This is a genomic window from Aerococcus vaginalis (assembly GCF_053762225.1).
Genome location: NZ_JBSMYC010000003.1, coordinates 173,015 through 230,685 on the forward strand (window position 1 = coordinate 173,015; position 57,671 = coordinate 230,685).

Genomic DNA, 57,671 nt, shown 5'->3' on the forward strand with positions numbered 1-57,671 from the left:
ACAATCAAGAGGAGCGATAATGCCATCACGATAATGCGACCCCAATGTATGTTTTTATCTTTCACCGCCGACCCTCCTCATGCGTTAATCAACTCCATCATATCAATCTTTTGACAACTTCGCATTAGTATTTTGGTTTTGTCACATAATTTTAAGAAACGATCGCTGAACGCCCTTGATCGAGCGGTAAAAAGAGCATCCCGAGCAACGCCAACGTTGTGAAAAGTGGCAAAATAATCACATGATGCGCGATTAACTGCGAGAGAAAACTGATCACTAACGCCCCAAAAATATAACCGAACATAATAATCGCAAGTAGTTTCGCTGAATCTTTCACCTTATTCTTCGCATGTGGACTCGGTGCCAGTACCATATCGACTACAGCACGTGTCATCTTACGCAAATTCCCCGTCATCATGAGGAACGTAGCGGCACGTCCTTTGAGAATCTGAAACTCTTCAAACTGAATTGCTGCACCAAACGACAACATGCCGTTCATCAACGCAATCGGTAATTGATTGTAAAATAGCCAAGCGAGTGTGATCCCCAAAAGCATAATGATCACATTCAATCGGTGTCGCCAGAGCATCGTTAAATGATGAAAGCGTACATACTTCAACGCACGCGACACCACAATACCTAAAATAAAACAAATCATCGAAAATAATAATGGCCAGATAGCTTGAAAATCACCTTTACCGAGATCGACCGCCATTCGAATCGAATTTCCAGTCTGAAAACCGGCAAACGCCCCATCACCGTAAAGGTAGGTAAATGTCGTCAGCATGCCGTTGTTCAATGTCAACAACAGACCGAACGGCACGGTCTGCGTCACTGCGTGTTGTCTATGTCGCATCTAACTCCTCCTCCCATCGTAATAAAATAGTAGTTGACTTTCTCAGAAATCGCAATCAATCCCGCACAAAAAAGCCGGCGAGTGCCGACTTTGTGAGTTTCGTATATTTGTTGCTTTAGAATGTGACGAGATTGAGTTCGCTGAGTGTGTCGATTCCATAAGCGTCCATACGTTCCGGGAGCTCCTGAATGATTTTTGGCATGACCATAGCATCGTGGAAGTGGGCAGCGCCGACCTGAACGGCGGAAGCACCGGCCAAAAACATCTCGATCACATCATCCGCCGACTGTACCCCGCCGACCCCGATAATCGGTAGATCGACCGCCTGATATACCTGATAAATCATCCGAATCGCGAGCGGGAGGAGCGCACCGCCAGAGAACCCACCCATGCCATTACCGAGCACGGGTTTTCTCGTTTTTGGATCGATATGCAATCCTAAAAGCGTATTAATCATCACCAGCCCGCTCGCACCACCGGCTTCTGCCGCTTTGGCGATCGCTACGATATCTGTAACGTTCGGTGATAATTTGACATAGATTGGAACATCACTCACGGCGACCACTTGTCGTGTTAAATCTTCTACCATCGCGGGATCCGTACCGAACGCGAGTCCACCGTTTTTGACGTTAGGACAGGAGATGTTGAGTTCTAACGCATCGACGAGACCGCTCGCACTCAATTTTTCCGTGACAGTAACGTAGTCGGCCGCCGTACTACCGCCGATACTGGCGATCATCGGGAGTTCCGGATAGGCCGCCTTCAACGCTGGCAATTTTTCGGAAATGACCGCATCGACCCCCGGATTCTGCAAGCCGACCGAGTTCATCACACCGTCCCTCACCAGTGCGATTTGAGGTTGTGGGTTACCGGTGAGTGGCGTTGGCGTGGTGGTTTTGATGACCATCGCACCGAGTGTATTCAGGTCGTACTTCTTCGCTGTCGAGACGTCCCCAAACCCGAACGTCCCACTCGCTGGCATGATCGGATTCTTCAAGTGTAAGCCTGGTAAATCGACCGCTAATCGTTCCATCACGTATTACCTCCTCTAATTCCTACGCTGAATAGGCGGTTTCGCCCGCAAACATCGTACGCTTCGTCACGGCTTTGACGGTTTCGCCGAGATGCGGCGTGTTTGATGCTTTGGATTCGAGTGTGTCTTCACTAATTGTCCATTCTCCATCGAGGTCGAAGAATGCGAGATCTGCTGCATAGCCTGGCGCAATCTGGCCGATTTTCCCGAGCTTAAAGGCTTCGGCCGGCGCTTCAGTCATACGTTCGATGATGGTTTCAAGTGGCACTAATCCCGGTTCAAACAAGTAAGTGTAGAGAAGTGAGAACGCGAAGTCGCTACCGATAATACCGAACGCGCTCGCCGCCATCGAATCAGTCTTATCCGCTTTGGTGTGCGGTGCGTGGTCGGTCGCCACCATATCGATCGTTCCGTCAATCAAACCGTCGATCATCGCTAAACGATCATCTTCACTGCGCAGTGGCGGATTCATCTTCATCATCGGATCATCGCTCATAATATCATCTGTCGATAAAATCAAATGATGCGGTGTCACTTCACATGTCACCGGTACACCGTGCGCTTTGGCATAACGCACGAGTTCAACCGATGTGCGGGTAGAAACGTGGCAAGCGTGATAACGGCAAGCCGTCGCTTTTGATAAGACGAGGTCGCGCGCTAACTGTGCGGTTTCGCTCTCCGGCAACTGACCGACTAAACCGAGCGCATCAGCTTTCTCACCAGCTGTCATCACACCGCCTCGACTCAAGGAATCGTCCTGTACGTGTGCGGCTAAAACCATATCGAGCTGACTGATCGCCTGCATCGCTTCGTACATCGTACCTGCCGTTTGCACCCCGGCACCATCATTACTGAAGGCGAAAGCGCCAGCCGCTTTGAGCGCCTCAAAATCAACGAGGTCTTCGCTCTTTAGGCCGTGCGTCAACATCGCATACTGCAAAATACGCAACTTTTCCGCCTTCTCATTCGTTTCAACCATCGCTTCGACGTGTTCCGGCGTATCCGGTACGGGTGTCGTGTTCGGCATTGCCCCAACTGTAGTATAGCCGCCATGTACCGCTGCGGCCGCTCCGGTTTTGACCGTTTCCTTGTCGGTTTGACCAGGTTCGCGATAATGCACATGCACATCGATCAGCCCCGGTGTCACCAAGAGACCCGTCGCATCGATCACGCGATCACATGGAATCACGCCATTCAACGTTTCACCGACCGCTAAAATTTTGGTATCTTCAACGACAATATCTAATTTCTGAATGCGGTGATCGTAATAGACGTCACCGTGTGTAATCAACGTGCGCATAGTCGCTCCTTTTCTCTAATAAATTGTTTGATTAGTCATGCATCACAGCTTCGAGCATCGCCATACGCATGAATACGCCGTTGTGCATCTGTTGCACGTAGCGTGATTTCGGTGCTTGAACGAGGGAAGACGCGAATTCCACATCGCGGTTGATTGGGCCTGGGTGGCAAATAATTGCGCTATCTTTCATGCGTGCGTAACGCGCTTCGTTAATGCCGTATTTTTCGTGATATTCTTCCTTACTGAAGGAGCGTTCACTGTCTGAATTCGCATCGTGACGTTCGTGTTGTACGCGAAGCAACATCATGACATCGACTTTTTCAGTAATATCATCCATCGCAACGTATGGCCCGTACTGGCTGTAGCTGTCTTCGTACCAGTAATCCGGACCAGAGAAGTACACTTCCGCACCCAACTGCGTCAATAACTGCGCATTACTGCGAGCGACACGAGAGTGTTTCAAGTCACCAACGATCGCGACTTTCAATCCGTCAAAGTGGTTAAATTCTTCGTAAATCGTCATCAAGTCCAACAAACATTGACTTGGGTGCTGACCACTGCCGTCACCACCGTTGATCAAGTGAATGTTTAAGTCAGACGCTTCCTGTAATTCCAATAATGGTCGGTAGTAGTCCACTTCACCGTGACGAACGACCAACGTATCAACGCCCAACGCATCCAACGTGAGGAATGTATCCGATAGCGTTTCACCCTTCTTCAATGAGCTGTGTTCCGGACTCATTTCAATCACATTCATCCCTAAACGACCTTCAGCCACTGCGAAACTCGTGTGCGTACGCGTCGAATCTTCAAAGAACATATTTGTCGCAAAACGTGCGCGTTCCTCCAAATCGGCCTTCTGACCGCGCTTGAACGCTTGTCCCGACTTGATCAAGTCTAAAACCTGTTCGTTTGGTAACTCCTTAACAGTAACGATATTACGCAATGCAAATGCTGAACTCTCCATAAAAACCTCCTATAACAAACAAAAAAACCTGAACACGAATGTCCAGGTTTATCAGACCGAAAATTTGCTGCAGTCATTCCTCTGTTTGTATAGACGGGTAGACTGAATGTATACACTACCCTCAGAGTTCAAACGTGATTCGCAAACTTTTCGTGCCTCTCTGGACAGAATTAAAATTTGCCTGATTCGAATTTCTGTTGGTATTGTATGTTTTTGAAAAAAAGATGTCAAATGTAAATTTAGTATTTTTTCTTATTCAACCCCCTTGAGTTGACACTTCACAAATTTGCGTTATTATAGACACGAAAGATGATTCCCTTTTCATATCACTAGGGGCGCTGTGAAGCTGAGATGTACCCTTTGAACTTGATCTAGATTGTGCTAGCGAAAGGAAGTGACGAAAGATAACACCAATTCTTTTCGTTGCTTCTGCGCTAGACGCGGAAGCATTTTTTATTGGTTTATTTTTAGGAGGTATTATCATGGGAAATTCACGTATTCGTGAACTGACGGAGATTGCGTTAACCGGTGTGTTGGCATTCTTATTATCATTCATCAAACTCAAATTATCACCGAGCCTTAGCGCAAGTTTGGCGGTTATTCCGCTCTGGTTGTTTGCGCTTCGTCGTGGCTGGGGCAACGGTGCAGTAGCCGGGCTATTGTACGGGTTACTCCGCATTATCACCGGAACAGCCAGCTACTTAACAATCTTCCAGGTCGTGATTGAATACCCATTCGCATACTTACTCGCTGGGATCGCAGGGTTCTGGGCATCACGTGCACAGAACTTCGCAGCAACCGGCAATCGTATGCAGTTGGGAATCACTGCCGGCATCGCGACATTCGCTGCAGCAGCGGCTGAATACTTTATCCACTTCCTCGCCGGCTGGGTCTTCTGGGCCAGTTTCGCACCAGAAGGCATGAGCGCTTGGCTCTACTCACTCGTCACTAACGGTGCGAGCGGGATTGCGACGTGGTTCATCGGTTTCATTGCTATTTTCTTAATCTTATTAGCTGCCCCTCGCCTTATCACTGATAAAAAATAATCGCCTTTAACTTTTCACATTTCCTTTTTGACAGGCGAAGGCAGATGAAAAGCGTTCCTTGAGCATCGTGCTTTGGGAACGCTTTTTGTGTGCTTTTGTAGGATTACTCACCTTTGCAAACAATAAAACACAAGGTATACTAGTTGTCAGTAATATCACATATTGAAAGAGAGGCTCACTATGGACTATCTATTGCACAACGAACATTTAACCATTAATGCATCAACGAACGCAGCTCAGCTTCAGAGTTTGCGCCGTAACGATGCCAATTTTGAATATATTTTCCAAGGATTCCCAGATTTCTGGGGCTGGCAGACACCAACGTTATTCCCACACTGTGGCCGTTTGGAAGATGACTACATGGAAATCGACGGTACGCGCTACGACTCCAAACAGCACGGTTTCGCACGCCACAGTCTCTTTGAAGCGGAAGAAGTGACGGATGACGCGATCACTTTCTTACTGACAGAAAATGACGAAACACTCAAAATCTTCCCGTACCACTTCGAACTCCGTATCGGTTACCAGTTGGACGGCGATAAACTGCGCGTGAAATACAGCGTGAAGAACACGAATGATGGGGACATGCACTTCTCCATCGGTGCCCACCCTGCCTTCAACGTCCCGCTCGCGCCAGGTGAAACATTTAATGACTACCAATTAACCTTCAGTGCACACGATGAGGTGACTGAATACGGCATCGGCGAAGGGAACTTCATCCACGACACGACAGGGAAACAGGTTAACTTGGAAGACGGCATGTTGACGCGCGAACAGTTCAAGGACGGTCTACAATTATTCGAACTCGGCGACAAAGCTGTCAAAGTCGGCTTGGAAAACAGCGACCGCACGCACGGCATCAAACTCGACACGAACGGCTTCCCATACGTCGGCATCTGGAGTCCGTACCCAACCGACGCCACCTTCGTCTGCATCGAGCCATGGTTCGGCCTCCCAGACATCGCGAACGGTAACCACGACTTCGCACAAAAAGCCGGCAACCAAACCTTAGCTGCCGGTGAAACATTCGATGCTGAATATATTCTCGAACCTTTTTAATCTGAATCATATCTAAAATGAATGAAACGTTTCCCACTAGCGGAGGCGTTTTTTTGTATGAGTCAAATAATTATTCAATGATATAAAAAACCTCGCTATAAGAGCGAGGCTTAGGCATGGATAAGACTTCGTCGCTTATCAAGACCAACGAACAGATTAAGGGCTCTGTCTGCCAATACAATGTACCTACTCACTGTATTTTTATTATTCTAGTATACATCATATTATTGATCATAACAGTTACTTAACATAAAAAAGCACTGACCTTCAATCAGTCAGCGCTCGAAATATGAATATGATCGATTGTCTATCACTTGTTTCTGTGTTTCTCCCAATGGTATTGAATATATCTATAGAAATAAATTCCATAAAGTATAATAGGAATTAACTGCAAAGATATCCATTCCACAAAAGATATTCCAACTAGTTTAGTCATCACGGCACAGCCAATCAATACCACATGAGATATCACCAAAATCCACATTGATTGACTGTCATTTTGATATTTTCTATGATGTTCCCAATGGTATTGGAGATATCTGTAAAGATAAATTTCATAAGTTATATAAATAATTAGCTGAGAAGATACCCATTCCCGAAAAGATATACCAGCAAGTCTAACCATCACCGCACAGCCAATTAATACCATAAGAGACAGCATCATAACCCATGGGCGATATATTTTTTCAATCATCTTTGTAGTCACCCCAAAATTAATAACTACGTTTTTATTTCCGCTTACATATCAATCGTAACAAGCACACGTCTTTCATTCAAATGTGATATCAACACAAAAAAACACCCGCCGAATCATCAGCGGGTGCTTGAAAATATTATGAGTTTGGCTCTATTAGAAAGGAATTAGCCGACAATTTTCTTCGCGAAGTCGTAGAATGCGTGAGCAGCATTGTTCAAGTATTCTACAGAACCTTCGTTAACGGTACCGTCTTCGTTCAATGCGTTAGAAGAGTTAACGTACAATTCTGGTTGTTGCATTGGTTGCATGTTCAAGAATACCAATGCTTGACGAACAGCGTGGTTAGCAGCCATACCACCCATAGCACCTGATGATTGGGAAACTATCAATGCTGGTTTACCGTCCCATACGTTCTGACCCAATGGACGACTACCAACGTCCAAAGCGTTCTTCATAGCAGCTGAGATCATACGGTTGTGTTCAGGTGTTACGAAGATGATTGCGTCCTGAGCAGCAACTGTTTCACGGAATTTGTTGTATTCAGGAATGTCCTGTTCGTCGAAGTCCTGGTTGTAGAGCGGCATGTCAATGTCGATGAATTCTACTTCAGCATCTTCTGGCAAACCGGCAACGATTCCCTTAGCAACACCTTCAGAGGATGAATTCTTATGTAAAGAACCTACGATTACTCCAAATTTCATTAGTCAAAAACTCCTTTACTTATGTTTTTTACTCTCTTGATTACTTTTATATAGTGCATGTTTTTAGTAAGTATGTAAAGGGAAAAGTCCTATATTTTTTCACTTTTTATTTATCGGCGATATCATGCGGTTTGTAGCGACTATTTCAAGGTGTTTGTGAACAATTAAATGGAGGGCGGGATCTTTCATTAACGCGAACGACTTTCGCACTTAAGGACAAAAAAACACCCGCCGAATCATCAGCGGATGTTGGAAAATATTATGAGTGTGGTCTAATTGAAATTAGCCAACAAATTTCTTAGCGAAGTCGTAGAAGCCTTTACCTGCGTCCTTCAAGAAGTCAACAGAGCCTTCGCTAACTGTTCCGTCTTCGTTCAATGCGTTAGAAGAGTTGATGAACAATTCTGGTTGTTGCATTGGTTGCATGTCCAAGTATACCAATGCTTGACGAACTGCGTAGTTAGCAGCCATACCACCCATTGGAGAGGTGGATTGAGAAGCGATCAATGCAGGTTTACCAGCCCAAACATTTTGGCCCCATGGACGAGTACCAACGTCCAAAGCGTTCTTCAACGCAGCTGGTACCATACGGTTGTGTTCTGGCGTAACGAAAATGATGGCATCCTTTTCTGAAACTTTTTCATGGAAAACGTTGTATTCAGGGATGTCCTGTTCGTCGAAGTCCTCGTTGTAAAGTGGCATGTCAATGCCGATGAATTCTACTTCAGCGTCTTCTGGTAAACCAGCGATGATTCCCTTAGCAACACCTTCAGAGAATGAATCTTTACGTAAAGAACCAACGATTACTCCAAATTTCATTAATCAAAACTCCTTTTTTGATTTCAATGTTTTACTTACTTTTTTTCAGTAATCAACCATTATATGGTACACAATTTCAGTCTGTATGTAAAGGCTAAAATCGCATTTTTTACTTTTTGTGAAATTATTTGAACGTGCGGTCCAAATCACTCATACCCTGCTCGGCTTAGTACATGCCCTGTGTTGGGTCAGCCGGCATGTCATTCTTTTCTGGTTCTGGGTGATCTGCGACAACTGCCTCTGTTGAGAGGATGGAGCCTGCGATTGAACCTGCGTTTTGAAGGCCGGAACGGGTCACTTTGACAGGATCAACGATACCGGCTTCGATCATGTTTACCCATTCGCCAGTTGCGGCATTGAAGCCGACACCTGTTTCTTTTTCACGAATGTGTTCAACGATAACAGAACCTTCCAAACCAGCATTTTCAGCGATTTGACGCAACGGTGCGGTCAAGGCACGACTCACGATCTGAGCACCCGTCTGTTCGTCACCTTCGAGGCTTTCTGCGAGTTTGTTGACGCGTTCTTGAACGTTCATAAAGGCTGTACCACCACCAGCGACGATACCTTCTTCAACGGCTGCGCGTGTCGCGTTCAAAGCATCTTCGATACGCAATTTCGCTTCTTTTTGTTCCGTTTCAGTGGCTGCGCCAACGTTAATGACTGCTACCCCACCGGTTAATTTTGCGAGGCGTTCTTGTAATTTTTCACGGTCGTAGTCGGATTCTGTTTCATCGATTTGACGACGAATCTGAGCGATACGTTCTTCTAATTGTTCTTTGTTACCGGCACCACCGACGATTGTTGTGTCGTCCTTAGTGATTGTGATGCTCGTTGCCTGACCTAATTGATCGAACGTCATGTCTTTGAGTTCGAGACCTAAGTCTTCAGTGATCACGGTTGCGCCCGTTAAGATCGCTAAATCTTCTAATTGGGCTTTGCGACGGTCACCGAATCCAGGGGCTTTAACAGCGGCAACATTGAACGTACCGCGAATCTTGTTCAATACCAAGGTTGGGAGGGCTTCACCGTCAACGTCATCGGCAATGATCAAGAGTGATTTACCTTGTTGGATGATTTGTTCCAAGATTGGCAAGATGTCCTGAATGTTTGAGATCTTCTTGTCTGTAATCAAGATATATGGATCATCCATGTTAGTCACCATCTTGTCGTTGTCAGTGACGAAGTACTGTGACAAGTAACCGCGATCAAATTGCATCCCTTCTACAACATCGAGGGATGTGTTGATGGATTTGGAGTCTTCAACCGTGATGACACCATCTTTGCCGACTTTTTCCATCGCTTCCGCAATAAATTCACCGACTTGTTTGCTGCTGGATGAGATAGATGCAACGTTTGCGATGGCTTCCTTGGAATCGATCTGTTGTGCGATGTCACGCAAACCAGCGACCGCTTCTTCTACGGCTTTAGTGATTCCGCGACGTACGCCTACAGGGTTAGCACCGGCCGTTACGTTCTTCAATCCTTCGTGAACGATCGCCTGTGTCAATACCGTTGCGGTTGTGGTACCGTCACCTGCGACATCGTTTGTCTTAGATGCGGCTTCCGTTACCAGTTTCGCACCCATGTTTTCGAAGTGATCTTCGAGTTCGATGTCTTTGGCGATGGTCACACCGTCGTTTGTGATTAATGGGGAGCCGTAGCTACGTTCCAATACAACGTTACGACCTTTAGGTCCCAAGGTTACTTTTACAGTGTTTGCTAAGGTGTCGATCCCTTTAAGAATGGATTGACGCGCGTCTTCAGAAAACTTAATATCTTTACTCATTGATTACATCTTCCTTTCTGACTTGCTGATGAGTCGTGTACTTTAAGGATTATTCAACGATCGCTGCAAGATCCTTTTCTTTTAAGATTAAGTACTTCTCACCTTCGAAAGTGACTTCGTTGCCTGCAAATTTTTCAAACAACACGTTGTCGCCGACTTGAACGCTCGGTACGAATTCTTCAGTTGCATCGCTCACAGCGATGACTTCACCAATCTGCGGTTTTTCTTTAGCAGCAGATGGCAATACAATACCTGAAGCTGTCTTTTCTTCGACTTCTTCTTTGACCTTGACAATCACACGTTCATTCAATGGTTTTAGCATTAATGTTTCCCTCCATATTCCATAAGTTGATCGGTTAGCACTCATTTCATTCAAGTGCTAATTGACATTAATTATAGTAACGCGAGCATTAGTGAAATGCAATAGATAAGTTGACTTTTTTTGACCTTATTTAGAAATTTTTAACCTTTAATATGAAAAAGTCGATAACCATGCGAATTCTTGCATTTTGTGATGGCGTTGGGTAAACTTGTCGTTGACTTTATTATTAAAGAAAACACAAATAGAAAGGAACCGTCCAATGCCATCAAAAGCCATTCTAACCAGCATTATTATGCGTGCGATTTTGGGTGCGATGTTCCTCTTCTTTGCGATTGAATCCGTCTCTACTAATGGAAGCTTCGGATTCTTTACCTTTATTTGGTTGCTCTTCTCAACCAACAATTTCGTACAGCTGATTCGGAGTATTCCGATCTATCGCTGGTTCAAAAAACAGGATCGAAAATAAGGCATGAAAAAAGCAGTGACATGAAATCACTGCTTTTTTAGTTAATTAGTCGTTGTTTTCGTTCTGGTGTCTCACACCAATGTAGTAAATCAACGTCTGCAATTCGTTCGCCAAGTCGACGTTCTGAACGAACATCCCTTCTGGCACTTCTAAACGCGCTGGCGTAAAGTTCAAAATCCCTTCGACGTCCGTGTCTTTCAATTTATCAACAACGTCCTGTACGTGTGATTCAGGAACGGCTAAGATAACGATCTTGATGGACATATCCTGAAGTGTATCAACGACATCATCGATAGAATAGATCGGCACCCCATTTTGAACGGTTCCGATCAATTTCTCGTTCACATCAAATCCGGCACCGATACGCACACTGTTACTCTTCTTGAAGTTGTAGTGGATCAGTGCGTTCCCTAAATGACCAACCCCGATCAATCCGACTGTTGTCAGAGATTCACGATAGAGCTGTTTATTGAAGAATTCTGTAATTTTTTCGACGTCATATCCGTAGCCACGTTTCCCGAGTGTACCAAAGTGTGAGAAATCTCGGCGAATCGTCGCGCTATCAATCTTCACCGCGTCACTCAATTCTCGAGATGAAATGCGCTTTTTGCCCATATCCGCAAATGAACGTAAATAACGGTAGTACAATGGTAAACGTTTGGCAGTGGCTTTCGGTATCTTAGGCATAACGATTCTCCTCTCAAAGTAATGCTTGGAACTATTGTATCAGCTTTGTGATTGAATCGGCAAGTGTGATGACCGACAATTTTCTGCTGATTTCAGTCCGTGAGCTGTTGTTATTATCGTCTCTGACACTTTTTGACTGAATTATTGTTAAAGCTGTCACAGGCTATCATATCACAAATTCATGTGCTAAGATGAAAAAGAACGAAAAAGAAAGGAAAAATTTCATGATTCTGTTACAAGGAAACCATTTAGAGCGTCGCTTTGGCTCTGAAGTACTCTTTTCAGACATTTCCTTAAGTATTCAAGAAAATAGTCGTGTGGCATTGGTGGGAAGAAACGGTGTCGGTAAATCGACGTTGCTCAAGATGATCGCGGGTGAAGAAGCGCCGGATGAAGGGACGATTTCACGTGCGAAACAGATGCGCCTCGCCTATATGGATCAGCACGCCACCGTCGACAGTATCGCCCCTGAACGCACGGTCTATGAAGAAGTCGAGAGTGCTTTCGATGATGTGAAGCAACTACTCAAACAGGCCGAGACGGTATCGATGCAGATGGCCGAACTGAGTGTGAATCCCGACAGTCCGGAATATCAGGAAACATTAAAGACTTACGATCGCATTCAAAACACCCTGAATCGCCGCAACGCCTACAGCTACGAATCCGAAATTCGGATGGTGCTGAACGGCTTCCAATTTCCAAAAGAGATGTGGGAACAGCGAGTGCGCGATCTTTCTGGTGGGCAACGTACGCGACTCGCTCTGGCGAAAGTATTGTTAGAGAAATGCGATCTTCTTATCTTGGACGAACCGACTAACCACTTGGATATCGACACGCTCACTTGGCTTGAGAACTATTTGAAAGGATATCCGGGTGCCCTACTGATCGTGAGCCACGACCGTTATTTCCTAGACAAGGTGACGAACGAAACATACGAAATGGCACACAGCGGTATCGAACGTTACGCGGGGAACTATAGTTTTTACCTCAAAGAACGTCAGGTTCGCCTCGCTTCTGCCGAAAAAGCGTACGAAAAACAACAAAAAGAAATCGCTAAATTAGAAGATTACGTGAGCCGGAACCTCGTGCGTGCCTCTACGACCAAGATGGCGCAGAGTCGCCGCAAACAGTTGGAACGTATGGAAAAAATCGAAAAACCGAAGCAGGACGAAAAATCGCCGTATATCCGTTTCTACTCAGACAAAACGAGCGGCAATGTCGTCATCCACACCGATGAGCTCGGCATTGGCTACGACGGGGAGATGGTCTCCTATCCGATCAATCTCGATCTGAGAAAACAGAATGCGATCGCCGTGGTTGGACCGAATGGGATTGGTAAATCGACCTTATTAAAGACTCTAATCAAACAACTGCCAGCCATCAAAGGTGACATTACGTACGGTACCAACGTTGATATCGGGTACTACGACCAGGAACTCGGCAATCTGCACTCGAAGAAAGATATCCTCCATGAACTCTGGGACGAACACCCGACCTATAACGAAGTGGTGATTCGCTCCCTGCTCGGCAGTTTCCTCTTTACCGGTGACGATGTGATGAAACCTGTCGCCGCTTTGAGTGGTGGGGAAAAAGCACGTCTTGAACTCGCAAAACTCGCCATGAAGCACGACAACACCCTGCTTTTGGACGAACCGACCAACCACTTGGACATCGACTCCAAAGAAGTGTTGGAGAATGCATTGATCAACTTCGACGGCACGATCCTCTTCGTGAGCCACGACCGTTACTTCATCAACCGCATTGCGACGGCGGTATTGGAACTGGACACGGACGGTAGCACGCTCTATCTCGGTGATTATGACTACTATGTCCAGAAGAAACAGGAACAGGCCGAACGTGAAGCGGAGATGAACCGCGAGAATGGCATCGTGACAGAAACCGCAACCGTTGAAACCAGCGCAACCAAACAGAATTACCTTGACGATAAGGAAAAACGCAAAAAATATCGCAAACTCAAACGCGACATCGAAAAACTGGAAGCACGTATTGAAGCATTAGAAGCGGAAATCGCTGAAATTGAGAACGAAATGATCAAACCGGAATATTTATCAGATACGGGGAAACTGCACGAACTCAATAAGCAGCTCACCGAACGCAAAACTGCTTATGACGATACGCTTGAAGCGTGGGAAATGAAGAGTTTAGAACTCGAAGAATAGCTAACAAAAACGCACCATCCGAAGATGATGCGTTTTATTTTTGCCTTAATTAGTAATTAATAACCGCGTCGACGATTTTTCTGCAGGATCATGAAGTGGAGCGCTAATGCGCCAACGAAGAGCACGAGCGCGATAAACATCACGAAGCCGTTTGAATTAATGAATTCTGATCCGGGACGTTGTTTCATAATGATACCGAACAGCGCCCAGAGTGCTGGAACGGTCAACGCCCAGTTGTTGAACTGCATGAATAGGAATAACACGCAAGCCGTCGCTACGATCATAAAGAGAATCGCAAACAATGCGCCGAAGAATGAGAGGCCATCCATACCGATCTTCACGAACCAGGTCATCACATTCGTGAATGTCGCGAACGTCAACCAACCGGCATGCAAGCCGATCGGTAACGTGAGCGTCCATTTGAACGAACGCGCAATATCTGGACGGTTGCTGAGGCGTTTTACCATAAACAATAGCGTCAACGTGTACAATACGATCATGATCAACGCTGTGAAGATCCAGTCAGAATTCCACGTGAGCGTCCACAATATGTTGAAGATATTCCACAGAATAAAGAGCGGAATCATTTCACCGTAATAGAAACGCTGCGTATTCTGCTTGAGTTTCATAAAAAACGGAATCGCGAGGACGACAGCCATACCAATGTAAATAATTCCCCAGATGGAGAATGTGAAACCGGCCGGCGCCAGTAAATTCAAATGCATATCAGAAATTTCTTGCTGCGTATACGGCAATACCCAGCCGAACGCTGAGATGTAGTTCAACAATAACGTTGCTACAAAAAAGCCGATCGCCGTATAGTGCCAGCGTTTAATCGATTGCTTATCCATATTATCCTCCTTGTAGTAGACTAGATAACGATTTCTTTACACTATCAATTATATAGTTATCGCTCACAAAGAGCAATTTATGTTAGACATTTGACGGGTATGATCTATTGTTTTGAGTGATCTTCTAGCATAAAATAAATACGTAAAAAATTAGATTTTGGAGGTTATCATGAAAGTCACATTCCGCGTCAAACGCACACCTTTTAGTTGGAAAGCCTTCTTCGGCTGGTTGATTATCATCGGACTGATCGTACGTTGGGTGAAGAAAAAATAATCAAAAAGGACTCTCCGTCGCATGGAAAGTCCTTTTTTCATGGTATTGATTATTTTAATGCGATAAATTGTCGTACGTCGGTTCCAAGAGACGATTGAAGATATTAACGCATTTACCAACCATCAGCGCTGAAACGACAGTACCGATGCCGATCCCTTCGATGCGATGGAAGAGAATTAACGATAGGATTGCAGCGAGGATAACGAGTGTCATATCGAATAGCATTTTGACCTTGCCGAATGAAATGCCGTAGACTTTGGACATGGTAGCGACAATCCCCTCACCTGGGATTTTCACAATATCTGGGGCGACTTCGATGCTGATTCCGAGTCCCAAAATCACACAGCCGAGCACGAGACTGATAGTTTCTGTCATGAGATTGGTTGGCTGGAAGAAGCGCAATATGCTCATGTTCATGTTGATAAAGAATCCTAGTAGATAACTCACAGGCAGCTGAAGTAATAATTTTAAGTTGATTTTCCCCTTGAGAATGAAGACCTGCATGACCATAAATATCGCATTGAGGAGAAAGGTCGACATCCCAAAACTCAACCAGTTGAATTTCAGACTGGCGACGTAGGAGATACTGGAAATCTGTGACGTTCCGAGGTCACTTTTTGTGATGAGATCGATCCCTAACGCATTGATGAACACGCCGAGAGCGAAGCAGAGTACCTTAATTCCTAATTTCTTATCCTTCAACATACATTAATCGCTATCCCTTCACTTGCTTTTCATAGGTCTATGATAGCCCTCCCCCTTAGCCGATGCAATTGTGAATTATAAAAAAATCGCAGAACACCAATCACTGATGTTCCGCGATTCAATTTCCATATTCACAATTTATTTTGCACAATGGGTTAATACCCAAAGCGCTATTCGTAGCGCACCCCCGCTACCTAGCGCTAATCTGCAAATAGGTGGTGATTTGAATGGATAACTTCCGACAAGTTTGATATTAACCGAGCGACAGCTGATTTGCAATCATTATTAGACGCCGAATAATACGTAGCCGAAGAACATGACGAGTGGAAAACTCACGATCATTAAGCCGTTCATCAGACTCCAAAGCATCCGCCCATCACGAAAAGCGATTACCGCACCGATGAGGCCAATAATCGGACAAACAAATAACGTACTACAGCCGACTGGTTTCAACGGACCAAACCATGTGGCTGGAATAAATAAGGACAAGACAAAAATCGAAATACCCGCAATAAAGAAATATGGACTAATGGTTCTTTGAGACATGATGATCCCTCCATTACATTGAAAAATATTTCCTTTTCTTTATTTTAGGCTGGAGTATCGTATAAATCAAATTATTATTCTTATTTTTCTGACGATTTAGCAGGTTATTTTATTCCTCTAACAATCACGCTTCAATCTTTTCCTTTGTATCTAGTCTTTTTATTGGCCAATCTTCAGTTAATTCTTGAATGGCTTTTATATCTTTCTCTCATTCTGTCACAGGCGTGGTGTGTTCGGTCTGTCGATGCAGTTTTTCTTCCATAATGCTATCCTCCTCTGCACACTTTTTTATATTTTACTATGAAACATATTTCTTCCTAAACAAAAAAGAGACAGTGGCCTGCCTCTTCTCTAGTTGCATGAATTGATTCTAATTACATTTCTTGTGGCGCTTTGACACCTAAGAGTGATAATGCATCTTCTAATACGACGGTTACGGCTTTAACGAGCGCCAAACGTGCTTGAAGCTGACTGTCATCGTTCAAGATACGAGTGTTACCGTAGTATTTGTTGAAGTCCTGTGCCAAGTCGATCGCGTATTTGGCGATGACGGATGGTTCGTAACGGTTGAAGGCACGACGTGTGATGGCTGGGTAGTCACCTAAACGTTTCACAATGCGCCAGCTGTAGTCGTCGTTGAGTGCTTCAGCTGCAGAAAGATCCGCATTAACGTCTTCGCCGGCTTTACGCAAGATACTGTGTGCACGTGCGTTCGCGTACTGTACGTAAGGACCGGTTTCCCCTTCGAACTGTACGACTTCTTCCAAGTTGAAGTCGAAGTTGTTGAGACGTTCGTTCTTCAAGTCGTGGAAAATAACCGCACCTGTACCGACTGCTTCAGCGATCGCTTCTTTGTTTTCGAGATCTGGGTTCTTCGCTTCGATCTGTTCGTGTGCCAAGTCAACCGCACGATCCAAGACATCCTTCAAGAGGATGATCTTACCTTTACGGGTGGATAATTTCTTACCGTTCACCGTAATTAAACCGAATTTGATGTGGTGCATATCTTCTTGCCAGTCTTTGCCGAGTTTTTGAAGGACGGCTTTCAACTGTTCGAAGTGGACGGATTGTTCGCTACCCACCACGTACAAGCTTTGCGCGAAGTCGTAAGTACGTTTACGGTAATAAGCGGTTGCCAAGTCACGCGTAATGTACAAGGTCGCACCGTCAGATTTCTTGATCAATGCTGGTGGCAATTCTTCGTCTTCTAATTCGACGATCATCGCACCTTCATTTTTCTTCAATACCCCTTTTTCAGTTAAATCGTCAACCACTTCATCCATCTTGTCATTGTAGAACGCTTCACCCTTGTAGGAGTCGAAGGTAATGTTCAAACGGTCGTAAACGGTTTGGAATTCTTCAAGAGAGACGCGACGGAATTTTTCCCAAAGTGCAGTCACTTCTGGATCGCCATTTTCCAATGCACGGAATGTCGCACGCGCTTCGTCATCGAGTTCTGGATTTTCTTCAGCACGTTCGTGGAATTCAACGTATAATTTTACTAATTCATTAATGGCGTTTTCTTCCACACGTTCAGGATCACCCCAACCGCGGTAAGCGACGATCAATTTACCGAACTGCGTTCCCCAGTCTCCGAGGTGGTTGATCTTAACCGGTGTATAATTCATCTTACGCACGATTTCAGCGAGGGAGTTACCGATAACGGTTGAGCGCAAGTGACCCATAGACATTGGCTTCGCAATGTTTGGTGAAGACATGTCGATCGTCACGTTACGTCCGTGACCGAGATCGTCAGAACCGTAGTCCGCGCCTTTTTCGAAAATATCAGAAAGAATCGTTTTGAACTGTGCGTCACGGTTCAAGGAGAAGTTAACGTAAGGGCCGACTGCTTTGACATCGCCGTAGATGTCGTCCGCTGGTAACTTAGACACGATATCTTCTGCAATTTCTTTTGGATTTTGGTGGCGAACCTTCGCTAATTGGAATGCTGGGAAGGCAATATCCCCCATCTTTTCGTCTTTAGGGACTTCCAAGACGTTTTGTAATTCTTCTTCTGTGAACCCATCTTCTACCAATGGGTGTAATAAATGTGCAATGGTCGCTTTGTTATCCATTATCAATACCTCCAACCGTCTCTTATAGAAATTAATTAAATTTGGCTAATAGCTATCACAAATTTAAATTAGTAAGTCTTATTTATCGTACACTAATTATATCGTATATAACAATAGAATATTAGTGAATATTTGCTAAATTTAAAACAAAAAGGTAGATAATCACCATCTCTGAATCAGGCAAAATAGAAACGGCAACTACACTACCCTCTGACTTATTCTAACATAAATAATAGGTTACCGACTTTTTCAATGATTAAAAAAATACTCAACGACTTTCTTCGTAAAATCGTCGAGTATTAGAAAACATGAATATATTTAACTTATGAAACCATCAACATCGCAGCAATCAAAATAATCAAGTTGAGCACCGCGATAATAATCAATGGTTTGCGCATAAATTTCAACCATGTTGGATAGTTGACTTTAGCGATATTCAAACCACCCATTACCACACCGGATGTTGGCGTAATGAGGTTAACCAAACCACAAGCTGCAACAAAGATCATTGTCATAACATCTGCACTAAGACCTAATTGTTGTGCTAAACCACCCATAACAGGCATCGAAACAACAGCGAGTCCTGAAGTCGATGGAATTAAGAAAGATAGTCCCAAGTATAAGATATATGCACCGATAACAAATAATACTGGAGATAATCCACTTAAGATACCCGCTGCTTTGTCCAAGATTAATAAGTCTAGGTGAGTTTGTGTCATCAACACCGAAACCCCACGTGCAACAACAATAATCAATACAACAGAGATCATATCTTTAGTACCATCAATAAAGTGATCAATCGTTTCTTGTTCACTGTATCCAGCAATCACTGCCACAATGATAGAAACAATGAAGAACCACATTGCTAAGTCAGCAAAGTACCATTCCCCGAAGCTATTTCCAGTTAAGAATGATGTCCAGCCGTCAAATACGGTAATACTAAAGTCACCCCATGGTATCAATGACGTAATCATGATCAAGAAACAGAAACCGAATACGGTTAATACAGCTTTGTGTTTACCAGTAAATTCCATATCTGTATCTTTACCATCGACAAAGTTTTTCTTCATATCTTCTTGCTCTTGCAACGAAAGAATTGTTGAACCTTTATCTTGTTTTACCTTCTTGGCGTAGGACATGACAGTGAAAATAGCAAATGCGGTTGTCACTGCCCAAATAACAAATCCAATACCGAGAATTAAGCCTGTATTTGGCGTGATACCCACACCATTGAGCGCATCCATAGCCACCCCTGTAGCGAACGGGTTAATTGTAGAACCTAGCACACCTGCACCGGACCCTAGTAATACCGTACCAGCTGCCACAACGGTATCAAATCCTGCGGCGACCATTGTGATCGATAGCAACGCATAGAACGGAATGGTTTCTTCTGCCATACCATAAGCCGTACCACCGATTGAGAATAGGATCATCAAGATAGGAATAATCTTGATTTCATTGCCTTTCAGTTTCTTAACAACAGACTGGATACCTGCTTCCAAGGCACCTGTTTGTGTGACAATGTTTAAGAAACCACCCAATACCAGGATAAAAATACTAATCTCAATCGCTTCTTGGAATCCTCTAAATGGCGCCATAATGATATCAGAGAATTGTGCACCGACTACATGATCAACCGTTGCATCATTAACCACTTGTGGAGCAAATCCTTGACCGTCAAGGAACATGGTAATAATTCCCAAAGCAATCAAGATAATAAAGAGAATACTGAATGACGAAATCTGGAACGATTTTTTCTCTTTTTTAGCCATAATTGATTGAACTGTGCTTATAAATTCACAGTTCGCCTCCTTTCTCTAGAAAACCTTCTAAATACACAACATGCTTGTGATGATATTCGATGCATCCCATGTTTTGCAATCTTTTCATCATGATGCCAGCTGTCTCTCTCGTTGTCCCCGTCATCGTTGCAATATCCTTAATCGGTATCGGACATCGTAATTCGATGTTTTGAGTCACTCGATTTTTCTCACCAATGGTTTGAGCTAATAATTTGAGGACAGCAACTATACGATCTAACGCACTATTAATCGACAACCCTTGAACGCGTGTCATGTATGCTCTCATTATATCTGATTGATAGCAGATCCAATAGCTCATAAAGTCAATATTTTTACTAAATAGCGCTTTTATTTTGCTGATTGGTATAATCACAACCTCAACGTCAGTTTGCGTTATAGCTGTATAACTATACTGCGTTTCTTGTTGAATACCTACCACTGGAAACAAATGTTCAGCATTCAAGAAATCCAGATAGTGATACTGATCATCCGCATCATTTTTCTCAATACGTACATATCCTGAGAAAAGCACGTAAATATTATTCAATGTATCGCCTTCGTAAAACAATACTTGGTTTTTCGTGTATTGTCGTACCTTGCTGTTCGTATATAGTTCGTGGAGTTCCTCTAACGATAACATTGAAAACATCGATAAATTTTCTAAAAATCTATCTTCAATCATGTCTGCCTCTTAGTTAACAATAACTGTTCCGACAGCGTTGTTACCCTCAATCTTACTTAAGTTTTCTAAAGACGTGATGATTGCTGAACGTTCTTCATGTCCTTTAACGAATTTCAATACTGCTTCGATCTTTGGCAACATGCTACCAGGCGCAAAGTGGCCTTCATCCATGTATTGTTCGAGTTCTGAAACAGTGACTTCTTCTAATTTCTTTTCATCTGGTTTACCGAAGTTAATGTATACATTATCTACACCCGTTAAGATAATTAGACGATCTGCTTCGACTTGTTCAGCTAATAATTCGGAAGCAAAATCTTTATCAATAACAGCTTCGACACCCTGTCCATCTTCACCGACAACAGGAATACCGCCACCACCACAAGAAATAGTAATGACACCCTCATTAATCAAACGATTAATCGTTTGTGATTCCTGAATATCAACGGGTTTTGGACTAGCGACTACTTTGCGCCAACCGCGTCCTGCATCTTCTTTAAAGGTGTAGCCCTGAGCAATCATCTCTTTGGCTTCTTCTTCACTTACAAATGGGCCGATTGGTTTCGTAGGATTTTTGAAGGCAGGGTCAGCTTCATCAACGACAACACTTGTTAAAATCGTTACCACTTCGTTATCCAACCCATGCTTCTTCATTTCATTCTTCAACGCATTGGATAACCAGTAACCGATACTACCCTGTGTCATCGCTACACAGGTATCCAATGGCATTGCTGGGTTCTTCTCTGAGTCAGCAGCTTCTTGTTGCAAGAGCAAGTTCCCAACTTGTGGACCATTTCCGTGTGAGATAACGAGATTATCTCCGTTTTCAATCAATTTGATTAGGTGTGATGCTGTGTCTTTTAACGCATCTTGTTGCGCCTTAGCAGAAGCGTCTTTTGATAAAATGGCGTTTCCTCCGAGGGCAATAACAACTTTTTCACTCATAATAATTCTCCTTTTATATAATATAAGTTATTCTTTGATAAAAAAATAAAGCAGCATGAAACATTTCATGCTGCTTTATCAGAACACTCCTAAACTTTAGGAATAAACAAGTTTCCTAACGTAGCAGCCATGATAGCCTTAATGGAATGCATACGATTTTCAGCTTCTTCGAATTGACGTCCGTAATCGCTGCGGAATACTTCATCAGTAATTTCCATTTCAGAAACACCGAATTTTTCAGATACCATTTGGCCATATTGTGTTTCCGTATCGTGGAAAGCTGGTAAGCAGTGAAGAACAATCAAATCGCCGTCCTGATTACCTGTTTTATTAATTAAGTCCATATTTACTTGGTATGGTTTAAGAAGGTTAACACGTTCTTCGAACTTGTCTTCTTCACCCATTGATACCCATACGTCTGTGTAGAATACGTTGGCATCTTTAACGCCTTTATCAACATCATCTGTAATCATGATTTCTGCGCCAGATTCTTTAGCGAATTTTTCAGCTAATTCTGTTACCTCTTTGTTAGGGAATAGTTCTTTTGGTGAACAGATGCGAACGTTAACGCCTAAGATAGAACCTGTAACAAGTAAACTGTTAGCTACGTTGTTACGTCCATCACCTACGTAAACGAGGTTGATTCCTTCAAGACGGTCAAAGTTTTCTTTAATAGTTGCAAAGTCTGCAATCATCTGAGTTGGATGCCATGCGTCTGTTAAACCATTCCATACTGGAACACCTGCGTATTTAGCAAGGTCTTCAACGACATCTTGGCGGAATCCACGGAATTCAATACCATCGAACATGCTACCTAATACTTTAGCAGTGTCTTCAACGGATTCTTTTTTACCCAACTGAATATCATTAGCACCTAAGTACTCTGGATGTGCACCTAAGTCAATTGCAGCAGTTGTAAATGCTGAACGTGTACGTGTTGAAGTTTTTTCAAATAGCAACGCAATGTTCTTACCTTCTAAGTAGTGGTGAGGAATACCGCGTTTTTTCAAATCTTTAAGGTGCAAAGTGAAGTCAATTAAGTATTCTAATTCTGCACGTGTAAAGTCTTTTTCAGCTAATAAACTTCTTCCTTGAAAAACTGATGTCATATATCTCTCTCCTTCTTTGGACGACCCACTAAATTTCTTCACGGAACAATGGCATACTCATGCAACGCGGACCACCACGACCACGAACTAATTCACTTCCTGGGATGTAGTTTAATTTAACCCCTGCTTCTTCAAGTGCTTTGTTGGTGATAACGTTACGGTCGTAAACAATAACTTCACCTGGTGCGATGGCTAATGTGTTAGAACCATCGTTCCATTGTTCACGTGCAGCAGCAGTCAAGTTGTTGTTACCACAACGGATCAATGTAACTTCATCTAAGTGCAAGTACTTGCACAAGATGTTTTCTAATGTGTCTTCTTCAAGAACAATTTCGATTTCGCCATTTTCTTTTTCAGAAATGGAGTAAACTTTCAAGTCACCTTCAATTTCTGGGTGAATCGTGAACTTGTCGTAGTCAAGCATAGTGAACACGGTATCCAAGTGCATGAACTTACGTGTCGTACCGATATCGAAAGCTAATACATGTTTGAAGCCAGCTTTCTTCTCGAACAATGTCTTAGCGATACGTTCGATAGAAGCAACGTCAGTACGTTGAGACATACCTAATGCAAGAACTTCTTTAGATAATGGTAATTCGTCCCCACCTTCGATACGTGTAGCGTATGAACGGTCGTAGTATCTTGGTACTTTGTCTCCAGAGAAGCGTGGGTGGTGATCAAAGATGTATTGTGCATAAATCGTTTCACGTTGACGTGTTTCAGAGAACATGTGGTTCAATGAAATACCGTTACCTAATGAAGCAAAGTTATCACGTGTGAAGTATAAGTTTGGCATTGGGTCAATGATGAATGGGTAGTTAGTTTCTACCATGTCAGTCAATCCCTTGAATTCGTAATCTGAAATTTCTTCTTTACGTAATCCAGCCATGGTCTTCAAGATCAATTCTTTGTTATCTTTGATACCAGTGAAGAAGTCTTTCACAGCACCTTTGATAGCTTCACCACGAATATCTGCTTCTTCCATGTATTGATCGATGAATTCTTCTCTAACTTTTGGATCTTCGATAGCTTCTGCAGCTAAATCTTCAAGATATAATACTTCGATATCTTTAGATCTTAACAACTCCGCAAAGTTATCATGTTCTTCTTGTGCCTTTTCCAAGAATGGAATATCATCGAACAAGAAACGTTCGAGGTAGTCTGGCATCAAGTTTTCTAATTCTTCACCTGGGCGATGAAGTAAAACAGTCTTCAATTTACCAATTTCAGAAAATACACTAATTGGTTTATCCATGATAGGTTCCTCCTTACGTAATCCCTTTCTTTTCTACGTCTATATAATAACAGGTTTTTGATTTGTTTTCGAGAGATATTCGTTTAAAATATAGCAGAATATCCATCATTATCCTATAAGAAAGGGCTTTCTGAATAAAAAATAAGCGTTTTCTATACATAAGGCTATTGTATAATGTATAATATGCATGAATTTATCGAAAGTATTCTAATATTTTGAGAAAGGATACACAATGAATCGTTTTAAACGCCAAGCAATCATCAAAAGATTAATTAATGACAATATGATTTCGACACAAAAAGAATTGATCGACTATCTGAACAAAGAAAATGTCCATACGACACAAGCGACTATTTCGCGGGATATGCAAGAATTGAATATCATCAAAACATCCAATGGTAGTCGCAGTTTCTATACGATCGATCAAGGAAATTCTGTTAAAAGTACGAATCAATCAACCAAAGATAAACTAATGTTCTTAATACAGGAATCTGGATTATCTATACATCAAGTAGAGTTTGTTAATTTATTAACTACTTTACCTGGTCATGGGCAAGCAGTAGGATTTTTAATAGATAAGCTGAGAATATCGGAAAGACATATCATAGGTTGTGTAGCCGGAGATGACACTATATTAATTGTCTCCAAAAATAAAGAAGACGCTGAAATAGTTTATAACTATCTTCAGCGCTTCATTTACAGTAATGATGATTAATGTGATGCGCCCAGCAGGATTCGAACCTGCAACCGCCTGATTCGTAGTCAGGTACTCTATCCAGTTGAGCCATGGGCGCTTACTGACTACAGTATAACACAGTTATTTATAAATGACAGACCCTTTTCAATATTTTTTAAATCCGACCAATAAAAAATACGATAGTGATGACAGATACTGCCAACACTATCGTATTTTAATTACTTAATATTTATTTCTTCTTCGAGGCTTTAGGATAATACGTTGGATTACTGAAAAATTCATTAGTTAATGACTTAACTTTCCCGCTTAGCATAATGACACCGATCATATTAGGAATAATCACTAATCCAAGTGTAATATCCAAAAAGGTGCCTGCACCCTCAAAAGATACAAATGCGCCCAAAATAATCATAAACATAGCGAGTGCACGGAAGATTTTACAAATTCGCGTTCCGAAGAGATATTCCGCCTGCTTTTCACAGTAGAAGACAATCACGATTAATGTCGAGATAACGAAGAGGAATAGGAAGATGGAAACCATCACGGAGCCGAAGACACCGAAGCTATCGTTAAAGGCACGGTCAACCGCGTTTGATGCGCTGGCCTGAAGTGCTGCATCCGACATCCCTGGTGTCCAGATCCCTGCTGCGAGCACAACTAAAGTCGACATCAATAAGACCATGGTGTCAGCGAGCACTTCGAAGCAACCCCAGAGCCCCTGACGTACCGGATGATCAGTGGCAGCTGCCGCATGTCCGTATCCTGCTGATCCCATACCAGCTTCAGAGGAGTATACCCCGCGTGCGACACCGTCTCCGATCACACGTTGAATCGTTGCGCCCGCAAAACCACCAGCGAATGCTTTCGGATTGAACGCACCGACGAAGATGTAACGAACAACATCCGGTAACTCATCAACATTCATTACCAAAATAATTAATCCCAATACAATATAAGCAACTGCCATAATCGGTACAAGGAAGCTCGTTGTTTCTCCAATCGCTTTAACGCCACCATACGTAACAAGTGCTGTTAAAATAAAGATTGCTGCGATTGCAATATATTTTACAACTTGAGGATCTGCGCCAAACGTCTGCCCAATCGTCATGATAGGTTCTGAAGCAGAAATTGATTGCAGCGTGATCGAAGGCAAAATCTCGATCATGAAGAAGAATGATACTAGCGTTCCGAGCACCTTACCGAGTGTACCCCCAATGCCCTTTTTGAGCACATAGCTCGCACCACTCACATATTCCCCATCTTCATTTTTTTCACGATAATTCATACTTAACGTCACTTCAGCAAATTTTGTTGCCTGTCCTATCAAAGAAACCAACACCATCCAGAAAATTGCTCCTGGTCCTGATGTAAAAATGATGGCTGGTGCGACTACAATGTTAGCTGCACCAATAGAAGAAGCTAAAGCAGTTGTCATTGCCTGAAATGGTGATAGCTGGCCTTCGCCGTGCTGTTTTGAGCTAAAGACTTGTCCAATCGTCTGTTGCATAACGTATGGAAAATGCGTGAGATGGAAAAAGCGTGTTCTAAAACAGATAATTAAGCCACCAACAATGATTAATGACAGTAGTGGCCAGCCCCATAACCAATTTGAAAATGTGGTTAGAAATTCCATTTGTCTGATCCTCCTTAAATCTATAACTATCAGACACAAAAAAACGCACGCACTTATCCGAAGAGAGTGAATAAGTACGTGCGATATAATTATAATTATTTCGTTCGATACCATCCTCGGATGATATGCAAGTATATCAACTGTAGTATACCTTAATAATTATATTGTGCAATATCTAATTTTTACGCTTCTTCGCTTTTGGATAGAGGGATGGGTCGTGGAAGAACTCATCAGTTAATTCCTTAACCTTACCACTCAAGAGAATAATCCCGATCATGTTTGGAATAACTACCAAACCAAGGGAAATATCCAAGAATGTTCCTGCGTTGTCGAAGGTAATGAACGCAGCGAGTGCGACCATCAACATGGCGAGTGCACGGAACCATTTCGCAATTTTCGTGCCGAAGAGGTATTCTGCCTGTTTTTCACAGTAGAAGACAACAACGGTTAACGTTGAAATCACGAATAGGAACAAGAAAATAGAGATCATGATTGATCCGAATGTTCCGAAGCTGGCTGAGAATGCTGAAGCAACAGCGTTTGAGGCATTGGCAGACAATGCTTCTTCAGACATACCTGGCGTCCAAATTCCTGTGGCTAAAACAACGAGTGTTGACATCGTTAATACGAGCGTGTCGGCAAGGACTTCGAAACAACCCCAGAAGCCTTGGCGCACCGGATGGTCAGTAGCGGCTGCCGCATGTCCGTATCCTGCTGAACCCATACCAGATTCAGAAGAGTAAACCCCACGTGCGACACCTTCACCGATGACACGCTGTAACGTTGCACCGGCGAAACCACCAGCAAACGCTTCTGGTTTGAATGCACCGACGAAGATATAACGGAACACATCTGGCAACGTATCGACGTTCATAATTAAAATAATCACACCGAAGATGATGTACAAAACAGCCATCACTGGTACCAATTTACCCGTCGCTTCACCGATCGCTTTTACCCCACCGTAAACGACTAAGGCCGTTAAGATGAAGATCGCAGCGATAGCGAAGTATTTAACGATTTGAGGATCCACACCGAATGTTGCCCCGATATTCATGATTGGTTCAGCGGCAGAAATGGATTGGATCGTAATTGACGGTAGAATCTCAATCATCAAGAAGAAAGCCACTGCAGCACCTAGGAATTTCCCAAGTTTACCACCGATACCTTTTGCCAGCATGTAGCTGGATCCACCGACGTATTCCCCTTCGTCGTTCTTCTCACGATAATTCAGACTCAGTGTCACTTCAGCGAATTTGGTCGCTTGTCCAATAATAGAGATCAACCACATCCAGAACACGGCACCCGGTCCCGCTGTAAAGATGATCGCTGGCGCAACAACGATATTTGCTGCACCGATTGATGAAGCAAGTGCGGTAGTCATCGCTTGGAACGGTGATACTTCACCCTGTCCTTCATCATTTGATTTGAACACTTGCCCAATCGTTTGTTGCATAACGTATGGGAAGTGTGTGAGGTGGAAGAAACCTGTACGAATACAAATCAACAATCCACCAATAACAATTAAGGCTAAAAGGGGCCAACCCCATAGCCATTCCGCAAACGCGGTAAGCGCGTTCATTTTATCTATATTCCTCCTAACAGAATTCCTAACAATTTACTTAATATATAAAATCGCACGTACAGCGGTCGGTTATTCGAGAGTGCACGTGCGTTTTTACCAGTTTTAGAGTGGTGCGCGATCAAACGGCATCGTCATGCAGCGTGGACCGCCACGACCTTTGACGAGCTGCGCACCTTTGATTTTTACGATCCAAAACGCATAATTCTAACCCGTAAATTGGGAACTATTAAATTTAAAGTTCCCCCTCACTCACTTGTTACTACGCTAAGTATTGTTTGGCTTGAGCGATGTGATTCAAGACACGTTCTTTACCTTGCAATTCGAGCGCTTCACCAATTCCCGGTCCATGTTCAGATCCGGTTGTCGCAACACGAAGTGGCATGTAGAGCTTCTTACCCTTGATACCTTCTTCTTTTTGGATCGATTTAATGGCTTGCATAATGTTTTCATCCGTGAAGTCGTCGAGCGCGTTCACTTTTGTTTCGAACGCTTCGACCACGGTTTTGGCTGTTGGTTCTGCCAAAATTTCACGCCCACGTTCATCGATAGCCATCTCCTCCACAAAGAATTGTTCAGAGAGTGGGACGATTTCCGCTGCGTAAGACATTTCGTTCTTGTAGAGACCGATCAATTTCTCTGCCCAAGCGAGGTCTTCGTCAGTTGGGTTGTCAGAGAGATGTCCCGCTTCACGCAAGTGTGGGAGCGCGAGTTTAGCGATCGTATCGTCATCTGCCTTCTTCACGTAACGGTTATTGACCCAAGCGAGTTTCTTGTTGTCGAATTTCGCCGGTGCTTTGTTCAAGCGTTTTGGATCAAACATGTCGATGATTTCTTCCATGGAGAAGATCTCATCTTCACCTTTTGGCGACCAACCGAGCAACGTGATGAAGTTGAACATTGCATCTGGCAAGTAGCCGAGTGCGCGGTACTGTTCGATGAACTGGATCACGGATTCGTCACGTTTGGATAATTTCTTGTTCGTGTCGGCACTGATGATCAAGCTCATGTGACCGAACGTTGGATGTTCAAAGCCTAACGCGTCGTAGATCATGATCTGTTTTGGCGTGTTGGCGATGTGGTCATCTCCACGAAGGACGTGCGTGATTTCCATTTCGTGGTCGTCCACGACAACCGCGAAGTTGTACGTCGGCATGCCGTCGCTCTTCATGATGACGAAGTCGCCGCCGATGTTGTCGGAGTTCACGGAGATATTGTGTTTCACGATATCATCCCATGCGTAATCGACATCATCTGGCACGCGGAAACGAATCGTTTCTGGACGTCCTTCAGCTTTGGCCTGTTCACGCTCTTCCGCTGAGGCATCGCGCCATTTCGGTACGTAGTGCGGACGTTCGTTATTTTCCTTCTGCGCTTGACGCGTAGCTTCGAGATCTTCCGCCGTATCGTAAGCGTAGTACGCTTTTCCTTCGTCAATTAACTGTTGCGCATATTTTTCGTAGAGTTCCTTACGTTCTGACTGACGGTAAGGAGCGTGTGGTCCACCAACATCCGGACCTTCATCCCAATCCATGCCGAGCCATTTTAAGTTTTCGAGCTGACTGGATTCACCGTCTTCCACGTTACGTTTTTGGTCAGTATCTTCAATACGAATGATGAAGTCCCCACCGAAGTGACGGGCGAATAAGTAATTAAAGACTGCCGTTCGCGCGTTACCGATGTGCAAGTGACCGGTCGGACTCGGCGCGTAACGAACACGAATTTTGTCAGACATGTATCTTTCTCCTCGCTTTTTTCAAGTAATATCCTGCCCATTCTAACATAAATAAATTAAATATGTAGAAATAGTTCCGACTATTTCACAATATCAGCGAAAAACATCTTCCCAGCATTGGTCTGGATCGCACCGGTAATTTCAACGTTAATCGTCTCACCGATGTGATTCTTCCCTTCTTCGACAACGATCATTGTGCCGTCATCCAAGTAGGCAACCCCCTGCTTACGCTCGGTTCCAGATTTGGTGATCTTAACCGTTAACTGATCGCCTGGAATCACGACTGGCTTCAACGCACTCGCTAATTCGTTGACATTTAGGACCTTGATGCCGTGGAAATGACTGACTTTATTCAAATTGTAGTCGGTCGTCACCACCACACCGTTCAATTTTTCCGCCAACATTAAGAGCTTGAGGTCGACTTCCTCTTCTTCGATGAAGTCCCCTGGATACAATTCAATCGTGATATTTGGATCTTCCTGCATATCATTCAGAATATCGAGACCGCGGCGACCGCGCACACGTTTTGAGGCGTCTGCAGAATCCGCGATGTACTGCAATTCTTTCAATACGAAGTTCGGAACGACTAGCACGCCTTCCATGAAGCCACTCTTCAAAACCGTTTGAATACGGCCGTCGATAATCGCGCTCGTATCCAACACCTTGACCGGCTGGAATTGTTCGCTTTGGTAGAATTCTGCTTTTTCTTTGATCACGCTGAGATCATCTTCGTTTTCCGGTAATGTCGGTGTTTCGACCGATGCTTTCGTTAATGCGTCACCGGCAGTTGCTTCCTTATGTCCCGGCATCATATTGCCAAAACGCATAAAAAAGTTACGAATATCCGCACGCTTCATCCAAGCGATCGCGTAACCGAGGCCAGCAAAGACGACAGTCAGGATAATTGGGAAAATATCGCTCAAAAATGGCAGATCCAAACCGACGAGCGTCATGTTGATCAGCCAGGCGATGATCAACCCGAGAATCACACCGATTGCGGCGATCAAGACGTCACCGATCGATAAGCCTTCAATGATCGCTTCAATTTTCTTAATCAGACGACCACGAAACGGGCGAACTAACCAAATAATAACGAAAAATAACAAGAACCCGATCAGCGCATTAATGAGCCCGCTCGTTGCCCAGAATGCAGTCAGACCGAAGAAAGCCCAGAGTTTCGGCAGTGCGTAGTAGCCGAAACCGGTACCTAATAAGAGAATAATGACATTAATCAACAGTGCCCAGAATCGTGAATCTTTATTTAATTTCATTGTTTTCACCTCCTTTCATTCCATCATACACTAAAAGCCTTACCGATTAACGCGGTAAGGCGAGTTTTAAACCTTCCTTTAAGGTTTTAATGCCGACAACCTCGATATCGTCCATTTTCGGTAAGCCTTCGAGATTGCCTTTCGGGATAAAAATCCGCTTGAAGCCGATCTTCGCTGCTTCCTGAATGCGATCCTGGACGCGGGATACACGACGAATTTCACCCGTCAAACCGATTTCCCCAATAAAACAATCGGTCGGTGCGGTTTCTACCTCATAGTAGCTCGATGCGATCGCCATCGCAATCGCCAAGTCGATCGCCGGTTCATCCAAACGTACGCCTCCCGTTGATTTCAAGTAGGCGTCTTGATTTTGAAGCATGAGGTTCGCACGCTTCTCCAAAACGGCCATAATGACCGACACGCGCGAGTAGTCGAGGCCACTCGCGGTACGGCGTGCATTCCCAAACGCGGTCGGTGTCAGTAGTGCCTGAATTTCCGTCATGAGCACGCGTGTGCCTTCGAGCGAAGCGACCACAGCGGAACCGTTCGCACCGTAGAGCCGTTCTTCGATAAAGAGTTGGCCGGGATTGGCGACTTCTTTCAGTCCGTTCGGCTGCATGTCAAAGACGCCGATCTCGTTGGTGGATCCGAAACGGTTTTTGACGGCGCGCAGAATACGGAAGGTATTGTATTTTTCCCCTTCGAAGTACAACACGGTATCCACCATATGTTCAAGCATACGCGGTCCCGCAATGTTTCCTTCCTTCGTCACGTGTCCCACGATAAAAATCGTAATGTTGAGCGACTTCGCGAGGCGCATCAAGCTATTCGTTGCTTCGCGCACCTGTGACACACTCCCCGCGACACCATCGCTGTTCGGATGGGTCATCGTTTGAATCGAGTCGATCACCACAAAATTCGGTTCGAGAGCCTGCATAGCCGCCTCAACCGCTTCGATATCGGTTTCTGAATAAACATAAAAATCTGCCGCATCGAAACCGAGACGGTCGGCACGCCATTTGATCTGGTGGATACTTTCTTCCCCAGAAACGTAAAGGACGGTCTGCCCTTTCGCACTCATTTCAGCGGAGACTTGAAGCAGTAACGTCGATTTACCGATTCCCGGATCGCCACCGATCAACACGAGTGATCCCGGCACGATCCCACCGCCGAGCACGCGATTGAATTCGTTCAAATCAGTTGGAATACGCTCTTCAGTTTCGGCGGTCACTTTTTTCAGTGTGGTCGGCTTTGTGTAACGCCCAGTTGGACGATCTTCGGGGTGGACGATCGCCTTCCCGTTGATGACTTCTTCCTCCATCTGATTCCACGTGCCACAGTTCGGACATTTACCGTACCACTGTGTCGAAGAATAGCCGCACGCCTGGCAGACGTACATGACTTTACGCTTCTTCGCCATTAGTATCCTCCGTCAATGGCACATCAGAACTACCGAAGCCACCAATGCGTTCGCCTTCCGCGACGTCATCGTCTGTCAAGAAGTAAGGAAAGAAAATACCTTGCGCGATGCGTTCACCCTTCTTGATTTCGACATCTTCCATACCGAAGTTCAACAACTGCACAAACATTTCGCCTTCGTTATCCGCATTGTTGTAGTAGTCACTATCGATAATACCGACACCGTTTGGAATCACGAGCGAACGTTTGAGCGGGTTGCTGGAACGGCACGTTAATTGTAAGTATTCGTTCTCCGGCATACGTACTTTGAGCCCAGTCGGTACTAATACCGGTTTCATCTGGCTCAAATCGATATCATTGCCGAATTCTTTGTAGCTGTTGAACGGCGCCCAATCTTTCGCGATTTCTGTCACGGCTGACTTCCAAAATGACGGCACGATCGTATCCTCAGCTGCTGCGATATCATAACCAGCAGAGCCCTTCGTCGCGCGTTTCGGTAATTCTAATCCCGCGTCCTGGTATTTTGATACAATTTCAAATCCTCGTGTCATAAAAACTTTCCTCTCTACGTATTACATATTACATACGTTCAACTGTCTGTCTTTTGATACAATGATTATAAATTTATTTTTTGGAGGGAACGCTTCATGTCTAAATACATTCCCGCAATGATTCTAGCGATTGTCGCTATCGTTGTGAACCTGACAATCGTCTCGAAATACTCTCGAGGCAAATTAAACGAAGACACCGCCAAACTGCTGCGCTGGTTTGCGAACGGCTGTTTGGCAGTGGCTATCGTCCTCGCCTTATTCGGGCAGTATCTCGGTTTTAGCGGCTAGTCGCGTTTGAGCGCGCGTACCTGGTCGAAGTGCTGCTTCGCCGCCTCGACAGTATCTGCATTACCGAAAACGACCACTTTGGGATCGTCGTGCATCGCTTCGAGCATTTGAATAAAAGCATCAACATCTGCGACTTTGGTGTGCAATGCTTCCTGCATCCGCGCCATTACGGTCTCTTCCGTATCATTAATGAAATAACGTTTCAGTGCCTGCGCATTCACGAGTTGTGGTGGCAGTGGGTACTGATACTGACCTAACACCCCGATGATCAAGCGATTGATCGCCTCCTGAGTGAGCGGGGTGTTTTTGAGTACATTCGCCATCTGCTGGAACACATCGATGGTCTGATCGAGCTTCGGATCGCGGTAACTATACGCCGCCAAGACACCCGTCTGACTGATCACTAGCCCTTGACCGTACGCCCCACCCTGAAGTCTCAGGGAACGATAGAGGATATCATTACTCATCAAATTGGTAAAGACTGTCCACTTACCGCTCGGCTGGAACTGTTCCGTCGACAAACGACTACCGTACGCAATGTACTGCACGCCGTCCGACTGCGTCAACGCTTCAGCTTGGATGTCCGCTGAAACTGCTGGGATCACCAACACTTCGCGACGTTCGTTGAGCGGTAAGGTTTCGAGCCAATCTTTGACGATCGTTTGGGTCTCCTCAATCGTGTGATCATCGGCTGTCACGGAAACGACAAGTGATTCGCGGTTCACGATACGCGCTAAGACATCTTTCAGTTTCTGAACGACGGTGTCCGGCTCTCTTTCTAGCGCTTCAAGCAGGTCGACGAGATGATCGTAATAGGCGACCCCGTCCATCTGTTCGGCGTAACGCCCCGAAGCGGTCAAACGACTGTTCAAACGTGTCAGCGCTGTCTGCGAACCGGCTGAGGACAGATCGTTATAAACATCATTCTTCACCTGACTCACGACACGACGCATGCGCGATACATCCGTCCAATCCGTCTCGGTCAAGATCTCCTTAATAATATCCAATCCGTAACACAAGTTCTTCGTGAGCGCCTTGGTTTTGATCAAGAAACGCGGCGTAAAGTCATCGCTGAACGCGCGTTTGAGGTATAGCCCTGGATCGATACTGATACCGCCAGTCGTCCGCATCGCCTGCACTTCCAATGCCTTGTACGTGTGCGACGTCGTATTCAGTTCGCCGAGCAGGAACGCTAAATCGTTGATGTACGGAATATCCTCAAATGGAATATCTGAGAGCGCGAACGCCAACGTCACGTAATCGACCCCATTGGCCGGCTGACAATGGCTGAGCAGCACCCCATCCCCCGCTAACGATTCACGGGTTTCGTCAAAAGTCGTAACTTTCGATTCAATATCATCGAGCGTCAAAAACGGTAATGTCTGGAGATTTTCTGGACTATCCGGCGTTTCTTGAAAATCTTTTAACGCTTTTTCGTCCGCCATCACTTGTTCGCGTTCGTCCGCGCTGAATAATTGTTTGATGGCTTCGAGTCGCTCAGCTTCTTTGGCTTGTTGCTGTTGGCGCTTCTCGTTACTCGGACGATGCACAATAATCAAACGATCTGGAGAAGAGATGAACTGCTGTAGCAATTCGTCAAAGACACCGTTTTGGATATCTTCGCGCAACTGTTTGAAGTGCGCCTGGAATTGGTAGACATCAGTCAGCTGATTGCGGTAGCGCCAGCCACCCATCAGCTGTGTCATCACCGTAATGCCACGGTTACGTCCGCTTAATTGGCGCGCACTCAATTCGTTTTGATCGACTGTTGCTTCAAGCAATTCGCGATCGAGGCCCTGTTCAGCCATTTCTTTTAAAGTATCTTCAATAATCTGAACGATCTCGTCCGCACGTTCCGCGTTAATATTTTCCAACACGAAGCGCATATCCGCGTACTGACCATCCGCGCTGAGCGTATACATATCGTCAGCGAGACCCGCATCAACAATTTTTTCACGCAGTAATGACGTTTCGGAATCAACCAAAATCAGCATTAGAATCGCCACACGCATGGCGCCCATCAAGTCATCGAGTTGTGTCGCTGGAACAGCGTAGGATAGGTAACTATCTTCGGTAACTTTTAACGTTTCATCGGCTGGAAAATCGACCGTCAACTGACGTCTGCCAGCTTCCCATGTCGGCACTTGGCGTTCGACCGTCGCATTGCTCGCTTTAAAGCGTGAATAATATTCATCGATCTGTGCTAAGGAATGCGCGATATCGACCGTTCCGTACAAACCGACCAGCGCATTATCCGGACGATACCACTTCTTATAGTAGGCTTTGAACTCCTCATAGGTAAGCGTCGGAATCACTTGAGGATCCCCTCCGGATTCATGGGCGTACGTTGATCCCGGATGCGTATACTGATCGACCTGCCGTCTGATCAAACGATCCGGATTCGTGTATTCACCACGCATTTCGTTGTAGACAATCCCATTCACTGTGAGCGGCGCATCGCTATCTGCCAATTCATAGTGCCAGCCTTCTTGGCGGAACAAGCGCTCATCCGTCATGACTTTCGGCGCAAAAACCGCATCTAAATAGACCGCCATCAGATTCGCAAAGTCCGTCTGGTTCGTCGATGAAAACGGGAAGAGCGTCATGTCAGAGAACGTCATCGCATTCAAAAAAGTCGCCATCGATGAAGTCGTCATCGTCATGAACGGGTCCTTGACTGGGAATTTCTCTGAGCCGGCGAGTACCGTATGTTCGAGGATATGCGCAACACCCGTACTATCTTCCGGTGGCGTCTTGAAACCGATACCGAACGCCTGATTCTCGTCCGCTGTTTCGATCCAAACCACCTGTCCCCCCGACTGTTCGTGCTGGTAGTAATGGGCGGTTGCCATAATATCCGTTAATTCTTCCTGTTTTACTTCAACAAATCCGTGCTGACGTTTAGTCATAGATACTCCATGCCTCCAATAATAATCTGATTAGAAACGCGGTGGTTCGCCAGGTTCTACATCAAATCCTCCAGCGGTTCTGAGTTCACTGTAGAGGATATGGCGAATTTCCGTTTCGGTTAATTGATGCGACTCGCGTTGCTTCAATTCCTCTTCTTCCTGTGGGGTATAAGTTTCATGATTATAAATTTTCTTTATCGTTTTTAGTTTCAATCCGTCTGCGAGATAATCCTTAATCTCGAGGAGACGGTCAATGTCATTCATCGAATAGACGCGACGGTTGGTGTCGGTACGCTTCGGAACGACGAGCTCATGGTGTTCATAGTAACGAATTTGACGTGCCGTGAGATCAGTCAACTTCATCACTGTCCCGATCGGAAAAATCGACAGTGATCGTCTAACTTCTTTTTCTCTCATCGACTGTCACCCCCTTAGTCGTGCTTTACTGCTATTTTACGATTTTTAGTGAAAAAGTGCTATAATCGGTCGTATTGAATTTTAGTGATTGGAGAGGTCAACGTGTCTGATAAACAGCTCAACCAAGCCAAACATGGTGCTCTGGTGTCATTTTTTGCGTATTTGATGTTAACCATTCTCAAATTAGTCGTCGGTTCCCTGCTCAATTCCAAGGCCGTACTCGCAGACGGCATCAATAACCTGACCGACACGAGTAACACGCTTATCATCCTGATGGGCATGTCTTTCGCCAAAAAACCGGCTGATGATGACCATCGCTACGGCCATTGGAAAGCAGAAACCATCTCTGCCTTGATCGTCAGCCTAGTGATCCTCTTGATCGGTGTCAACGTGCTATTGTCGAGCGGTGAGGCACTCTTCCAATCCAAACACGCGATCCCAAATCCTGAAGCGGCCTGGGTCGGTGCCTTCAGTGCGGTTATCATGATCCTTGTCTACCTCTACAACAATTATCTCGCTAAAAAGCTCCACAGTATCGGTCTGCAGGCGAGCGCGCGTGATAATTTCAGCGATGCCTTGACCGCCATCGCCACTACCGTCACCGTTATCCTCGCCCAATTCAATCTGCCATGGATTGATACGTTGACCGCCCTCGTCGTCGGATTCGTGATTTTGCGCAGCGGTTTCGATATTTTCAAAAAGAGCGTCTTTTCCTTAACGGACGGTTTCGATGAGACGAAACTCGATCACTACGCCCTCGGTATCATGAACCACGTGCCGCGCGTACGCATGATTCGTGCGATTCGTGGTCGTCAGTACGGCGCACACATCTACCTCGATATTACGATTCTAGTGGATGGCTCTTTGTCTGTAGATGAAGGTCATCAGATTACCGAAGAGATCGAACATTATCTCTATCAGGCGTTCGGTATCGAAGCGGTCGACGTGCATGTGGAACCGTTCAGAGAGCCTTACAATCAGGATATTTAACGTTTCTTGACGTGAAGTGATGCAGCGTTCAATGCGGTAATCACGGTGGATGCGGACATCAACACTGCACTCAACGCGGGTGTGACGACAAGATTAAATGGCGTAAATAACCCTGCAGCGAGTGGTAAAGCAATGATGTTGTATCCAGCACCCCACCAGAGATTCTGAATCATCTTGCGGTGCGAACGCTTCGCGAGATCGAGTAAGGTCACAATATCCATTAATTCTGATTTCACCAACATGACATCCGCGGTTTCAATCGCAATCGCGGTACCCGTTCCAATCGCCACACCGAGCGAGGCTTTACTGAGGGCGAGCGCGTCGTTGACCCCATCGCCGACCATCATCACGTGATGCCCCTCGTTCTCGAGTGCGGCGATTTTTTCTGATTTATCTTCAGGACGGCACTGACTGTCGTATTGATCGATACCGAGACGTTCGGAAACATTGTAAGCGACCGCCTCACGATCCCCCGTCATCATCACTGTTTGAATGTTCTGTTTGTGAAGTTCTTTAATCATTTCTTCAGCATGAGGCGCGATTTCATCGGCGAGCGCAATGTAGCCGAGATACTCACCATCACGCGTAACGATACTCAACGTCGCACCGGTCGTGAGCGTTTCTGGTAGTGTCATGCCATGCTGTTTGGCCGCTTGTTCGCTCAGCACTTGGATGTGGTGGCCGTCAATCACACCGCTCACGCCTTCACCCGGTACGGCTTTGAAGTCTGTAGTCGTCAAACGTTCAATCTGTTCACCTTCCGCGTAACGACTGATACCTGTAGCGAGTGGGTGTTCCGAGTAGTACTCGAGGCTGTAGGCGAGCGCTAGTACTTCGCGTTCGCTACTGTTCGTTTCAGCACCCACTGCTGTGACCTGGAAATCGCCCGTCGTCAACGTCCCCGTTTTGTCGAAAACGACCGTATCAATCTGATGCGCCGCTTCGAACGGCACAATTTGCTGAATCAAGAAGCCAGAACGCACGGCGAGACTCAACGTCCGTGCGTGAACGAGTGGAATCGCGAGTCCCAACGCATGCGGACACGCAATGACGAGCGTGCTCACCACAAATGGAATGGCGAATTCGAAGTTTTGAATCGTCCACCACGTAATTAACGCGAGAAACGCCACAGCAACCGCAAAGTAGAATAAATACCCCGCATAACGATCGGCGATACTCTGCACGGCAGATTTCTGCGCTTCTGTTTTCTTCAATAATTCGCCCATACGATTGAAATAGCTGTCGTCGCTGACTGCTTCGACTTCAATCGTTAAAGCACCTTCACCGTTCACCGTACCCGCAACCACTTCATCACCGACTGTCGCTTGGACGGGGAGAGATTCTCCCGTCATCGCCGATGTATCGATTTCGGATTTCCCTTCAATAATGACACCGTCGATCGGCACCTTATCACCGGGACGCACGAGCACACGATCACCGACTGCGAGTGCCGTGACATCGACTGTTTCCGTTGCACCATCCGCAGTAATTTTGAGCGCATCGTTCGGTAATAATTGTTTGAGACTGTTGAGGTCGATGGACGCGCGCATTTTTGCTTTCATCTCGACGATATGTCCAAACAACATGATGGCGATCAGTGTCGCCAATTCAAAGTAGTAATCCATCGCGTTAGGCAACACGAAAGTCCCGAGTGCGCTGTAGAGGTAGGCCGTAATAATCCCTAGACTCACGAGCAGCATCATTCCGGGCTTCTTGTGGTGAATCTCATGCTTTGCGTGCTTCAAAAACGGCTTCCCACCGTAGAAGAAGACAATACTTGAGAGGATAAAGACGAAGTATTTATCCCCTGGAAAACTGATGTGATAGTTAAATAACGTCATCAACATGGGCGAAAGGATCGTAATTGGAATCAATAAGCCGAGCACGACCCAGAGCCTTTTTTTCATATCTTGAATCATTTGGAACACTCCCCTTTAGTGTGTTTTTCCTTTTTGTCTCTCTATCATAGCGTAAACGGTTGCAGTTTGGTATGACCTTTCACGATTGTAGACGAAAAAGCAGCAATGGTCGAAACCATCGCTGCTTTCTTTGATTGATTATTTAAGTATTAAGCATCTGCCCAGTGTTCACGTTTGAAACGATTGCGTCCGGAACCCTCTGAATATAGAGAGTAATGGAGAGCGTTCTTCTTGTAGTAGTCCTGATGATGTTCTTCAGCAGGATAGAACGTGCTAGCTGGTTCGATCGCTGTCACAATCGGATCCTTGAAGCGACCGCTTTCGGCTAATGCTTTTTTAGAAGCTTCAGCGATCGTCTGCTGTTCCTCACTATTGTAGTAAATCACCGGACGATAGGAGTCGCCGCGGTCAGCGAATTGTCCCATCGCATCGGTCGGGTCGGTTTGCTGCCAGTAAATCTCAACGAGTTCATCGTAGCTGATAATTTCTGGATCGAACGTAATTTCAACCGCTTCCGTGTGTCCTGTATTACCGGCGCACACTTCTTCATAGGATGGATTTTCGACGTGTCCACCTGTGTAACCAGAGATGACGGATTCAATCCCTGGTTGTTCATCGAAAGGATGTACCATACACCAGAAACATCCGCCGGCGAAAATGGCTGTGTCAAAGGTTTTACTCATCGCATTCACTCCTCATTAATGTGTAAGAATATTTTGTCTCGTGATACATATCTTAACTAATTTCAAAGCAAATGCAAGTAAAAGGCTTATTTCACCGCGTTTTCTGGTGTAATTTCAGTGATTCCGCCCATGTAGCCAACCAGTGCTTCTGGAATACGTACAGTACCTTCAGCAGTTTGGTAGTTTTCCAAGATAGCAGCGACTGTACGTCCGACAGCCAAACCAGAACCATTCAATGTGTGTGCGTAAGCTGGTTTGCCGTCTGCGTTACGGTAACGGATCTGAGCACGGCGCGCTTGGAAATCTTCACAGTTCGAGCAAGAAGAAATTTCACGGTACGTGTTCTGTTCTGGGAACCATACTTCCAAGTCGTAAGTTTTCGCTGCAGAGAAGCCCATATCTCCAGTACTCAATACGATACGACGGTAAGCGAGACCGAGTTTTTCAAGTAAGCTTTCGGCTTGTTCGGTCATGCTTTCGAGTTCGTCATAAGATTGTTCTGGTTTTGCGAATTTCACCATTTCAACTTTGTGGAATTGGTGCATACGGATCAATCCACGCGTATCACGACCAGCAGATCCTGCTTCAGAACGGAAACTTGGAGACATTGCGGTGAAGTAGATTGGTAATTCTTCGCCTGGAATGATTTCGTCAGCATAGTAGTTCGTTAATGGCACTTCAGCCGTTGGAATCAACGTCAAGTCGCGGTCGTCATGTTCAATTTGGAAAACATCTTCCTTGAATTTAGGGAACTGACCGGTACCGTACATCGTCTTGTCGTTCACTAAGTATGGTGGGATATGTTCGATAAAACCAGCTTCCGCGTTGTTGTCGAGGAAGAAGTTGTAAACCGCACGTTCCAAACGTGCACCGAGGCCACGGTAGAAGACGAAACGAGAACCGGATGTCTTGGCACCCGCTTCAAAGTCTAGAATACCGAGTGCTTCACCGATTTCGTAGTGCGCTTTTGGTTCGAAGTCGAACTGTGGCTGATCGCCGTGACGATGGATTTCTTCATTTGCATCTTCATCCTCGCCGATTGGAATATCTGGGTGTGGCAAGTTTGGAATACGCGCCATCTTATCGTTGTACTCCGCGAGTACCGCTTTTAATTGTTCGTCGAGTTCACTGATCTTGTCACCGAGTTCACGTGTCGCAGTTACCGCTTCTTCTGCATCTTCACCTTGACGTTTCAACTGACCGATACGTTGTGATGCTTCATTACGTTCTTTCTTTAACTGTTCAGTTTCAGCAATCAACGCACGGCGTTTCTCATCGAGTTCAACAATCTTGTCCAATTCGGCACGCTCTACCCCACGTGTTTCCAATTTTTCGGCAATCGCGTCGAAATCTTCACGAATCTTCTTGATATCTAACATGACTATCCCTCCATCAAAATCTATAGCATTTAGTGACAAAAAAAGAGCCCCTCAAACATCCTCAATGGGACGAAGGGACTCTGTTCGCGGTGCCACCCACATTCAGTCATAGACTGCAACTCTCTGTGCAATAACGGACACACCGGCGATACTTATTTCGTACGCGTGATATTGTGTGGATTCACTACCCTAGACCAACGCTCACACCAACCGCGCTGTCTCTGTCACTGTCAATCAGGTAATTACTAGTCACAATCAAGTTTTAACGTCATTATATACAAAATATTTCTATTGTCAACAACAAAATACACAAATGTTCATAATTGACATTCAAGTAAGCGTTAACTACAGTGGGGATACATACAAATGAGCCACTGGGGGCGCTTTTTGTGCTGAGATGGTTAACAACCTGTCCCCTAATACATGATACGGGTAATACTGGCGGATGGAAGTGGTATCCGTATTTAGGTGGACATAGGCATTGCGTCTACCTAAAATACAAGATATCAATATGCGCGCACGCTCGGATGATAGGTGTGCGCTTTTTTGTATGGCGATCACGTCACTGTCATATAGAAAGGATTTGTTTGGATGTTAACTGACGAACTCTATCATCGTGTCGAACCATTGATTCAGAAGATCTATCACGAAGATTTTATCCAAGGAGTAATCAACGGTAATCTCGATAAGGAAGCTGTCCATCGCTATCTACGTGCTGACAGTAAATACCTCAAAGAATTTGCTAACCTGTACGGTCTACTCATGACGAAGGTGGAGGATATTGAGACGAAATGTGATTTCTATCGCCTCGTTGACTCAGTATTAAATGAAACGAACGGTGCACATCAGATTCTTGCCGACTATCTTGAAGTAGATTATCAAACGGTCATTGACGATGAGGAATGGTATCCGACTGACGATCATTACGTGAAGCATATGTACTACAACGCCTATCGCTATTCCGATCCTGTCTTCGGACTCAGTACGATGGCAGCCTGCCCTTACGTTTACTTCCGTCTAGCAGACCTCATTGCAGAGAACGAAAACCTCACCTACGATAATTCTCTCAAGGGGTGGGTCGACTTCTACAACGAGCCTTTCATGGACGTCAAAAATTTATTCCAGCGCGTACTAAACGATGCTGGCGAAACTAAATCCGAGGCCGAACTCAAAGTTATCAAACACAACTTCTACAAGAATTGTGAGTTCGAACGTCAATTCTTTAATATGGCGACGAGCGACGAACGTTTCTTATTTGAACGCGGCGACTACTAATTTCACAATAAAATAACCGTGCGACGCCTCACTTTTTCCTAACTTTTGTACATTAAATTCATTAATTTTCTGACAATTTTACTCAAAACGATTGACTTTTGAGAAAAACGATCTATAATGATGATAATAAGTTATTATAGCGTTTACATGTACAGAAAGGAGGAGGCATGATGTCATCGCACCCAGTCATCGCATCGTATCGAATGTTGATGGATTTTCTCGCGGAAATCCTTGGTGAACACTATGAAATTGTGCTTCATGTCAACGGTGGTAAGGACGGTTTCTATATTGATAAGATTATCAATGGTCATATCAGTCATCGAACCGTCAACTCACCCATGACGAATTACGGTCTCAGACAGATTGAAAATAAGGCCTATCTCGATAATGACTACGACATGCATTATTCTGTAGTTACCGATGACGATCGCAAGCTGGTCGGATCAACCTTCTTCATCAAAGAAGACAACCAGCTGCTCGGTATGCTGTGTATTAACACGGATCGTTATCGTGCGCGCGACCTCGTGAATAACCTGCTCGATTTAATTCCAGGCAGCCAAAACGTCGTCTGTGAATTCAGACCTTATGACGGCAAGAGTGAAGAAAACGAGGTTGAAGTGCTCACGAGCGATATCACCGATATTATTCACCGTACCGTCCGCGATGTCGAAGCGAATATGACGCATTCCGGTGTCTTCAAGAAGAACGACAAAATGACGTTGATTCGCGAATTAAAACGCAAAGGGATCTTCCAAATCAAAGGTGCGATTCCGAAAGTCGCCAGCACGCTGAACATTTCTGATCCGAGCGTCTACCGCTACCTTTCAGAAATCAAGCGCGAGGAACAAAGACAGATCGACGAACACTAGTTAAGTATTAATCATTTTAGAAGGAGTACTAAACGATGAAAAAAGTCCTAATTGTCCACGATATCTCATGCTTTGGTAAATGTTCAACAACGGTTGCGATGCCGATTATCAGTAGTATGGAATTGAGCGGTGTGTTATTACCCACCTCCCTACTCTCCACCCATACTTCTGGCTTCGAGGACTACACGTTCTTGAACTTAAACGAAGAAATGAAAAAAATCGTTGAACACTGGAAATCTTTAGATCTCAAGTTCGACGCTGCTTATGTCGGCTACCTCGGTAGTATCGACCAGATCGAATACTTGAACGAAACGATTCCAGAATTATTGACAGATGACGGTAAATTCTACCTCGATCCTGTCATGGCTGATAACGGTGAATTCTATCCTGCCTTCGACGAAGCTTACGCTAAAGCGATGCGCACGCTCTGTGAAACCGCCGATGTGATCATGCCAAACCAGACGGAGGCTTCTTTCATCTATGATATTCCTTATACTGAAGGGGAAGAAGGACTCGAACATGTCGAATCCTTAATCGAAGAGATCAACCAGAAGTCAAAAACCGCGCTCATCCTAACGGGTAGTGGTAAAGACGCTAACGATCAAACGGGCGCTTTCTACTACGACGCTGAAACCGGTGAACAAGGCGTCATCAAAGATCGTCTCGTCGGCGGTAGTTTCCACGGTACCGGTGATATCTTCGGTAGTATCGCAGTCGGTGCGCATGTGAACGGCGCGTCACTCAAGGAAGCTACTGAAATCGCCGTGAAGACGTTGCCTCAGATGATCGAAGATTCACTCGACAACCCGAACATGATGCGCGACGGTCTCGACTTCGAAAAATCACTTGGTGACCTCTCACAGTTCGTTCGCAACTTACATGCTTAATATTTAATTCTTAAATATCCTTCAATATTAGCAGGTGTATGCCAGATACACCTGCTTTTTTAATATTTTGTATCCCCTTTAAATGTTGATACGACAACGTTTTTATAACTCATCTGATAAATTTTTATTATTTGCATAATAATTGTTGACATGCCATGAAAACGATTTTATAATGACGTTGTTGATAAATTATTAGTAAATGAGATGTTTTTATCTCATTTATCTGTTATCCGAAAGGAGGCTACTCCCACGCATGGATTTTTTATTTAGTATCGGGTTACTCATCCTAGTACTTGGACTGTTTACCCTATTTACCTACAAGGCACCATACGGGGCAAAGGCGATGTCTGGTTTCGCAGATGCTGCCTGTGCCACGTTACTGGTCGAGGCCTTCCTCTCATCATTCGCTGGTAACGTCTTTAACATCCCGTTCCTTACTGAATTAGGGGACGCTGCTGGACAACTCGGTGGGACCGCGACGGCCGCATTGGTGGCTTCAGCGATCGGTGCTTCACCAGTTTACGCCATGTTAACCGGTGCCGCAGTGTACGGTTTCGGGATCGTTCCTGGACTAGTCGCTGGTTACATCACCGCGTTCGTGATTAAATGGATCGCTAAGAAGTTGCCAGAAGGTATCGACTTGATCGCGATGATTATCGTCGTTGCGCCACTTTCTCGCTCGATTGCGATGGTCAGCACCCCGCTTATCGATGCAACACTGAGCCAAATCGGTAACACGATTACCGCATCGGCACAGAGTAATACGATTTTGATGGGAGCGGTGATTGGTGCCGTGATGTCCGTTATCGGTTCATCACCAATCAGTTCCATGGCCATCTCCGCGATGCTCGGGCTCGTTGATATTCCGATGGGTGTGACCACAATGGCCATTTGGGGATCATCTTGGTTGAACTTGGTGGTCTTCCACCGTCTCAAATTCGGTACCAACCGTGAAACCTTTGCGGTATTTATCGAACCAAAGACGCAGGTCGACTTAACGTCAGCTAATCCGATTATTATGTACGGTGCTAATGCGGTATCCGGTGCATTGTGTGGTATCTTTATCGCACTTTACGGTTTACAAAACTTCGCCTCAAGTACGGCAACACCGTTTGCAGGGCTCGCTGTCATGTTCGCATACAACCCTGCGATCAAAGTCATTATTGCCGCTGTCGGCTGTGTGATTATTGCCGTCACTGTCGGATGGGTATTCTCTTTGATTTTCAAAAACAGCAAGATTGTGACTGCTGCAGAATTGAGAAAAGAACCATCAACTAAATAACTTGTTAAACAACTATAAAAACGTTATCTTTAATGGGGGTGATTGTAGGAAAGCAGTTACACAATATGCCATACCTACTCTAACCATGTCACGTATTATTAGACGAAAGGATGAATTTTAATGTCTTCTATTGACACACAGAAATACATTGAAAAATCGCCAATTATTAACGACGTTATGAACCTTGATCCTGTATTCTGGATCAACGACAAACGTCCTAACTTCATCGATGCCAAAGATGTTGTTGACTACACTTACTTAGACATCAAAGACGCTGAAGAACGTTTGGAACGTTTCCGTCCGTTCATTCGCGACAACTTCGAAGACACTGTCGAAGCTGACGGTTTAATCGAATCACCAATCTCTAAAGTTACTAACTTCCAAAAAGACGAAGCAGAACGTTACGGTGTCGACATTCCAGGTACACTCTACTTGAAACGTGACGACTTGTTGCCAATCTCTGCAACAATCAAAGCACGCGGTGCCATTTACGAAGTATTGGTACACGCTGAAGAAATGGCTTTGGAAGCTGGCTTGTTGACTGGTTTCACTGACGACTACGCTAAATTCTCCAGCAAAGAATTCCAAGACTACTTCTCCACGAAGAAAGTTGTCGTTGCAACAACTGGTAACTTGGGTATTTCCGTTGGTGTGATGGCTGCGAAATTAGGTTTCACTGCGATCGTTCACATGTCTACTGAAGCTAAACAATGGAAGAAAGACTACTTGCGTTCAAACGGCGTTGACGTTATCGAACACGACACGAACTTCACGGAAGCCGTTGCTGCAGGTCGTCAAGCATCCGACGAAGATCCAGACTCTTACTTCGTAGATGACGAAAACTCCAAATACCTCTTCTTAGGTTACACAACTGCTGCTAGCCGTTTGAAGAAACAATTAGACGAAGACAACATTCAAGTTGACGAAGACCACCCACTCTTTGTTTACCTTCCATGTGGTGTTGGTGGTAGCCCAGGCGGAATCACGCTCGGTATGAAACACGCATTCGGCGACAATGTTCACGCATTCTTCGCTGAACCAACACATGTGCCATCCTTACTCTTGGCATTGACTTCCGGCGAATATTCCGGCGTATCCGTATACGACTTCGGTATCGACGGTAAGACGGTCATGGACGGATTAGCTGTACCACGTACATCTAACTTCGTTTCCCGCGTCATGGAAAACTTCTTCAACGGTGGTTATACAGTAACTGATGACGAAGCGAAGAAGACATTGACTCGCTTAGTAGATACCGAAGACATTGCGCTTGAACCAGCTGCTGTTGCCGGCTTACCTGGTCCTGCGAAATTCTTCGGTTCCGAAGCAGGTCAGAAATACTTGAAAGACCAAGGTTTAACTGACAAAGTTGAAAACATTACTCACATCGCTTGGTCTACTGGTGGTAACATGGTTCCAGATGAAGACAAGAAAGAATTCTACAACTTAGGTGTAGATCTCTAAGAACCATCTTCCCCCTCATATAAATAAAAAATAGCGGCCGCATTCATTATTGGATGCGGTCGCTATTTTGTTTGGTTTAATTCATTGTTTCTGGTGCCATTTCTGGATTCAATAAGCTTTGAATCATATCGTTGATCATGCGTGTGATGCGAACGAGGAACGACACCCTATCGATCGATTCGGTCGGCATGACACGTACCGAAACGTCAGACTGATTATCCAACTTTTCAAAGTACGGTGTTTTCGGGACATAGTAGATTTCGTTTACCGATTCACCCGTTTCGAGCGGTGCTTTGACGATCAGATGTCCTGAATTATCGTAGTTGACCGAGTCTTTATAGAAGGTCTGATAATCCTGTTCAGTATCATCCGTCGTTAGCGCAAAATAACCGACATTCGTATCGTAATAGAGGGTCGTTCGCTGTTTATTGCCCTGGAGGACGGAGACGGTCGTATCGTTACCGCCGACACGTTCACCTGCACGATGAATCGCATGCCATTCCAACTTGGCATTCAGCATATCCAATAGCTCACTCATATCTTGGTAGCGCAGCGGATCCTCACCGTCTCCCATGACCACGGCCAGTACATTCCGGTCCTTTAACGTTGCGCGCACAAATACAGCATGATCGCCTGCACTCTGCGTCCCCGTCTTACCACCCGTCACATCCGAACGGCCGAACGCCATACCAGGAATCAATTCATTCTGATTCTCAACGGTATGCGTCGCGCCGCTCGGTCCCGTAATGGTAACTGAGGTTGACATTGAACGTTCCATCATTTCCGGATGGCTTCGGATAATCAGACGCGCCGCACGCAAATAGTCACGCGCCGTCATCTGATTCACCTGATTCATACCGAAGAAGCCACCCGATGTCGCGGCGAAATCATCACCGAGTCCCGTCGCACTCACTAAATTCACATCGGAGATCCCCATATCCTTGAGATGATGTGTGAGTTCGTCGACAAAATTTGCCTCGGAGCCGGAAACTTTCTCTGCGAGAGCGACAACGGCTGCATTCCCACTAGCAACCATCGCCGCATCAATCAACTGTCCTACCGTGTAGAAATCCTCGGATTCCTCGAGCGGTACGTTGGAGAGTCCTTCCACCGTCGATAATTCCGCCACTTCTTTACTGATCGGCACTTTAGTGTCTAAGCTGAGATGTCCTTCCTTGATGTGATCGTAAATGATATCGAGCGTTAACACCTTTGTCAGACTCGCAATCGATTGTTTTTGGTCCGGTTGATGTTCATAGAGCACCTGCCCGGTTGCCTGATCGATCACCATGGCAGACGAGAACTGAAACGGATACTCACTATCGACAGTATTTGAAAATTCCGTCAGACTCTCTGCACGCACAACGAGCGGACGCCCCCATAAAATGACACATGCGAATACCACCGCTAGCCAGTAAACCCCTAATACCTGTAGCCATTTGACGGTATGCCTATGCATCATGCATCACCCCCATTATTCTTTTGGTTGTTCATTCGGTATCTCACAAATAAATCGCGTACTCTCCGCATCCGATTCAGCCCAGATCTTGCCGTGATGCAGAGCTACGATGCTTTCTGCAATCGCTAGACCGAGGCCACTCCCTTTTGTGGAACGCGACTGATCGGCACGATAAAAGCGCTGAAACAGACGAGTCAACTGATCTTCAGGAATTTGATTCCCATCGTTCGCCACACAAAAACGTGTCGTCTGTTCATTCTGCGAGACCGATAATTTGATAAATTTGCCGTCGCCACCGTATTTCAACGCATTCGTGATTAAATTCGAGAAAACGCGCACCATCTTTTGGCTGTCAATCATTGTATAGATGTCATCAGCTGCGGCGTCAATTATCAATTCCCGATTAGCTTCAAAAACTTCGATATCGAATTCCACTGCCAACTGCTCCAACAAACGCACCACGTTAACTTTTTGAAAGGACAGGGAGAAGTTAATCTGACTGACCTTCGTATATTCAAACAGGTCTTCTACCATATCCTGCAGGTGACGCGCTTTATTGTAGGCGATGGTGGCGTACTTAATAGCCTCATCGCGATCCCTGAACTGTCCCGTCTGAATCAAACCGACGTAACCGATGATAGACGTCAAAGGCGTGCGAATATCGTGACTCATGTTGACGATCAATTCGTCCTTCGACTGTTCGATCTGACGCTCTTCCTCCATCGCACGCACGGTCTTATTGACGAGGCGGTTGACACTTTCGACGATCGGCTGCATGCTGTTGAGATGGCGATCCGACAGTTGATAGTCGTAATGTCCCTGCGACACGTAATGCAATTCATCCAGAATAAACCCCATTTGAATGATGCGATAGCGTCTCAGCACACGCCAGCCGATAATGACGAGGCTAAACACCCCGTAGACAAACGTAAACCCGAGGGCGAGCGAGCGACGCACTTGCGGGAAGATGAACCCGTAGTACGGATAGTACGACAATAAGTAGGGATAGAGAATTTCAAAAACCGATATAATCAAAAACAATAGTCCGAAATAACCGATCAGAAGAATCGCTGCGATGGCGATAGCTTCCATGATCAGTTCAATCGCTACCCGCCAGTGACTCTTGCCTTTCGGTGCAATCGGCTCATGCTGTTGCTGTTTCTTTTGACGTCGCTTCATCAGTCCGTTTGGCTACTCGGATCACTGATCTTGTAGCCAACACCCCAAACCGTTGAAATGACCTTGTCCCCACCGGTTGCCATCCCGATCTTATCGCGCAAATGACTTACGTGTACCATGACCGTTTTGGCTGAGATGACGGAATCCTGTTGCCATACCCGTTCAAAGATCTGGTCAGCACTGAACACTTCGTTTGGATGACTCGCTAGCAAGTAGAGAATGCCGAATTCCAATGCGGTTAACTGGATCGGCTTGCCATCGACCGTCTCGACATCGTGCGAACCCTTGTGGATGATCAAAGGGCCGACCTTGATCGTGTCGCTGCTCTCTTCATTATTTGCACCCGAGCGACGCAATAGTGACTTCACGCGCGCCATGACTTCGAGCGGATTGAACGGCTTCGTGACATAATCATCCGCCCCCGTCGTCAAGCCGGAAATCTTATCCATGTCCTCGGACTTCGCACTGAGCAAGAGAATAGGCAGTGAGGAATCACGCGAGCGCAATTCTTTCACCACCGTTAAACCGTCCTTCCCTGGCATCATAATATCCAAAATCATCAAATCTAAGTCTGGATAGTTGCTGATCGTTTTGAGTGCGGTACGGCCGTCGTAGGCTTTGACCACTTCTAATCCTTCATTTTCGGCATAAATCGCAAGTAAGTCGACGATCTCTTTGTCGTCATCAACAATTAATATCTTCATTAGGACACACTCCTCTCTCGGTGTCTGGTATTTCTTTTATTGTAGCTAATGTTTGCCGAGAAAACTACCACATTCAAGCCTCAGTCGTTTAAGATTCCATTAAAAAAAGGATCCCCGAGCGCTTTCAGGAATCCTTTCTCCGAATTAATGTGTCATTTGATTATTTGAATGAGTAGTTTGGTGATTCTTTAGTGATTTGCACATCGTGTGGGTGCGATTCACGCAAACCAGCACCACTCATCTTGATAAATTGTGCTTCGTTACGGAGTGCGATGATATCTTTAGCACCAACGTAACCCATACCGGAACGCAAACCACCAGCCATCTGGTAAAGAATACCGCTGACGCTACCTTTGTATTCCACGCGTCCTTCAATACCTTCTGGCACCAACTTGTTGGCTTCGTTCACTTCGCCCTGGAAGTAACGGTCGGATGACCCTTTTTCCATGGCACCGAGACTACCCATACCACGGTATGTCTTGTAACGACGACCTTGGTAAAGTTCCAATTCGCCCGGTGATTCTTTAGTACCAGCGAGCATAGAACCGAGCATTACTGCGTGGCCACCAGCAGCTAAGGCTTTGACGATATCACCGGAATATTTAATCCCACCGTCAGCGATAATCGGTTTATTGAATTCATTCGCTACCGTTGCGGCATCGTAAACGGCTGTGATCTGAGGAACACCTACCCCAGCAACCACACGTGTTGTACAGATCGAACCAGGACCAATACCGACTTTAACAACGTCGACACCGACTTCGTACAAGGCACGCGCACCTTCACCTGTTGCGACGTTACCGGCAATCAATGTCACGTCTGGGAATTGGTCGCGAATTTCTTTGACTTTGCGGATAACACCAGCAGAGTGTCCGTGTGCCGTATCGATAACGATCGCATCCGCCCCCGCTTCGATCAATGCTTCGGCACGCGTAAACGTATCAGAAGTTACACCAACTGCTGCCCCACAGAGTAAGCGTCCCTGACTGTCCACAGCAGCGTTTGGATGTTCTTCGGCGTTAATGATGTCTTTGAACGTAATCAACGCTTCGAGACGGTTATTGTCGTCAACGAGCGGTAATTTTTCGATACGGTTCTGTTGTAAGATGTGTTTGGCTTCTTCCAACGTGGTGTTAACTGGTGCGGTAACCACGTTTTCAGTACTCATGACAGAACTGATCGGTTGATCCTTGTCTTCAACGAAACGCACGTCACGCGTCGTCAAAATACCTTCCAAATGACGGTCATCTTCGCTGTCGATGATCATGACCCCACTGATGCCTTTTTCAACCATTAATTGTTCGGCTTTTTTGATTGAATCGTTCGGAAATAGGTAGTAGATATCCTGAATAATTCCGTTAACCGCATTCTTAACTTTTCTGACTTCGTTGGCTTGCTGTTCGGTAGTCATGTTCTTGTGGATGATACCCAAACCACCTTCGCGCGCCATCGCGATTGCCATTTCAGATTCGGTTACTGTGTCCATCCCTGCAGAAATGATCGGCAGGTTCAAGTGGATACTATCAGATAAATCAACGCCTAATTCTACTTCGTTTGGTACAACGTGACTTTCAGCCGGCACCAATAATACATCATCAAATGTTAATCCTTCTTTTTGAAACTTTGTCTCCCATGCAGACATGATTTGCGGACACTCCTTTGCTATACCTTTGTGACGTTCGGCTTTTGATGACTCAACGGTTAATTGTTTTAACGACTATAATAGCAAATTTTTTAGTGATGTCAACGTTTTTTACTTATTAAATGAACATTTATTGAATATTTTGTTTTTAAAGTTCGATATTATGCGATTTTAATTCGTCAGCGATTGCTTTTTTTAAGGCTGCTTCATCAACCTCTTCCTCAAATACGGTGTCACCAACGATAACGGTTGGAATTTTAGTAATGCCGAGCTGTTCCGCTTCCGCGAGTACGCGCGCGTGACGTTCATCAGCGCCCGCCTGCTCTAAGAGGCCCTGCGCTTCAGCGAGCATTTGGATCGCATCCGCCGTCTCAAACGGACGCCATTCTTCGAAATGTTTGGCGAAATGATGAACCCAGGCGTAGGCTTTGGCATCATCGCCGTACGGTAAGTAGCGGTTCAACACACCACCTAAACGCAAGACCCCGCGATCGAAATCGCAATGCTTCAATACACGCTTCACCTGCCCTGCTTCAATCCAATCTTTGAGCAGCGGCGTACGCTCGATCTCGTAGTTACGGCTGTCCGGGCAACGCAAGTTAATGTATTCATAGATCGTTACCGGTGCCTTTGGATCCCCAACCACGATCGTATCTTTCATACTGATTTGCTGCGTATCAACTATCATCATATCCCTCCTTACATCTAGTATACGTATTCGATGCGCCAATGAAAATAACTGTGGTAAAATGGGGAATATGTCAGATCTCCTGACACATCCAGAAACAGATTAGAAAGTGAGGCTTTTGAGCTAAGATGGCAGATTTTATTCCCGTAATCATCGGAACCGATTTGAATACCTATCATATGGGTGCCTCTTTCCACGAAGCATACGGTGTAAAGCCTTATCTCATCGGCCAGATGAAACTCGGCTACACCAAATACAGTAATATTTTTCAGAAAACAAAATTAGTTGAACATTTATCGAGCGACCCTGAGGTGTTCGTCAAAGCGTTAATCTACTACGCCCACGAACTCCACTACGACAAACAGCCGCTCGTACTCGTTGGGACGAACGACGAATACGTCCGCCTCATCATCGAGAACCAGGAAGCCTTGAAGCCGTACTACCACTTCCGCGTGCTCTCTGAAGACATGCTGAATATGATTCAAAACAAGGCGAGCTTCTACGAATTGGCCGAAAAACACGGTCTCGATATTCCGGACACTCAGATCTACCAAATGGGTGACCCGATCAACTTCGAGATTAAGCAGTTCCCGGTCATTTTGAAACCGAACAACAGTGTCGAATATAACGCGCATCCGTTCCCAGGCAAGGCGAAAGTTTATCGTCTCAACAGCATGACGGAAATCAAGAACACGATCGAAAACATCGCGAGTGGTGGCTACAGCGGTAAACTCTTGATTCAGGAATACATCGAAGGGGACGACACCTATAACTGGGATTCCGTCGTCTACATGAATGGCGACAGCGAAGCGCAGTTCGTCTCACTCGGACAGGTCGCACTCCAAGAACACCAATCGACCGCGATCGGTAACTACACCGCGATCCTCTCACGCTACAACCGTCCGCAAATGGAAAAACTCAAAAAATTCCTCGAAGACATCCACTACGTCGGCTTCGCAAACTTCGATATGAAGTACGACAAGCGCACAGACACGCTAAAAGTCTTCGAAATCAACGTGCGTCAGGGCCGTTCCAGCTACTACGTCACACAGACGGGACACAACCTCGCCAAATATCTCGTGGACGACGTAGTCTACCACAAATCCCACGACTGCACATTCATCAATGCGGAAAATCTATTCTCCGTCGTACCTAAGTACATCTTGGACAACTACATCCAGGATCCACAGATTCACGACGAAGCGATGACATTGATCAAAAACAACCAGTGGGGTAATCCGTTATTCTACAAGAACGACCATCACCCACTGAGAAAACCATACCTCGCCGTGCGTCAGTACCGCTACCGCGACAAATACAAAAATGCCAAATGGTAATCACCCATAAATAACGGACCCCCAGAGATTAGCGAATACCGCTGACTCCTGGGGGTTTTTATGTGTCTATCTATTGAATGATTGTTATAGTTTCTCATATTTTGTACCGCGACCACGACCGATTTTTTGAATTAAATTTTCTTCGATCAGCTGATCTAATGCCCTAAGCGTTTTTCTTTTTTCAAAACCAGCCTGTGCTTCAATATCAGATCGACTCAAAGCCTTACGATGTGACAACAACTCTAAGACCACAGCTGCACTCTCACTCACACCTTGAACAGTATCCGTCAGCAAGGGTAACCGAATGACGATAGCATGCGCTGACACATGAAAGAGTGGCTGTTTAACTTTGCCTTCGTAGAGTGATTTAATGCGTTTTATGCCTGTTCCAAAACGTTCAATCAACCCTAAACGATTGAATAAACTACCGATTTTTTCATTTCGTAGAATCGAAATCTGTCCATTGACATATTCCGTTTCACTGATACCACGCGGCAACCCACCAGGTGAGGAGATTTCAATATAATCATCATACAGCTCAACCTTAATGGCAGCTGAAATGCTCCAATCACTATGCACTAATGCATTCGCAATCGCTTCTCGGAACGCATCTTCTGGTATCAGTTCTACTTTTTGACGATAAAAACCTTCAATTTTTTCTTATTGATAGTAGCGTTGATATATCGCAATCGCTTCAACTCTTCGCAGTCAGCAATCGGCAGACTCGATGAATCACGTCGCATATACGCTTTGTCCTTATATAAGTAAGGTTTATACTCTCCTTCGAACACCTTCAAGACAACCAGCTGCCGATCCTCATCAATTTCTAGCTGATATTCTGGGCGTGGCGTAATACTGTCGTTGATTTTATTCTCAATATTTAATGCGATAGTATTCAAATCCTCGAGATTCAAGGAACAGCCGTTATCATCCACACCAAACAAAATGGTACCATCATTATAATTCGCATAGGCACTCACCGTTTTTAAAAAACATCTGATACTTTTGATTTGAATTCTAAATTATACGTTTCACAGTCATTCATCGTCTCACCTCACATATTTATCGTAGCAATCCTTACGCAAAAGTGAAACGTAAAATTTTACGATTCACTTTTCGTTGCATTTTGATACGTATTTACGTTTCAAGTGCAACGTAAAATGCAACGTAAATTTTTAAGTCTCAAAACAGAACCAAAAAACGCACCTCCCGCTGTTAGGCAAGTGATGCGTTTCAATCTTATAGACTCACAAAGTTTTTGCTTTTTCTGAAGTAGTGACGGCCGATGAATGCCAAAACCGCAATGACGAGGTAGAGGAACGTAGGGAGGAGTGGGTTCCAGCGTTCCGGAACGATGGCGACCACCATCGTCAAGATAAACAACCAGATCGCTACGGCTGCGAAAGACACGAGTAAGTATTTCGGAATCCCGCGTTGGCCTTTCGGTGCGTTCATGTTCGGTTGGTATTTGGCGAGAATGCCCATCGCGATTCCGCCACAGAAGAAGTTGACGATCATCGCAATCGGGCCAAACATCGCACCACCTGCTGCGCTGGCTGCTTCGGTTGCGGTTGCGTTAAACAACTGCATCAAGGCAGCCAATGCCGCAAATAGAGCGGTAATGAAGAGACCGCTATCGACCACTTGATCCCAGAATGTCGGCGGTGCGAGTTCTTCTGGTGTCGGAGCACTCTCCACAAATTTCACGAGATCCGTTGGCGTCCCGTAAATCTGATTCGCCGTTTCGCTGTTCTTCTGCCCTTCAACCAAACGGGTTAGAATCGCGTTATCCACTTCATCCGGCTGGCGTTCTTTGCGGTACGTGTGCCCTTCCATCAATTTATGGAACTGATGGAAAAAGGCCTGATTCTTGTTAGTGAGCTGTTTTTCAAGTTCTTTGTTTTGCGCGATCAGCTGTTTTTGACGCTCAGCACTCTCGCGTTTTTCTTCTTCAGTTTGTTTTTTCTCAAATAGAGCCATGAAATCCTCCTAAACGTTGAAGCGGAAAACGATGATGTCGCCGTCCTGAACGACATAATCCTTACCTTCAGAGCGGTATTTACCGGCTTCTTTGGTTTTAGACATGCTTCCGGCTGCCATTAAATCTTCATAAGAAACGGTTTCGGCGCGGATGAAGCCGCGTTCGAAGTCGGTATGGATGATCCCAGCGGCCTGTGGGGCTTTGGTGCCTTTCTTGAACGTCCAGGCACGACATTCATCTTCACCTGCTGTGAAGAAGGTTTCGAGCCCCAAGAGTGCGTAAGCATGCTTGATTACGACATCCAATCCGGATTCTTCCAACCCGTAGTCGGCCATAAACATTTCGCGTTCTTCCTCATCGAGTCCGGCGAGATCTTCTTCCAAACGCGCAGAAACGACCACGACTTCAGCACCTTCCGCATCCGCGATTTCACGCACTTGTTGAACGTATTCGTTGTCACCAGTTGATGCGGTGTCTTCGTCGACGTTTGCGACGTAAAGTACCGGTTTAATCGTTAGTAAGAAGAGCTGTTTCACGAACGGTGCTTCTTCTTCGGTAAATTTAACCGTACGTGCTGGCAGACCATCTTCCAATGCGGCTTTTAATTTTTCTAAAACACCAGCTTCAACGACCGCATCGTGTTGCTTTGATTTTGCAGCTTTGACGGCTTTTTCGTAACGTTTGTTGACAGATTCCAAGTCGGCCAAAATCAACTCGAGGTTGATCGTTTCGATATCGTCCTTCGGTGAAATACCACCGCTCACGTGGGTGATGTTTTCATCATCGAAACAACGTACCACATGACAGATGGCATCCACTTCACGGATGTTGGCGAGGAATTTGTTTCCGAGCCCTTCACCCTTAGAGGCACCTTTCACGATACCAGCAATGTCGGTAAACTCGAACGTTGTCGGTACCGTACGTTTCGGTTGATACATCTCACTCAACTTCGTGAGGCGGTCATCTGGCACTTCCACGACACCGACGTTCGGGTCGATTGTTGCGAATGGGTAGTTGGCCGCTTCAACGGATGATTTTGTAATCGCATTAAATAAAGTAGATTTACCGACGTTCGGTAAGCCTACGATTCCCGCAGTTAATGACATAGACTATTTTCACGCTTCCTTTTCATTTTCTTCCTGAGCTGATTGAATGACGGTCTTCATCTTGCGATTGAATTCGCGTCTAGGCATCATGACCGACTGCCCGCATCCTTGGCATTTGATGCGGATATCGGCACCTAGGCGAATAATTTTCCACGAATTCTC

At 45.2% G+C, this 57,671-nt stretch carries 55 protein-coding genes, 1 tRNA gene and 2 riboswitches (2 of these 58 running past the window's edge); of the genes, 13 read left to right on the forward strand and 43 right to left on the reverse strand.

The genetic code is table 11. The annotated features are described in order from the left end of the window. The 5 genes from ACWOEX_RS04845 to ACWOEX_RS04865 all read right to left on the reverse strand — a co-directional run. On the reverse strand, nucleotides 1-65 hold the start of the coding sequence (locus ACWOEX_RS04845; protein WP_455298392.1) for a hypothetical protein. 1,090 nt of this gene lie to the left of the window's left edge; only the first 65 of its 1,155 coding nucleotides appear in the window; it begins with the start codon at nucleotides 63-65; its stop codon lies beyond the left edge, outside the window. 86 nt (nucleotides 66-151) lie between these two features. Continuing rightward, nucleotides 152-856, reverse strand: a complete 705-nt coding sequence (locus ACWOEX_RS04850; RefSeq protein ID WP_455298394.1) for a YoaK family protein — start codon at nucleotides 854-856, stop codon at nucleotides 152-154. A 115-nt stretch (nucleotides 857-971) separates the two neighbouring features. Then, nucleotides 972-1,889: a dihydroorotate dehydrogenase gene (locus ACWOEX_RS04855; protein ID WP_455298395.1), complete on the reverse strand. Its 918-nt coding sequence runs from the start codon at nucleotides 1,887-1,889 to the stop codon at nucleotides 972-974. A gap of 22 nt (nucleotides 1,890-1,911) precedes the next feature. Then, entirely contained in the window at nucleotides 1,912-3,189 is a 1,278-nt protein-coding gene (locus tag ACWOEX_RS04860) for a dihydroorotase (protein WP_455298396.1), read from the reverse strand. 31 nt (nucleotides 3,190-3,220) lie between these two features. Beyond that, entirely contained in the window at nucleotides 3,221-4,156 is a 936-nt protein-coding gene (locus tag ACWOEX_RS04865; protein WP_455298397.1) for an aspartate carbamoyltransferase catalytic subunit, read from the reverse strand. A 321-nt stretch (nucleotides 4,157-4,477) separates the two neighbouring features. Further along, a riboswitch (TPP riboswitch) is annotated at nucleotides 4,478-4,566 on the forward strand. A 72-nt stretch (nucleotides 4,567-4,638) separates the two neighbouring features. Between ACWOEX_RS04865 and thiT the strand changes: the two genes are divergently transcribed. Beyond that, the gene (gene thiT / locus ACWOEX_RS04870) at nucleotides 4,639-5,202 is read left to right on the forward strand and encodes an energy-coupled thiamine transporter ThiT (protein ID WP_455298398.1); all 564 of its coding nucleotides are present in this window, start codon (nucleotides 4,639-4,641) and stop codon (nucleotides 5,200-5,202) included. Nucleotides 5,203-5,382: 180 nt separating this feature from the next. Further along, nucleotides 5,383-6,261, forward strand: a complete 879-nt coding sequence (locus ACWOEX_RS04875) for an aldose 1-epimerase family protein (RefSeq protein ID WP_455298399.1) — start codon at nucleotides 5,383-5,385, stop codon at nucleotides 6,259-6,261. Nucleotides 6,262-6,571: 310 nt separating this feature from the next. Here ACWOEX_RS04875 and ACWOEX_RS04880 read toward each other — a convergent pair whose 3' ends face one another. From ACWOEX_RS04880 to ACWOEX_RS04900, 5 genes are all read right to left on the reverse strand, one after another. After that, entirely contained in the window at nucleotides 6,572-6,955 is a 384-nt protein-coding gene (locus ACWOEX_RS04880) for a hypothetical protein (RefSeq protein ID WP_455298400.1), read from the reverse strand. 167 nt (nucleotides 6,956-7,122) lie between these two features. Continuing rightward, nucleotides 7,123-7,659 carry an NADPH-dependent FMN reductase gene (locus ACWOEX_RS04885; protein WP_455298401.1) on the reverse strand — a complete coding sequence of 179 codons (537 nt, stop codon included), beginning with the start codon at nucleotides 7,657-7,659 and terminating at the stop codon, nucleotides 7,123-7,125. Between the two features lie 282 nt (nucleotides 7,660-7,941). Next, on the reverse strand, nucleotides 7,942-8,478 hold the full coding sequence (locus ACWOEX_RS04890) for an NADPH-dependent FMN reductase (protein ID WP_455298402.1): 537 nt from the start codon (nucleotides 8,476-8,478) through the stop codon (nucleotides 7,942-7,944). Nucleotides 8,479-8,644: 166 nt separating this feature from the next. After that, nucleotides 8,645-10,267, reverse strand: a complete 1,623-nt coding sequence (gene groL, locus ACWOEX_RS04895) for a chaperonin GroEL (RefSeq protein WP_455298403.1) — start codon at nucleotides 10,265-10,267, stop codon at nucleotides 8,645-8,647. 49 nt (nucleotides 10,268-10,316) lie between these two features. Then, the gene (locus tag ACWOEX_RS04900) at nucleotides 10,317-10,589 is read right to left on the reverse strand and encodes a co-chaperone GroES (RefSeq protein WP_455298404.1); all 273 of its coding nucleotides are present in this window, start codon (nucleotides 10,587-10,589) and stop codon (nucleotides 10,317-10,319) included. A gap of 259 nt (nucleotides 10,590-10,848) precedes the next feature. Here ACWOEX_RS04900 and ACWOEX_RS04905 point away from each other — a divergent pair, with 259 nt between their 5' ends. Next, on the forward strand, nucleotides 10,849-11,055 hold the full coding sequence (locus ACWOEX_RS04905; RefSeq protein WP_455298406.1) for a hypothetical protein: 207 nt from the start codon (nucleotides 10,849-10,851) through the stop codon (nucleotides 11,053-11,055). A gap of 45 nt (nucleotides 11,056-11,100) precedes the next feature. Here the strand turns inward: ACWOEX_RS04905 and ACWOEX_RS04910 are convergent, their stop codons facing one another. After that, on the reverse strand, nucleotides 11,101-11,742 hold the full coding sequence (locus tag ACWOEX_RS04910) for a redox-sensing transcriptional repressor Rex (RefSeq protein ID WP_455298408.1): 642 nt from the start codon (nucleotides 11,740-11,742) through the stop codon (nucleotides 11,101-11,103). Nucleotides 11,743-11,966: 224 nt separating this feature from the next. Between ACWOEX_RS04910 and ACWOEX_RS04915 the strand changes: the two genes are divergently transcribed. Beyond that, nucleotides 11,967-13,922, forward strand: a complete 1,956-nt coding sequence (locus ACWOEX_RS04915; RefSeq protein ID WP_455298409.1) for an ABC-F family ATP-binding cassette domain-containing protein — start codon at nucleotides 11,967-11,969, stop codon at nucleotides 13,920-13,922. A 56-nt stretch (nucleotides 13,923-13,978) separates the two neighbouring features. Here ACWOEX_RS04915 and ACWOEX_RS04920 read toward each other — a convergent pair whose 3' ends face one another. From ACWOEX_RS04920 to arcA, 9 genes are all read right to left on the reverse strand, one after another. Next, nucleotides 13,979-14,773 carry a hypothetical protein gene (locus ACWOEX_RS04920; protein ID WP_455298411.1) on the reverse strand — a complete coding sequence of 265 codons (795 nt, stop codon included), beginning with the start codon at nucleotides 14,771-14,773 and terminating at the stop codon, nucleotides 13,979-13,981. A 328-nt stretch (nucleotides 14,774-15,101) separates the two neighbouring features. Next, complete coding sequence (locus ACWOEX_RS04925; RefSeq protein WP_455298412.1) at nucleotides 15,102-15,752, reverse strand: YczE/YyaS/YitT family protein; 651 nt, start codon at nucleotides 15,750-15,752, stop codon at nucleotides 15,102-15,104. Between the two features lie 285 nt (nucleotides 15,753-16,037). Then, nucleotides 16,038-16,298, reverse strand: coding sequence for a hypothetical protein (locus tag ACWOEX_RS04930; RefSeq protein ID WP_455298414.1), 261 nt, complete (start codon nucleotides 16,296-16,298; stop codon nucleotides 16,038-16,040). Nucleotides 16,299-16,672: 374 nt separating this feature from the next. Next, on the reverse strand, nucleotides 16,673-18,373 hold the full coding sequence (gene argS, locus ACWOEX_RS04935) for an arginine--tRNA ligase (RefSeq protein WP_455298416.1): 1,701 nt from the start codon (nucleotides 18,371-18,373) through the stop codon (nucleotides 16,673-16,675). A 323-nt stretch (nucleotides 18,374-18,696) separates the two neighbouring features. Next, nucleotides 18,697-20,145, reverse strand: coding sequence for a YfcC family protein (locus tag ACWOEX_RS04940; protein ID WP_455298417.1), 1,449 nt, complete (start codon nucleotides 20,143-20,145; stop codon nucleotides 18,697-18,699). A gap of 25 nt (nucleotides 20,146-20,170) precedes the next feature. Further along, a complete protein-coding gene (locus tag ACWOEX_RS04945; protein ID WP_455298418.1) occupies nucleotides 20,171-20,857 on the reverse strand; it encodes a Crp/Fnr family transcriptional regulator in 687 nt (228 codons plus the stop codon). A 9-nt stretch (nucleotides 20,858-20,866) separates the two neighbouring features. Further along, nucleotides 20,867-21,799: a carbamate kinase gene (arcC, locus tag ACWOEX_RS04950; protein WP_455298419.1), complete on the reverse strand. Its 933-nt coding sequence runs from the start codon at nucleotides 21,797-21,799 to the stop codon at nucleotides 20,867-20,869. A gap of 89 nt (nucleotides 21,800-21,888) precedes the next feature. Then, nucleotides 21,889-22,908, reverse strand: coding sequence for an ornithine carbamoyltransferase (argF, locus tag ACWOEX_RS04955; protein WP_455298420.1), 1,020 nt, complete (start codon nucleotides 22,906-22,908; stop codon nucleotides 21,889-21,891). 28 nt (nucleotides 22,909-22,936) lie between these two features. Continuing rightward, nucleotides 22,937-24,163 (reverse strand): arginine deiminase, encoded by a 1,227-nt coding sequence (gene arcA, locus ACWOEX_RS04960; protein WP_455298421.1) that lies wholly within the window; start codon nucleotides 24,161-24,163, stop codon nucleotides 22,937-22,939. A gap of 232 nt (nucleotides 24,164-24,395) precedes the next feature. Here arcA and ACWOEX_RS04965 point away from each other — a divergent pair, with 232 nt between their 5' ends. Further along, complete coding sequence (locus ACWOEX_RS04965) at nucleotides 24,396-24,878, forward strand: arginine repressor (protein ID WP_455298422.1); 483 nt, start codon at nucleotides 24,396-24,398, stop codon at nucleotides 24,876-24,878. A gap of 5 nt (nucleotides 24,879-24,883) precedes the next feature. Here ACWOEX_RS04965 and ACWOEX_RS04970 read toward each other — a convergent pair. From ACWOEX_RS04970 to ACWOEX_RS05005, 8 genes are all read right to left on the reverse strand, one after another. Then, nucleotides 24,884-24,957: transfer RNA gene (locus ACWOEX_RS04970), tRNA-Arg, on the reverse strand. A 132-nt stretch (nucleotides 24,958-25,089) separates the two neighbouring features. Then, complete coding sequence (locus ACWOEX_RS04975; protein WP_455298423.1) at nucleotides 25,090-26,493, reverse strand: alanine/glycine:cation symporter family protein; 1,404 nt, start codon at nucleotides 26,491-26,493, stop codon at nucleotides 25,090-25,092. Between the two features lie 175 nt (nucleotides 26,494-26,668). Beyond that, on the reverse strand, nucleotides 26,669-28,075 hold the full coding sequence (locus ACWOEX_RS04980; protein WP_455298425.1) for an alanine/glycine:cation symporter family protein: 1,407 nt from the start codon (nucleotides 28,073-28,075) through the stop codon (nucleotides 26,669-26,671). A gap of 105 nt (nucleotides 28,076-28,180) precedes the next feature. Beyond that, on the reverse strand, nucleotides 28,181-28,267 hold the full coding sequence (locus ACWOEX_RS04985) for an arginine deiminase family protein (RefSeq protein ID WP_455298494.1): 87 nt from the start codon (nucleotides 28,265-28,267) through the stop codon (nucleotides 28,181-28,183). A 70-nt stretch (nucleotides 28,268-28,337) separates the two neighbouring features. After that, nucleotides 28,338-29,810: a glutamate--tRNA ligase gene (gene gltX, locus ACWOEX_RS04990; RefSeq protein ID WP_455298427.1), complete on the reverse strand. Its 1,473-nt coding sequence runs from the start codon at nucleotides 29,808-29,810 to the stop codon at nucleotides 28,338-28,340. 80 nt (nucleotides 29,811-29,890) lie between these two features. After that, complete coding sequence (locus ACWOEX_RS04995; RefSeq protein WP_455298428.1) at nucleotides 29,891-31,081, reverse strand: PIN domain-containing protein; 1,191 nt, start codon at nucleotides 31,079-31,081, stop codon at nucleotides 29,891-29,893. Between the two features lie 46 nt (nucleotides 31,082-31,127). After that, nucleotides 31,128-32,501 (reverse strand): DNA repair protein RadA, encoded by a 1,374-nt coding sequence (radA, locus tag ACWOEX_RS05000; RefSeq protein WP_455298430.1) that lies wholly within the window; start codon nucleotides 32,499-32,501, stop codon nucleotides 31,128-31,130. Then, nucleotides 32,485-33,051, reverse strand: a complete 567-nt coding sequence (locus ACWOEX_RS05005) for a dUTP diphosphatase (protein ID WP_455298431.1) — start codon at nucleotides 33,049-33,051, stop codon at nucleotides 32,485-32,487. The genes radA and ACWOEX_RS05005 overlap by 17 nt, the downstream gene beginning before the upstream one ends. 96 nt (nucleotides 33,052-33,147) lie before the next feature. Here ACWOEX_RS05005 and ACWOEX_RS05010 point away from each other — a divergent pair, with 96 nt between their 5' ends. After that, nucleotides 33,148-33,339 carry a hypothetical protein gene (locus tag ACWOEX_RS05010; RefSeq protein WP_455298433.1) on the forward strand — a complete coding sequence of 64 codons (192 nt, stop codon included), beginning with the start codon at nucleotides 33,148-33,150 and terminating at the stop codon, nucleotides 33,337-33,339. Here ACWOEX_RS05010 and ACWOEX_RS05015 read toward each other — a convergent pair. Next, entirely contained in the window at nucleotides 33,336-36,248 is a 2,913-nt protein-coding gene (locus tag ACWOEX_RS05015; protein WP_455298435.1) for an insulinase family protein, read from the reverse strand. The genes ACWOEX_RS05010 and ACWOEX_RS05015 overlap by 4 nt on opposite strands. Nucleotides 36,249-36,278: 30 nt before the next feature. After that, nucleotides 36,279-36,665 (reverse strand): MerR family transcriptional regulator, encoded by a 387-nt coding sequence (locus ACWOEX_RS05020; RefSeq protein ID WP_455298437.1) that lies wholly within the window; start codon nucleotides 36,663-36,665, stop codon nucleotides 36,279-36,281. Nucleotides 36,666-36,767: 102 nt separating this feature from the next. Between ACWOEX_RS05020 and ACWOEX_RS05025 the strand changes: the two genes are divergently transcribed. Further along, a complete protein-coding gene (locus tag ACWOEX_RS05025; RefSeq protein WP_455298439.1) occupies nucleotides 36,768-37,655 on the forward strand; it encodes a cation diffusion facilitator family transporter in 888 nt (295 codons plus the stop codon). On the opposite strand, the gene ACWOEX_RS05030 is transcribed toward ACWOEX_RS05025, so the two are convergent. From ACWOEX_RS05030 to serS, 3 genes are all read right to left on the reverse strand, one after another. Beyond that, nucleotides 37,652-39,574 (reverse strand): heavy metal translocating P-type ATPase, encoded by a 1,923-nt coding sequence (locus ACWOEX_RS05030; RefSeq protein ID WP_455298441.1) that lies wholly within the window; start codon nucleotides 39,572-39,574, stop codon nucleotides 37,652-37,654. The two genes, ACWOEX_RS05025 and ACWOEX_RS05030, sit on opposite strands and share 4 nt — an antisense overlap. Nucleotides 39,575-39,723: 149 nt before the next feature. Beyond that, on the reverse strand, nucleotides 39,724-40,257 hold the full coding sequence (gene msrA / locus ACWOEX_RS05035; RefSeq protein WP_455298442.1) for a peptide-methionine (S)-S-oxide reductase MsrA: 534 nt from the start codon (nucleotides 40,255-40,257) through the stop codon (nucleotides 39,724-39,726). Nucleotides 40,258-40,343: 86 nt separating this feature from the next. Then, nucleotides 40,344-41,636 carry a serine--tRNA ligase gene (gene serS / locus ACWOEX_RS05040; protein ID WP_455298444.1) on the reverse strand — a complete coding sequence of 431 codons (1,293 nt, stop codon included), beginning with the start codon at nucleotides 41,634-41,636 and terminating at the stop codon, nucleotides 40,344-40,346. A gap of 366 nt (nucleotides 41,637-42,002) precedes the next feature. Next, a riboswitch (TPP riboswitch) is annotated at nucleotides 42,003-42,103 on the forward strand. A 124-nt stretch (nucleotides 42,104-42,227) separates the two neighbouring features. Here serS and tenA point away from each other — a divergent pair. From tenA to ACWOEX_RS05065, 5 genes are all read left to right on the forward strand, one after another. Then, nucleotides 42,228-42,911, forward strand: coding sequence for a thiaminase II (gene tenA, locus ACWOEX_RS05045; RefSeq protein WP_455298446.1), 684 nt, complete (start codon nucleotides 42,228-42,230; stop codon nucleotides 42,909-42,911). 167 nt (nucleotides 42,912-43,078) lie between these two features. After that, nucleotides 43,079-43,780, forward strand: coding sequence for a helix-turn-helix transcriptional regulator (locus tag ACWOEX_RS05050; RefSeq protein WP_455298448.1), 702 nt, complete (start codon nucleotides 43,079-43,081; stop codon nucleotides 43,778-43,780). 35 nt (nucleotides 43,781-43,815) lie between these two features. After that, nucleotides 43,816-44,667, forward strand: a complete 852-nt coding sequence (locus ACWOEX_RS05055; RefSeq protein ID WP_455298450.1) for a pyridoxamine kinase — start codon at nucleotides 43,816-43,818, stop codon at nucleotides 44,665-44,667. Nucleotides 44,668-44,920: 253 nt separating this feature from the next. Next, nucleotides 44,921-45,949: a PTS sugar transporter subunit IIC gene (locus ACWOEX_RS05060; RefSeq protein ID WP_455298452.1), complete on the forward strand. Its 1,029-nt coding sequence runs from the start codon at nucleotides 44,921-44,923 to the stop codon at nucleotides 45,947-45,949. A 120-nt stretch (nucleotides 45,950-46,069) separates the two neighbouring features. After that, nucleotides 46,070-47,413 carry a D-serine ammonia-lyase gene (locus ACWOEX_RS05065; protein WP_455298454.1) on the forward strand — a complete coding sequence of 448 codons (1,344 nt, stop codon included), beginning with the start codon at nucleotides 46,070-46,072 and terminating at the stop codon, nucleotides 47,411-47,413. A gap of 76 nt (nucleotides 47,414-47,489) precedes the next feature. On the opposite strand, the gene ACWOEX_RS05070 is transcribed toward ACWOEX_RS05065, so the two are convergent. The 5 genes from ACWOEX_RS05070 to ACWOEX_RS05090 all read right to left on the reverse strand — a co-directional run bounded on the left by ACWOEX_RS05070 (nucleotide 47,490) and on the right by ACWOEX_RS05090 (nucleotide 53,088). After that, nucleotides 47,490-48,875 (reverse strand): D-alanyl-D-alanine carboxypeptidase family protein, encoded by a 1,386-nt coding sequence (locus ACWOEX_RS05070; protein ID WP_455298456.1) that lies wholly within the window; start codon nucleotides 48,873-48,875, stop codon nucleotides 47,490-47,492. A gap of 12 nt (nucleotides 48,876-48,887) precedes the next feature. Next, nucleotides 48,888-50,051, reverse strand: a complete 1,164-nt coding sequence (locus tag ACWOEX_RS05075) for a sensor histidine kinase (RefSeq protein ID WP_455298458.1) — start codon at nucleotides 50,049-50,051, stop codon at nucleotides 48,888-48,890. Continuing rightward, on the reverse strand, nucleotides 50,051-50,755 hold the full coding sequence (locus ACWOEX_RS05080; RefSeq protein WP_455298460.1) for a response regulator transcription factor: 705 nt from the start codon (nucleotides 50,753-50,755) through the stop codon (nucleotides 50,051-50,053). The genes ACWOEX_RS05075 and ACWOEX_RS05080 overlap by 1 nt, the downstream gene beginning before the upstream one ends. A gap of 160 nt (nucleotides 50,756-50,915) precedes the next feature. Then, on the reverse strand, nucleotides 50,916-52,397 hold the full coding sequence (guaB, locus tag ACWOEX_RS05085; RefSeq protein WP_455298462.1) for an IMP dehydrogenase: 1,482 nt from the start codon (nucleotides 52,395-52,397) through the stop codon (nucleotides 50,916-50,918). Nucleotides 52,398-52,545: 148 nt separating this feature from the next. Beyond that, nucleotides 52,546-53,088, reverse strand: coding sequence for a thioredoxin domain-containing protein (locus ACWOEX_RS05090; RefSeq protein WP_455298464.1), 543 nt, complete (start codon nucleotides 53,086-53,088; stop codon nucleotides 52,546-52,548). Nucleotides 53,089-53,213: 125 nt separating this feature from the next. On the opposite strand from ACWOEX_RS05090, the gene ACWOEX_RS05095 reads away from it, so the two are divergent. Further along, nucleotides 53,214-54,422, forward strand: a complete 1,209-nt coding sequence (locus tag ACWOEX_RS05095; RefSeq protein WP_455298466.1) for a carboxylate--amine ligase — start codon at nucleotides 53,214-53,216, stop codon at nucleotides 54,420-54,422. Nucleotides 54,423-54,506: 84 nt separating this feature from the next. Here the strand turns inward: ACWOEX_RS05095 and ACWOEX_RS05100 are convergent, their stop codons facing one another. From ACWOEX_RS05100 to ACWOEX_RS05120, 5 genes are all read right to left on the reverse strand, one after another. Beyond that, nucleotides 54,507-55,001 carry an ATP-binding protein gene (locus ACWOEX_RS05100; protein WP_455298468.1) on the reverse strand — a complete coding sequence of 165 codons (495 nt, stop codon included), beginning with the start codon at nucleotides 54,999-55,001 and terminating at the stop codon, nucleotides 54,507-54,509. A gap of 47 nt (nucleotides 55,002-55,048) precedes the next feature. Further along, nucleotides 55,049-55,402, reverse strand: coding sequence for an AlbA family DNA-binding domain-containing protein (locus ACWOEX_RS05105; protein WP_455298470.1), 354 nt, complete (start codon nucleotides 55,400-55,402; stop codon nucleotides 55,049-55,051). Nucleotides 55,403-55,661: 259 nt separating this feature from the next. After that, nucleotides 55,662-56,402, reverse strand: a complete 741-nt coding sequence (locus ACWOEX_RS05110) for a DUF1129 domain-containing protein (RefSeq protein ID WP_455298472.1) — start codon at nucleotides 56,400-56,402, stop codon at nucleotides 55,662-55,664. Between the two features lie 9 nt (nucleotides 56,403-56,411). Next, a complete protein-coding gene (gene ychF / locus ACWOEX_RS05115) occupies nucleotides 56,412-57,509 on the reverse strand; it encodes a redox-regulated ATPase YchF (protein WP_455298473.1) in 1,098 nt (365 codons plus the stop codon). 9 nt (nucleotides 57,510-57,518) lie between these two features. After that, nucleotides 57,519-57,671, reverse strand: partial view of a DUF951 domain-containing protein gene (locus tag ACWOEX_RS05120; RefSeq protein WP_455298475.1) — the 3' portion only. Its footprint extends 63 nt past the window's final position; only the last 153 of its 216 coding nucleotides appear in the window; the start codon falls outside the window, past its right edge; its stop codon occupies nucleotides 57,519-57,521.

What these genes read in the sequence shown, in the direction of transcription:
- ACWOEX_RS04900 (WP_455298404.1), bottom strand. Translation starts at nt 10,589, where the DNA reads ATGCTAAAACCATTGAATGAACGTGTGATTGTCAAGGTCAAAGAAGAA.
- tenA (WP_455298446.1), top strand. Translation starts at nt 42,228, where the DNA reads ATGTTAACTGACGAACTCTATCATCGTGTCGAACCATTGATTCAGAAG.
- ACWOEX_RS04925 (WP_455298412.1), bottom strand. Translation starts at nt 15,752, where the DNA reads ATGTTGAAGGATAAGAAATTAGGAATTAAGGTACTCTGCTTCGCTCTC.
- ACWOEX_RS04915 (WP_455298409.1), top strand. Translation starts at nt 11,967, where the DNA reads ATGATTCTGTTACAAGGAAACCATTTAGAGCGTCGCTTTGGCTCTGAA.
- ACWOEX_RS04920 (WP_455298411.1), bottom strand. Translation starts at nt 14,773, where the DNA reads ATGGATAAGCAATCGATTAAACGCTGGCACTATACGGCGATCGGCTTT.
- ACWOEX_RS04855 (WP_455298395.1), bottom strand. Translation starts at nt 1,889, where the DNA reads ATGGAACGATTAGCGGTCGATTTACCAGGCTTACACTTGAAGAATCCG.
- ACWOEX_RS04940 (WP_455298417.1), bottom strand. Translation starts at nt 20,145, where the DNA reads ATGGCTAAAAAAGAGAAAAAATCGTTCCAGATTTCGTCATTCAGTATT.
- ACWOEX_RS05030 (WP_455298441.1), bottom strand. Translation starts at nt 39,574, where the DNA reads ATGATTCAAGATATGAAAAAAAGGCTCTGGGTCGTGCTCGGCTTATTG.
- ACWOEX_RS05050 (WP_455298448.1), top strand. Translation starts at nt 43,079, where the DNA reads ATGATGTCATCGCACCCAGTCATCGCATCGTATCGAATGTTGATGGAT.
- ACWOEX_RS05005 (WP_455298431.1), bottom strand. Translation starts at nt 33,051, where the DNA reads ATGACACGAGGATTTGAAATTGTATCAAAATACCAGGACGCGGGATTA.
- ACWOEX_RS04865 (WP_455298397.1), bottom strand. Translation starts at nt 4,156, where the DNA reads ATGGAGAGTTCAGCATTTGCATTGCGTAATATCGTTACTGTTAAGGAG.
- ACWOEX_RS05055 (WP_455298450.1), top strand. Translation starts at nt 43,816, where the DNA reads ATGAAAAAAGTCCTAATTGTCCACGATATCTCATGCTTTGGTAAATGT.
- ACWOEX_RS04890 (WP_455298402.1), bottom strand. Translation starts at nt 8,478, where the DNA reads ATGAAATTTGGAGTAATCGTTGGTTCTTTACGTAAAGATTCATTCTCT.
- guaB (WP_455298462.1), bottom strand. Translation starts at nt 52,397, where the DNA reads ATGTCTGCATGGGAGACAAAGTTTCAAAAAGAAGGATTAACATTTGAT.
- radA (WP_455298430.1), bottom strand. Translation starts at nt 32,501, where the DNA reads ATGGCGAAGAAGCGTAAAGTCATGTACGTCTGCCAGGCGTGCGGCTAT.
- ACWOEX_RS05110 (WP_455298472.1), bottom strand. Translation starts at nt 56,402, where the DNA reads ATGGCTCTATTTGAGAAAAAACAAACTGAAGAAGAAAAACGCGAGAGT.
- serS (WP_455298444.1), bottom strand. Translation starts at nt 41,636, where the DNA reads ATGTTAGATATCAAGAAGATTCGTGAAGATTTCGACGCGATTGCCGAA.
- ACWOEX_RS05080 (WP_455298460.1), bottom strand. Translation starts at nt 50,755, where the DNA reads ATGAAGATATTAATTGTTGATGACGACAAAGAGATCGTCGACTTACTT.
- ACWOEX_RS04980 (WP_455298425.1), bottom strand. Translation starts at nt 28,075, where the DNA reads ATGAACGCGCTTACCGCGTTTGCGGAATGGCTATGGGGTTGGCCCCTT.
- arcA (WP_455298421.1), bottom strand. Translation starts at nt 24,163, where the DNA reads ATGGATAAACCAATTAGTGTATTTTCTGAAATTGGTAAATTGAAGACT.
- ACWOEX_RS05095 (WP_455298466.1), top strand. Translation starts at nt 53,214, where the DNA reads ATGGCAGATTTTATTCCCGTAATCATCGGAACCGATTTGAATACCTAT.
- ACWOEX_RS05090 (WP_455298464.1), bottom strand. Translation starts at nt 53,088, where the DNA reads ATGATGATAGTTGATACGCAGCAAATCAGTATGAAAGATACGATCGTG.
- groL (WP_455298403.1), bottom strand. Translation starts at nt 10,267, where the DNA reads ATGAGTAAAGATATTAAGTTTTCTGAAGACGCGCGTCAATCCATTCTT.
- ACWOEX_RS05065 (WP_455298454.1), top strand. Translation starts at nt 46,070, where the DNA reads ATGTCTTCTATTGACACACAGAAATACATTGAAAAATCGCCAATTATT.
- ACWOEX_RS04995 (WP_455298428.1), bottom strand. Translation starts at nt 31,081, where the DNA reads ATGAAATTAAATAAAGATTCACGATTCTGGGCACTGTTGATTAATGTC.
- ACWOEX_RS05070 (WP_455298456.1), bottom strand. Translation starts at nt 48,875, where the DNA reads ATGATGCATAGGCATACCGTCAAATGGCTACAGGTATTAGGGGTTTAC.
- gltX (WP_455298427.1), bottom strand. Translation starts at nt 29,810, where the DNA reads ATGTCTGACAAAATTCGTGTTCGTTACGCGCCGAGTCCGACCGGTCAC.
- ACWOEX_RS04930 (WP_455298414.1), bottom strand. Translation starts at nt 16,298, where the DNA reads ATGTCTCAAAGAACCATTAGTCCATATTTCTTTATTGCGGGTATTTCG.
- msrA (WP_455298442.1), bottom strand. Translation starts at nt 40,257, where the DNA reads ATGAGTAAAACCTTTGACACAGCCATTTTCGCCGGCGGATGTTTCTGG.
- ACWOEX_RS05010 (WP_455298433.1), top strand. Translation starts at nt 33,148, where the DNA reads ATGTCTAAATACATTCCCGCAATGATTCTAGCGATTGTCGCTATCGTT.
- ACWOEX_RS04860 (WP_455298396.1), bottom strand. Translation starts at nt 3,189, where the DNA reads ATGCGCACGTTGATTACACACGGTGACGTCTATTACGATCACCGCATT.
- thiT (WP_455298398.1), top strand. Translation starts at nt 4,639, where the DNA reads ATGGGAAATTCACGTATTCGTGAACTGACGGAGATTGCGTTAACCGGT.
- ACWOEX_RS04965 (WP_455298422.1), top strand. Translation starts at nt 24,396, where the DNA reads ATGAATCGTTTTAAACGCCAAGCAATCATCAAAAGATTAATTAATGAC.
- ychF (WP_455298473.1), bottom strand. Translation starts at nt 57,509, where the DNA reads ATGTCATTAACTGCGGGAATCGTAGGCTTACCGAACGTCGGTAAATCT.
- ACWOEX_RS04945 (WP_455298418.1), bottom strand. Translation starts at nt 20,857, where the DNA reads ATGATTGAAGATAGATTTTTAGAAAATTTATCGATGTTTTCAATGTTA.
- argF (WP_455298420.1), bottom strand. Translation starts at nt 22,908, where the DNA reads ATGACATCAGTTTTTCAAGGAAGAAGTTTATTAGCTGAAAAAGACTTT.
- ACWOEX_RS04850 (WP_455298394.1), bottom strand. Translation starts at nt 856, where the DNA reads ATGCGACATAGACAACACGCAGTGACGCAGACCGTGCCGTTCGGTCTG.
- ACWOEX_RS04910 (WP_455298408.1), bottom strand. Translation starts at nt 11,742, where the DNA reads ATGCCTAAGATACCGAAAGCCACTGCCAAACGTTTACCATTGTACTAC.
- ACWOEX_RS05060 (WP_455298452.1), top strand. Translation starts at nt 44,921, where the DNA reads ATGGATTTTTTATTTAGTATCGGGTTACTCATCCTAGTACTTGGACTG.
- ACWOEX_RS04875 (WP_455298399.1), top strand. Translation starts at nt 5,383, where the DNA reads ATGGACTATCTATTGCACAACGAACATTTAACCATTAATGCATCAACG.
- ACWOEX_RS05075 (WP_455298458.1), bottom strand. Translation starts at nt 50,051, where the DNA reads ATGAAGCGACGTCAAAAGAAACAGCAACAGCATGAGCCGATTGCACCG.
- argS (WP_455298416.1), bottom strand. Translation starts at nt 18,373, where the DNA reads ATGGATAACAAAGCGACCATTGCACATTTATTACACCCATTGGTAGAA.
- ACWOEX_RS04880 (WP_455298400.1), bottom strand. Translation starts at nt 6,955, where the DNA reads ATGATTGAAAAAATATATCGCCCATGGGTTATGATGCTGTCTCTTATG.
- ACWOEX_RS04975 (WP_455298423.1), bottom strand. Translation starts at nt 26,493, where the DNA reads ATGGAATTTCTAACCACATTTTCAAATTGGTTATGGGGCTGGCCACTA.
- arcC (WP_455298419.1), bottom strand. Translation starts at nt 21,799, where the DNA reads ATGAGTGAAAAAGTTGTTATTGCCCTCGGAGGAAACGCCATTTTATCA.
- ACWOEX_RS04905 (WP_455298406.1), top strand. Translation starts at nt 10,849, where the DNA reads ATGCCATCAAAAGCCATTCTAACCAGCATTATTATGCGTGCGATTTTG.
- ACWOEX_RS05015 (WP_455298435.1), bottom strand. Translation starts at nt 36,248, where the DNA reads ATGACTAAACGTCAGCACGGATTTGTTGAAGTAAAACAGGAAGAATTA.
- ACWOEX_RS05020 (WP_455298437.1), bottom strand. Translation starts at nt 36,665, where the DNA reads ATGAGAGAAAAAGAAGTTAGACGATCACTGTCGATTTTTCCGATCGGG.
- ACWOEX_RS04885 (WP_455298401.1), bottom strand. Translation starts at nt 7,659, where the DNA reads ATGAAATTTGGAGTAATCGTAGGTTCTTTACATAAGAATTCATCCTCT.